The organism is Mycobacterium scrofulaceum, from assembly GCF_002086735.1.
Taxonomy (GTDB): Bacteria; Actinomycetota; Actinomycetes; order Mycobacteriales; family Mycobacteriaceae; genus Mycobacterium; species Mycobacterium scrofulaceum.
Window position 1 is genome coordinate 1 of record NZ_MVIJ01000029.1, and the last position, 55,595, is coordinate 55,595.

Annotated in this window: 59 protein-coding genes and 2 pseudogenes (1 of these 61 running past the window's edge); 30 read left to right on the forward strand and 31 right to left on the reverse strand. The window is 69.1% G+C overall.

What is annotated here, in order from left to right; translation table 11 throughout:
* Both BST44_RS18230 and BST44_RS18235 read left to right on the forward strand, forming a co-directional pair.
* The coding region (locus BST44_RS18230) for a GlsB/YeaQ/YmgE family stress response membrane protein (RefSeq protein WP_142274564.1) at positions 1 to 88 on the forward strand (88 nt) is incomplete at its 5' end.
* A 46-nt stretch (positions 89 to 134) separates the two neighbouring features.
* A complete protein-coding gene (locus BST44_RS18235) occupies positions 135 to 1,163 on the forward strand; it encodes a zinc-binding alcohol dehydrogenase family protein (RefSeq protein ID WP_083178510.1) in 1,029 nt (342 codons plus the stop codon).
* 6 nt (positions 1,164 to 1,169) lie between these two features.
* Here BST44_RS18235 and BST44_RS18240 read toward each other — a convergent pair whose 3' ends face one another.
* Positions 1,170 to 1,934 carry a CPBP family intramembrane glutamic endopeptidase gene (locus tag BST44_RS18240; RefSeq protein ID WP_083178511.1) on the reverse strand — a complete coding sequence of 255 codons (765 nt, stop codon included), beginning with the start codon at positions 1,932 to 1,934 and terminating at the stop codon, positions 1,170 to 1,172.
* Positions 1,935 to 2,176: 242 nt separating this feature from the next.
* Between BST44_RS18240 and BST44_RS31540 the strand changes: the two are divergent.
* Positions 2,177 to 2,563: pseudogene (locus BST44_RS31540) on the forward strand (PPE family protein); the annotation flags it as partial.
* A gap of 308 nt (positions 2,564 to 2,871) precedes the next feature.
* Here the strand turns inward: BST44_RS31540 and BST44_RS30465 are convergent.
* Positions 2,872 to 3,366 (reverse strand): hypothetical protein, encoded by a 495-nt coding sequence (locus BST44_RS30465; protein WP_167380223.1) that lies wholly within the window; start codon positions 3,364 to 3,366, stop codon positions 2,872 to 2,874.
* A 39-nt stretch (positions 3,367 to 3,405) separates the two neighbouring features.
* Between BST44_RS30465 and BST44_RS30470 the strand changes: the two genes are divergently transcribed.
* Complete coding sequence (locus tag BST44_RS30470) at positions 3,406 to 3,633, forward strand: hypothetical protein (RefSeq protein WP_167380224.1); 228 nt, start codon at positions 3,406 to 3,408, stop codon at positions 3,631 to 3,633.
* On the opposite strand, the gene BST44_RS18250 is transcribed toward BST44_RS30470, so the two are convergent.
* The gene (locus BST44_RS18250) at positions 3,630 to 6,002 is read right to left on the reverse strand and encodes a phosphoketolase family protein (RefSeq protein ID WP_083178513.1); all 2,373 of its coding nucleotides are present in this window, start codon (positions 6,000 to 6,002) and stop codon (positions 3,630 to 3,632) included. The two genes, BST44_RS30470 and BST44_RS18250, sit on opposite strands and share 4 nt — an antisense overlap.
* 157 nt (positions 6,003 to 6,159) lie before the next feature.
* A complete protein-coding gene (locus BST44_RS18255) occupies positions 6,160 to 7,008 on the reverse strand; it encodes an SDR family oxidoreductase (RefSeq protein ID WP_083178514.1) in 849 nt (282 codons plus the stop codon).
* A gap of 102 nt (positions 7,009 to 7,110) precedes the next feature.
* Here BST44_RS18255 and BST44_RS18260 point away from each other — a divergent pair, with 102 nt between their 5' ends.
* The gene (locus BST44_RS18260) at positions 7,111 to 7,620 is read left to right on the forward strand and encodes a GNAT family N-acetyltransferase (protein WP_083178515.1); all 510 of its coding nucleotides are present in this window, start codon (positions 7,111 to 7,113) and stop codon (positions 7,618 to 7,620) included.
* A gap of 8 nt (positions 7,621 to 7,628) precedes the next feature.
* On the opposite strand, the gene BST44_RS18265 is transcribed toward BST44_RS18260, so the two are convergent.
* Together BST44_RS18265 and BST44_RS18270 are read right to left on the reverse strand one after the other, a co-directional pair.
* Positions 7,629 to 8,126 carry a DUF427 domain-containing protein gene (locus BST44_RS18265; protein WP_083178516.1) on the reverse strand — a complete coding sequence of 166 codons (498 nt, stop codon included), beginning with the start codon at positions 8,124 to 8,126 and terminating at the stop codon, positions 7,629 to 7,631.
* 15 nt (positions 8,127 to 8,141) lie between these two features.
* The gene (locus BST44_RS18270) at positions 8,142 to 9,737 is read right to left on the reverse strand and encodes an alkaline phosphatase family protein (protein ID WP_244184859.1); all 1,596 of its coding nucleotides are present in this window, start codon (positions 9,735 to 9,737) and stop codon (positions 8,142 to 8,144) included.
* Between the two features lie 36 nt (positions 9,738 to 9,773).
* On the opposite strand from BST44_RS18270, the gene BST44_RS30140 reads away from it, so the two are divergent.
* Positions 9,774 to 9,911, forward strand: a complete 138-nt coding sequence (locus BST44_RS30140; protein ID WP_158086662.1) for a hypothetical protein — start codon at positions 9,774 to 9,776, stop codon at positions 9,909 to 9,911.
* 11 nt (positions 9,912 to 9,922) lie between these two features.
* Here the strand turns inward: BST44_RS30140 and BST44_RS18275 are convergent, their stop codons facing one another.
* Positions 9,923 to 10,840 carry an undecaprenyl-diphosphate phosphatase gene (locus BST44_RS18275; RefSeq protein ID WP_083178567.1) on the reverse strand — a complete coding sequence of 306 codons (918 nt, stop codon included), beginning with the start codon at positions 10,838 to 10,840 and terminating at the stop codon, positions 9,923 to 9,925.
* A gap of 162 nt (positions 10,841 to 11,002) precedes the next feature.
* On the opposite strand from BST44_RS18275, the gene BST44_RS18280 reads away from it, so the two are divergent.
* The 3 genes from BST44_RS18280 (at position 11,003) to BST44_RS18290 (ending at position 17,162) form a co-directional block, all read left to right on the forward strand.
* Entirely contained in the window at positions 11,003 to 13,396 is a 2,394-nt protein-coding gene (locus BST44_RS18280; protein WP_083178518.1) for a CaiB/BaiF CoA transferase family protein, read from the forward strand.
* A gap of 59 nt (positions 13,397 to 13,455) precedes the next feature.
* A complete protein-coding gene (locus tag BST44_RS18285; protein ID WP_083178519.1) occupies positions 13,456 to 14,940 on the forward strand; it encodes an acetyl-CoA acetyltransferase in 1,485 nt (494 codons plus the stop codon).
* A gap of 110 nt (positions 14,941 to 15,050) precedes the next feature.
* Positions 15,051 to 17,162 (forward strand): Rossmann-fold NAD(P)-binding domain-containing protein, encoded by a 2,112-nt coding sequence (locus tag BST44_RS18290; protein WP_083178520.1) that lies wholly within the window; start codon positions 15,051 to 15,053, stop codon positions 17,160 to 17,162.
* Here the strand turns inward: BST44_RS18290 and BST44_RS18295 are convergent.
* The 8 genes from BST44_RS18295 to BST44_RS18330 form a co-directional block, all read right to left on the reverse strand.
* Positions 17,151 to 18,383: an NAD(P)/FAD-dependent oxidoreductase gene (locus BST44_RS18295; protein ID WP_083178568.1), complete on the reverse strand. Its 1,233-nt coding sequence runs from the start codon at positions 18,381 to 18,383 to the stop codon at positions 17,151 to 17,153. The genes BST44_RS18290 and BST44_RS18295 overlap by 12 nt on opposite strands.
* Before the next feature lie 49 nt (positions 18,384 to 18,432).
* A complete protein-coding gene (locus BST44_RS18300; protein WP_083178521.1) occupies positions 18,433 to 19,158 on the reverse strand; it encodes a DUF72 domain-containing protein in 726 nt (241 codons plus the stop codon).
* The gene (locus tag BST44_RS18305) at positions 19,155 to 19,790 is read right to left on the reverse strand and encodes an endonuclease (RefSeq protein WP_083178569.1); all 636 of its coding nucleotides are present in this window, start codon (positions 19,788 to 19,790) and stop codon (positions 19,155 to 19,157) included. Before BST44_RS18305 ends, BST44_RS18300 begins: the two co-directional genes overlap by 4 nt.
* Before the next feature lie 42 nt (positions 19,791 to 19,832).
* Complete coding sequence (locus BST44_RS18310; RefSeq protein WP_083178522.1) at positions 19,833 to 20,165, reverse strand: TfoX/Sxy family protein; 333 nt, start codon at positions 20,163 to 20,165, stop codon at positions 19,833 to 19,835.
* A 5-nt stretch (positions 20,166 to 20,170) separates the two neighbouring features.
* Positions 20,171 to 20,557, reverse strand: a complete 387-nt coding sequence (locus tag BST44_RS18315; protein WP_142274560.1) for a nitroreductase family deazaflavin-dependent oxidoreductase — start codon at positions 20,555 to 20,557, stop codon at positions 20,171 to 20,173.
* Between the two features lie 83 nt (positions 20,558 to 20,640).
* The gene (locus BST44_RS30990; protein ID WP_244184860.1) at positions 20,641 to 21,072 is read right to left on the reverse strand and encodes a hypothetical protein; all 432 of its coding nucleotides are present in this window, start codon (positions 21,070 to 21,072) and stop codon (positions 20,641 to 20,643) included.
* A gap of 222 nt (positions 21,073 to 21,294) precedes the next feature.
* Entirely contained in the window at positions 21,295 to 23,628 is a 2,334-nt protein-coding gene (gene lon / locus BST44_RS18325) for an endopeptidase La (protein WP_083178523.1), read from the reverse strand.
* A 168-nt stretch (positions 23,629 to 23,796) separates the two neighbouring features.
* On the reverse strand, positions 23,797 to 25,032 hold the full coding sequence (locus BST44_RS18330) for an alpha-hydroxy acid oxidase (RefSeq protein ID WP_083178572.1): 1,236 nt from the start codon (positions 25,030 to 25,032) through the stop codon (positions 23,797 to 23,799).
* Positions 25,033 to 25,050: 18 nt separating this feature from the next.
* On the opposite strand from BST44_RS18330, the gene BST44_RS18335 reads away from it, so the two are divergent.
* Positions 25,051 to 25,488 carry a DUF1810 domain-containing protein gene (locus BST44_RS18335; RefSeq protein ID WP_083178524.1) on the forward strand — a complete coding sequence of 146 codons (438 nt, stop codon included), beginning with the start codon at positions 25,051 to 25,053 and terminating at the stop codon, positions 25,486 to 25,488.
* Here BST44_RS18335 and BST44_RS18340 read toward each other — a convergent pair.
* From BST44_RS18340 to BST44_RS18350, 3 genes are read right to left on the reverse strand one after another with little or no spacing between them, the layout of a single operon-like run.
* Positions 25,474 to 26,781: an alpha-amylase family protein gene (locus tag BST44_RS18340; RefSeq protein WP_083178525.1), complete on the reverse strand. Its 1,308-nt coding sequence runs from the start codon at positions 26,779 to 26,781 to the stop codon at positions 25,474 to 25,476. The genes BST44_RS18335 and BST44_RS18340 overlap by 15 nt on opposite strands.
* A 10-nt stretch (positions 26,782 to 26,791) precedes the next feature.
* Entirely contained in the window at positions 26,792 to 27,328 is a 537-nt protein-coding gene (locus tag BST44_RS18345; RefSeq protein WP_083178526.1) for an alkyl hydroperoxide reductase, read from the reverse strand.
* Between the two features lie 28 nt (positions 27,329 to 27,356).
* Entirely contained in the window at positions 27,357 to 27,944 is a 588-nt protein-coding gene (locus tag BST44_RS18350; protein WP_083178527.1) for a peroxiredoxin, read from the reverse strand.
* A gap of 102 nt (positions 27,945 to 28,046) precedes the next feature.
* On the opposite strand from BST44_RS18350, the gene BST44_RS18355 reads away from it, so the two are divergent.
* The 4 genes from BST44_RS18355 to BST44_RS18370 are packed head-to-tail and all read left to right on the forward strand — an operon-like array spanning position 28,047 to position 30,933.
* Positions 28,047 to 28,982: a hydrogen peroxide-inducible genes activator gene (locus BST44_RS18355; protein WP_083178528.1), complete on the forward strand. Its 936-nt coding sequence runs from the start codon at positions 28,047 to 28,049 to the stop codon at positions 28,980 to 28,982.
* A 29-nt stretch (positions 28,983 to 29,011) separates the two neighbouring features.
* Positions 29,012 to 29,722 carry an EthD domain-containing protein gene (locus BST44_RS18360; protein WP_083178529.1) on the forward strand — a complete coding sequence of 237 codons (711 nt, stop codon included), beginning with the start codon at positions 29,012 to 29,014 and terminating at the stop codon, positions 29,720 to 29,722.
* The gene (locus BST44_RS18365) at positions 29,719 to 30,162 is read left to right on the forward strand and encodes a TIGR03618 family F420-dependent PPOX class oxidoreductase (RefSeq protein WP_083178530.1); all 444 of its coding nucleotides are present in this window, start codon (positions 29,719 to 29,721) and stop codon (positions 30,160 to 30,162) included. The genes BST44_RS18360 and BST44_RS18365 overlap by 4 nt, the downstream gene beginning before the upstream one ends.
* A gap of 18 nt (positions 30,163 to 30,180) precedes the next feature.
* Entirely contained in the window at positions 30,181 to 30,933 is a 753-nt protein-coding gene (locus tag BST44_RS18370; protein WP_083178531.1) for an enoyl-CoA hydratase/isomerase family protein, read from the forward strand.
* Positions 30,934 to 30,945: 12 nt separating this feature from the next.
* Here BST44_RS18370 and BST44_RS18375 read toward each other — a convergent pair whose 3' ends face one another.
* Positions 30,946 to 31,131 (reverse strand): (2Fe-2S)-binding protein, encoded by a 186-nt coding sequence (locus BST44_RS18375; RefSeq protein WP_083178532.1) that lies wholly within the window; start codon positions 31,129 to 31,131, stop codon positions 30,946 to 30,948.
* A gap of 358 nt (positions 31,132 to 31,489) precedes the next feature.
* On the opposite strand from BST44_RS18375, the gene bfr reads away from it, so the two are divergent.
* From bfr to BST44_RS18425, 10 genes are all read left to right on the forward strand, one after another.
* Complete coding sequence (bfr, locus tag BST44_RS18380; RefSeq protein WP_066954691.1) at positions 31,490 to 31,969, forward strand: bacterioferritin; 480 nt, start codon at positions 31,490 to 31,492, stop codon at positions 31,967 to 31,969.
* Positions 31,970 to 32,076: 107 nt separating this feature from the next.
* A complete protein-coding gene (locus tag BST44_RS18385) occupies positions 32,077 to 34,143 on the forward strand; it encodes an MDR family MFS transporter (RefSeq protein ID WP_083178533.1) in 2,067 nt (688 codons plus the stop codon).
* Between the two features lie 30 nt (positions 34,144 to 34,173).
* Positions 34,174 to 34,668 (forward strand): carboxymuconolactone decarboxylase family protein, encoded by a 495-nt coding sequence (locus BST44_RS18390; protein WP_083178534.1) that lies wholly within the window; start codon positions 34,174 to 34,176, stop codon positions 34,666 to 34,668.
* A 193-nt stretch (positions 34,669 to 34,861) separates the two neighbouring features.
* Complete coding sequence (locus BST44_RS18395; protein ID WP_083178535.1) at positions 34,862 to 35,752, forward strand: TIGR03854 family LLM class F420-dependent oxidoreductase; 891 nt, start codon at positions 34,862 to 34,864, stop codon at positions 35,750 to 35,752.
* 43 nt (positions 35,753 to 35,795) lie between these two features.
* A complete protein-coding gene (locus BST44_RS18400; RefSeq protein WP_083178536.1) occupies positions 35,796 to 37,148 on the forward strand; it encodes a type I glutamate--ammonia ligase in 1,353 nt (450 codons plus the stop codon).
* 8 nt (positions 37,149 to 37,156) lie between these two features.
* Positions 37,157 to 38,266 (forward strand): amidohydrolase family protein, encoded by a 1,110-nt coding sequence (locus BST44_RS18405; protein ID WP_083178537.1) that lies wholly within the window; start codon positions 37,157 to 37,159, stop codon positions 38,264 to 38,266.
* A 31-nt stretch (positions 38,267 to 38,297) separates the two neighbouring features.
* Entirely contained in the window at positions 38,298 to 39,140 is an 843-nt protein-coding gene (locus tag BST44_RS18410) for a lysophospholipid acyltransferase family protein (protein WP_083178538.1), read from the forward strand.
* On the forward strand, positions 39,140 to 39,574 hold the full coding sequence (locus tag BST44_RS18415) for an SRPBCC family protein (RefSeq protein ID WP_083178539.1): 435 nt from the start codon (positions 39,140 to 39,142) through the stop codon (positions 39,572 to 39,574). The genes BST44_RS18410 and BST44_RS18415 overlap by 1 nt, the downstream gene beginning before the upstream one ends.
* Positions 39,575 to 39,694: 120 nt before the next feature.
* Entirely contained in the window at positions 39,695 to 39,943 is a 249-nt protein-coding gene (locus tag BST44_RS18420) for a DUF3761 domain-containing protein (protein WP_083178540.1), read from the forward strand.
* 235 nt (positions 39,944 to 40,178) lie between these two features.
* Complete coding sequence (locus BST44_RS18425; protein ID WP_083178541.1) at positions 40,179 to 40,787, forward strand: cation efflux transmembrane domain-containing protein; 609 nt, start codon at positions 40,179 to 40,181, stop codon at positions 40,785 to 40,787.
* Between the two features lie 137 nt (positions 40,788 to 40,924).
* On the opposite strand, the gene BST44_RS18430 is transcribed toward BST44_RS18425, so the two are convergent.
* A complete protein-coding gene (locus BST44_RS18430) occupies positions 40,925 to 41,269 on the reverse strand; it encodes an ArsR/SmtB family transcription factor (RefSeq protein ID WP_083178542.1) in 345 nt (114 codons plus the stop codon).
* Between the two features lie 108 nt (positions 41,270 to 41,377).
* On the opposite strand from BST44_RS18430, the gene BST44_RS18435 reads away from it, so the two are divergent.
* Positions 41,378 to 43,336, forward strand: a complete 1,959-nt coding sequence (locus BST44_RS18435; protein WP_208619833.1) for a heavy metal translocating P-type ATPase — start codon at positions 41,378 to 41,380, stop codon at positions 43,334 to 43,336.
* 64 nt (positions 43,337 to 43,400) lie between these two features.
* On the opposite strand, the gene BST44_RS18440 is transcribed toward BST44_RS18435, so the two are convergent.
* The 7 genes from BST44_RS18440 to BST44_RS18470 form a co-directional block, all read right to left on the reverse strand.
* Positions 43,401 to 43,856, reverse strand: coding sequence for a nuclear transport factor 2 family protein (locus tag BST44_RS18440; protein ID WP_083178544.1), 456 nt, complete (start codon positions 43,854 to 43,856; stop codon positions 43,401 to 43,403).
* A 60-nt stretch (positions 43,857 to 43,916) separates the two neighbouring features.
* Complete coding sequence (locus BST44_RS18445; RefSeq protein WP_083178573.1) at positions 43,917 to 45,248, reverse strand: cytochrome P450; 1,332 nt, start codon at positions 45,246 to 45,248, stop codon at positions 43,917 to 43,919.
* Between the two features lie 53 nt (positions 45,249 to 45,301).
* A complete protein-coding gene (locus BST44_RS18450) occupies positions 45,302 to 45,718 on the reverse strand; it encodes a lipoprotein LpqH (RefSeq protein ID WP_083178545.1) in 417 nt (138 codons plus the stop codon).
* Between the two features lie 28 nt (positions 45,719 to 45,746).
* Positions 45,747 to 46,580 carry an SDR family oxidoreductase gene (locus BST44_RS18455; protein ID WP_083178546.1) on the reverse strand — a complete coding sequence of 278 codons (834 nt, stop codon included), beginning with the start codon at positions 46,578 to 46,580 and terminating at the stop codon, positions 45,747 to 45,749.
* A gap of 6 nt (positions 46,581 to 46,586) precedes the next feature.
* On the reverse strand, positions 46,587 to 47,060 hold the full coding sequence (locus BST44_RS18460) for an SRPBCC family protein (protein WP_142274561.1): 474 nt from the start codon (positions 47,058 to 47,060) through the stop codon (positions 46,587 to 46,589).
* 38 nt (positions 47,061 to 47,098) lie between these two features.
* Positions 47,099 to 47,548, reverse strand: coding sequence for a resuscitation-promoting factor RpfC (gene rpfC, locus BST44_RS18465; protein ID WP_244184862.1), 450 nt, complete (start codon positions 47,546 to 47,548; stop codon positions 47,099 to 47,101).
* A gap of 93 nt (positions 47,549 to 47,641) precedes the next feature.
* Positions 47,642 to 48,217, reverse strand: a complete 576-nt coding sequence (locus tag BST44_RS18470; RefSeq protein WP_142274562.1) for a chorismate mutase — start codon at positions 48,215 to 48,217, stop codon at positions 47,642 to 47,644.
* Between the two features lie 60 nt (positions 48,218 to 48,277).
* On the opposite strand from BST44_RS18470, the pseudogene BST44_RS31790 reads away from it, so the two are divergent.
* Positions 48,278 to 48,894, forward strand: a pseudogene (locus BST44_RS31790) (lipoprotein LppJ family protein).
* 85 nt (positions 48,895 to 48,979) lie between these two features.
* Here the strand turns inward: BST44_RS31790 and ag85B are convergent.
* Positions 48,980 to 49,972 carry a diacylglycerol acyltransferase/mycolyltransferase Ag85B gene (gene ag85B, locus BST44_RS18480; protein ID WP_083178548.1) on the reverse strand — a complete coding sequence of 331 codons (993 nt, stop codon included), beginning with the start codon at positions 49,970 to 49,972 and terminating at the stop codon, positions 48,980 to 48,982.
* A gap of 602 nt (positions 49,973 to 50,574) precedes the next feature.
* Here ag85B and BST44_RS18485 point away from each other — a divergent pair.
* Positions 50,575 to 51,678 carry a DUF7159 family protein gene (locus tag BST44_RS18485; RefSeq protein WP_083178576.1) on the forward strand — a complete coding sequence of 368 codons (1,104 nt, stop codon included), beginning with the start codon at positions 50,575 to 50,577 and terminating at the stop codon, positions 51,676 to 51,678.
* Positions 51,679 to 51,691: 13 nt separating this feature from the next.
* Here the strand turns inward: BST44_RS18485 and BST44_RS18490 are convergent, their stop codons facing one another.
* The 3 genes from BST44_RS18490 to BST44_RS18500 are packed head-to-tail and all read right to left on the reverse strand — an operon-like array spanning position 51,692 to position 54,563.
* Positions 51,692 to 52,240, reverse strand: coding sequence for a YceI family protein (locus tag BST44_RS18490; protein WP_083178549.1), 549 nt, complete (start codon positions 52,238 to 52,240; stop codon positions 51,692 to 51,694).
* Positions 52,241 to 52,253: 13 nt separating this feature from the next.
* A complete protein-coding gene (locus BST44_RS18495; protein WP_083178550.1) occupies positions 52,254 to 53,267 on the reverse strand; it encodes an alcohol dehydrogenase catalytic domain-containing protein in 1,014 nt (337 codons plus the stop codon).
* Between the two features lie 9 nt (positions 53,268 to 53,276).
* Complete coding sequence (locus BST44_RS18500) at positions 53,277 to 54,563, reverse strand: cytochrome P450 (RefSeq protein WP_083178577.1); 1,287 nt, start codon at positions 54,561 to 54,563, stop codon at positions 53,277 to 53,279.
* Between the two features lie 211 nt (positions 54,564 to 54,774).
* On the opposite strand from BST44_RS18500, the gene BST44_RS18505 reads away from it, so the two are divergent.
* The 3 genes in view from BST44_RS18505 to BST44_RS18515 are tightly spaced (at most 57 nt apart) and all read left to right on the forward strand, a layout consistent with a single transcriptional unit that may run on beyond the window.
* Positions 54,775 to 55,173, forward strand: a complete 399-nt coding sequence (locus BST44_RS18505) for a hypothetical protein (protein WP_083178551.1) — start codon at positions 54,775 to 54,777, stop codon at positions 55,171 to 55,173.
* Between the two features lie 12 nt (positions 55,174 to 55,185).
* A complete protein-coding gene (locus BST44_RS18510; protein ID WP_083178552.1) occupies positions 55,186 to 55,476 on the forward strand; it encodes a hypothetical protein in 291 nt (96 codons plus the stop codon).
* 57 nt (positions 55,477 to 55,533) lie between these two features.
* Positions 55,534 to 55,595, forward strand: the beginning of a protein-coding gene (locus BST44_RS18515) for an Rv1893 family protein (protein WP_007170109.1). 163 nt of this gene lie beyond the right edge of the window; 62 of the gene's 225 nt are visible here — the first part of the coding sequence; the start codon lies at positions 55,534 to 55,536; the stop codon falls past the right edge of the window.

A 55,595-nucleotide genomic window follows, 5' to 3' on the forward strand; every position in this document is an offset into this window, starting at 1 on the left:
GGGCGGCGGCCTCATCTTCACGTTCTTCACCGCGCTGCTCGGGTCGCTGATCCTGCTCTGGATCGTCGGCATGGTGCGTCGCACCTGACGGTTTAACACGTTGCGGCCGTGGTGGTTGGCGGCATGATGGACAGATGGTTCCACCGCTGACCACCACGACCATGAGGGCATGGCGGGTACGTCGGCCCGGCCCGATGGACACCGATCCGCTCGAGCAAGTCACCACGGAAGTGCCGCGCCCGGGGCCGGCGGAGTTGCTGGTCGCCGTGCGGGCCTGCGGGGTGTGCCGCACCGACCTGCACGTCACCGAGGGCGACCTGCCCGTGCACCGCGACCACGTGACGCCCGGCCACGAGGTGGTGGGCGAGGTGGTCGAGGTCGGCTCCGAGGCGGGGGACGGCTTCCGCGTCGGGGATCGGGTCGGGATCGCCTGGCTGCGTCACACGTGCGGCGTGTGCAAATACTGTCGCCGCGGCGACGAGAACCTGTGCCCGCAGTCCCGCTACACCGGTTGGGACGCCGACGGGGGTTACGCCGAATTCGCCACCGTTCCGGCCGCTTTCGCGCATCCCCTCCCCGCGGGTTACAGCGATAGCGAGCTGGCGCCGTTGCTGTGCGCCGGCATCATCGGCTATCGCTCCCTGCTACGCGCCGACCTGCCGCCCGGCGGCCGGCTCGGGCTGTACGGTTTCGGGGGCAGCGCCCACATCACCGCGCAGGTCGCGCTGGCGCAAGGCGCCGAGGTGCACGTAATGACCCGGGGAGCCGAGGCCCGCGAGCTGGCCATGCAGCTCGGTGCGGCGTCGGCGCAGGGCGCCGCCGATCCGCCACCGGTACCACTTGATGCGGCGATCCTCTTCGCGCCGGTCGGTGACCTGGTGCTGCCCGCGCTCGAAGCGTTGGATCGCGGCGGCACACTGGCGATCGCCGGCATCCACCTGTCCGATGTCCCGCCGCTGAACTACCAGCGTCACCTGTTCCAGGAGCGCCAGCTCCGGTCGGTCACGTCCAACACCCGGGCCGACGCGCGCGCGTTCCTCGACTTCGCCGGCCAACACCACATCGAGGTGACCACGCCGGAATATCCGCTGGGCCAAGCGGATCGCGCGCTGTCCGATCTCAGCGCCGGCCGCATTGCCGGGGCGGCGGTACTGCTGGTGTGACCGGCCTCAGGCCGTCAGGTGCCAGACCAGCGCGGCGGCCAGCGCGCCGAGCCCGTTCAACGACCAGTGCAGTGCGATCGGCGCGATCAGGCTGCCGCTGCGCCGGCGCAGCCAACTGAAGACGAAGCCGGCGGCGCCGGTGGCCAGCACCGCTGCCGTCACGCCCGCCAGCATCCCGATAACGCCGCCGCCGAAGATCCGGGTCAAGCCGACGTTGCCGCTGGTGAGCCCGAGCGAAGTCGCGACGTGCCAGAGGCCGAACAGCAGCGATCCCGCCAGCGCCACCCCCCGAAAGCCCCACGCCCGATGCAGTGCACCGTGCAGGACGCCCCGAAACGCCAGCTCCTCCGGGATCACGGTCTGCAGCGGGATGATGACCATCGAGGCGATCAGCGCGCCCGAGACGGTGGCGTAGCGGTGGTTCAGGAACATCGGCCGGGTCGTCGGCAGCAGCACCCCGACGGCGATCACCGACGCCACCAGCAGCACCGCGGCCAACGCATAGCCCAGCCCCGACTTCCAGTGTTCGCGTCCCAGACCCAAGTCGGCCCAGTCCAAGCCATTGGCTCGCATCAGGAACACCAGGCCGACCGCGGCGGCGGGGACGACACCGATGCTGGCCCACGGTGTGGTGAAGTGCGCGATCAAGTTGGTCGTCACCAGCACCGCCACCACGACGGCGATGTCGAGATGAATCCGGACCCGGTGCAGCGCCGAGAGCTGGGAGATCACCGGATGGTGAATGTCGGCTGTCCCGGCGGCGTCAGGCATCCGACCAGTTTACCCGCGACCGGCGGCACACTCCGTCCCTCGGCGGGGCCGCCCTCATATCGTCGCGGGCGCCCGCGGCGGCCAACGGAATGTGCAGCTAGGTCGTTTAGAGCCGCCAAATGCGGGGACCTCCCCCGCCGACTGGCTTGCCCGCTGTCGCGCAAGCCGCTGCCGGCCGAGCAACTGGGGGAACTGAGGAATTGGATTTTGCTGCGCTGCCGCCTGAGATCAACTCGGGCCGGATGTACGCCGGCCCGGGGCCGGCCTCGCTGCTGTCGGCCGCGCAAGGCTGGAACGCTCTGTCCGCCGAACTGTACGCCGCCGCGCACTCCTTCCAATCGGTGATCGCCGAGCTGTCGGGCGCGTGGCAGGGCCCCTCGTCGGCCACGATGGTCGCGGCCGCCGCCCCCTACGCGGCCTGGCTGCACGCCGTCGCCGCGCAGGCACACCAGACGGCCGCCCAGGCGGCCGCCGCGGTGGCGGCCTACGATGCCGCGTTTGCGGCGACGGTGCCACCGCCGGTGATCGCGGCCAACCGCGCACAGCTGGCGGCGCTGGTCGCGAGCAACCTGCTGGGGCAGAACACCCCGGCCATCATGGCCAACCAGGCCCGCTACGCCGAGATGTGGGCCCAGGACGCCGCCACCATGTACGCGTACGCGGCCAACTCGGCGACCGCGGCCACGCTGAAGCCCGTCACCGCACCGACGCAGGACACCAACCCCGGTGGGCAGGCCGGTCAGGCGGCCGCGGTCGCCCAGGCGGCCCGCACACCGGCCGGCACCTCGGTACAGGAACTGTCTCAACTGACCTCCTCGTTGCCCCGCACGCTGCAGAGCCTTGCGTCGGGAGGCCCGTCCGGGTTGGTCACGGCGGCGGCGTCCGGTGGGGGCAGCTCCGGCTCGTCGATCGGCAGCGTCGCATCAAGCGTTGGGGACTACCTGACCTTCCTGAGCGGCGTGACGTTCATCATCAGCGGGGTCCTGTTCATCATCGGCCCGGTCATCCAGATCGCTGCGGAGGCGAAGCCGTCTGGGAGCGGAGGCGGGTCCGGCAGCGGCAGTGGGGGCGGCGGCAGCGGCGGGGGATCATCGACATCCGCCGCGTCGCCGGGGCCGACGATGGTGAGCGCTCCCTCCGGAGGGGGCGCACCGGTTGCGGCGAGCATCGGCCGCGCGACGCCGATCGGCCGATTGTCGACGCCCCCGACCTGGGCGGCGGCGGCGCGCGAGGCGAGGTTGACGGAGCGATGCGCGACGTTGCGCCCATTGGCTTCCCGGACGCCGGTGAACCGGGCCTCGGAATGGGACCCGGCGTCGTCGGGCCGGCCGGTCTCACGGCCGCGGCGGCGGGCGGTGGCGGCGCGGCCGGCAGCGGGTGGGCCTCCCAGCGAGCGGGCGCCGCACAGCGCGACGGCAAGCCCCCTCAGCAACCGGCGGCGGCCGTGGCCCGATACGGCAACCGTCCGACGGTGCTACCGCCGGCGGCGACCGCGGCAAGCACGAATGACGGCACCTACGGGCGCGCCACGCCATCTGCCCAGGCCGCGGCGGGCGGTCCCGTCCCGCCGACCGCGAATCTGCGCGAAGAGCTCGACTCCTTGCGCAAGCAGATCGCCGACATGGCGATGGAACGCGACGTGCTCATGCGCTCGGCGGCAATGTGGGCCCAACAGGCGATGGAGCGTCCCGAGAGCTAGGCGGACTCCCAGGTCCAGTTCGCGATCCGCGGGTCGTCCTCGCCGTGCTCGCGGGTGTAGACGCGGGCGGCGAGCCGGGCGTCGACCATGCGCTGGCGCAACTCCGCGGCTCGGCTGGCCAGCCCGTCGACTCGGTCGATCACGTCGATCACCAGGTGGAAGCGGTCGAGATCGTTCAGCATCACCATGTCGAACGGCGTCGTGGTGGTGCCGCGCTCCTTGAACCCGCGCACATGGATCTGATCGTGGTTGGTGCGGCGGTAGGTGAGCCGGTGGATCAGCCACGGGTAGCCGTGGTAGGCGAAGATGACCGGCCTGTCGCGGGTGAACAGCGCGTCGAACTCCTTGTCCGGCAGGCCGTGCGGGTGCTCCGAATCCGGCTGCAGGCGCATCAGGTCGACGACGTTGACCACCCGGACCGCCAGCTCGGGCAGTTCGCGACGCAGGATGTCGGCCGCGGCCAGGGTTTCCAGCGTCGGGATGTCGCCGGCGCAGGCCAGCACCACGTCCGGTTCGCCGGTGGCCGTGCTCGCCCAGGGCCAGATGCCCACGCCGCGCGCGCAGTGCGCGATGGCCTGGTCCATGTCCAGGTAGGCCAGCGCCGGCTGCTTGCCGGCGACGATCACGTTGATGTAGTCGCGGCTGCGCAGGCAATGGTCGGCCACCGACAGCAGCGTGTTGCCGTCCGGCGGCAGGTACACCCGGGTCAGTTCGGCCCGCTTGTTGGCGACCAGGTCGATGAAGCCGGGGTCCTGGTGCGACGCGCCGTTGTGGTCCTGGCGCCACACATGCGAGGACAGCAGGTAGTTCAGCGACGCGATGGGCCGCCGCCACGGCAGCTCCAGGCTGGTGGCCAGCCATTTGGCGTGCTGGTTGAGCATCGAATCGACGATGTGCACGAACGCCTCGTAGCAGTTGAACAGGCCGTGCCGGCCGGTCAGCAGGTAGCCCTCCAGCCAGCCCTGGCACAGGTGCTCGGAGAGCACCTCCATCACCCGGCCGTCGGGGGCCAGGTTCTCATCGTCGGGCCCGCGCTCGGAGAGCCAGACCTTGGCCGTCGACCCGTAGACGGCGTCCAACCGGTTGGAGGCGGTCTCGTCGGGGCCCATCAGCCGGAACCGGTCGGAGTTCCGGGCGATCACGTCCCGCAGGAAGGTGCCCAGCACGCGCGTCGCCTCGTGCGTAGCGGTGGCGGGTCGCTCCACCGTGACGGCGTAGTCGCGGAAGTCAGGCAGGTCGAGGTCGTGCAGCAGCAGTCCGCCGTTGGCGTGCGGATTGGCGCTCATCCGGCGGTCACCGGTGGGGGCCAGCGCCCGCAGCTCGGCGCGCAGCCTCCCGTCGGCGTCGAAGAGCTCCTCGGGCCGGTAGCTGCGCAACCACTCCTCGAGCTGCGCCCGGTGTTGGGGATTGTCGTGCGTCTCGGCGAGCGGCACCTGATGCGCGCGCCAGGTGCCCTCGACCTTCTTGCCGTCCACCACCTTGGGGCCGGTCCAGCCCTTGGGCGTGCGCAGCACGATCATCGGCCAGACGGGCCGCTCGGTCTGGTTGCCGCCACGCGCGGCGCTCTGGATGGCCGCGATGTCGTCGAAGGCGTCGTCGAGCGCGGCCGCCAGCTGCCGGTGCACGTCGGCCGGGTCGTCCCCGGCGACCGTGATGGGCCGGTAGCCGTAGCCGCGCAGCAGCGCCTCGAGCTCGGAGTGCGGGATGCGCGCCAGCACTGTGGGGTTGGCGATCTTGTAGCCGTTGAGCTGCAGGATGGGCAGCACCGCGCCGTCGGTGACGGGGTTGAGGAACTTGTTGGAGTGCCAGCTGGCCGCCAGCGGCCCGGTCTCGGCCTCGCCGTCGCCGATCACGCAGGCCACCACCAGGTGGGGGTTGTCGAAGGCCGCACCGTAGGCGTGTACCAGCGCGTAGCCGAGCTCCCCGCCCTCGTGGATCGAGCCCGGCGTCTGGGCGGCGACATGGCTGGGGATGCCGCCGGGAAAAGAGAACTGGCGGAACAACTTTCGCAGCCCTTCGGCGTCCTCTTCGATGCCGGTGTACACCTCGCTGTAGGTGCCCTCGAGGTAGGCGTTGGCGACCAGGGCCGGGCCGCCGTGGCCGGGGCCGGTGACGTAGATGAGGCTGGCGTCGCGTTCGCGGATGATCCGGTTCAGGTGGACATAGATGAGGTTGAGCGCCGGGGTGGTGCCCCAGTGACCCAGCAGCCGCGGCTTGACGTGCTCGGGCGCCAGCGGTTCGGCCAGCAGCGGGTTGTCCAGCAGGTAGATCTGCCCGACGGACAGGTAGTTGGCGGCGCGCCAGTATGCGTTGATCAGGTCGAGTTCGTGGTCGGCGAGGGGAGCGGTTGGCTGAGTTTGTGAGCTCACCCGAACGATTGTCCGCGCCCGCGGTAAACGGCGCCCGACGCGGTGCTACTCCTGATGGCGGCGACCCGCTTCGCCCGGCTCCGCCGCCCTCGCGATCGCCACACTCCTGATGGCGGCGACCCGCTTCGCCCGGCTCCGCCGCCCTCGCGATCCCCGACTACTCCTCGCCGCGGGCGCGCGCCTCGTAGGCCCTGCGTTTCTCGGCATCGACGTCGTCGGTGAAGACGTGCTCGCCGCCCAGCGCGCGGTTCAGCCCTTCGGACAGCGCGCGCGGCATGAACTTCTGCGACGCGATGATCGCGCCGGCTGTCTTCGTGACCCGCACCCGCGGCCGGGGGTGGGCCACCAGTTTGACGATCGCCTCGGCGATGTCGCCGGGTTCGGCGTTTTTGATGCCCTTGGCCCCGGAGGTGCCGGCGGTCAGTTCGGTGTTCACGAATGTCGGCATGACGACCGAGAATTTCACGCCCGCGCGGCGGTATTCGATCCTGGCGGTGTCGGTGAATCCGATCACCGCGTGCTTGCTGGCGCAGTAGGTCGCCGCCCCGGGGATGTACGTCTCGCCGGCGAGCGAGGCGACATTGATGACGTGTCCGCGCCCCCGCGGGACCATGCGCTGGGCCGCGAGCTTGCTGCCGAGGATCACGCCGTAGACGTTGATGTCGAGGACGCGCCGGGTGACGGCGTCGGGCTCGTCGACGATGCGGCCGAGCGGCATGATGCCGGCGTTGTTGACCAGCACGTCGATCGGGCCGAGCTGGCGCTCGACCTCGTCCAGGAAGTCGGAGAACGAATGCGGGTCGGTGACGTCTAGCTTGCCGTACACGTCCAGGCCGAGCGCGGCACCGGATTCCTTCACCCGCACCTCGTCGACGTCACCGATCGCCACCTTGGCGCCCAGATTATGCAACGCGGTCGCCGTGGCCAGCCCGATTCCGCGAGCGCCGCCGGTGATCACGATGACCTTGCCGCGGACCTTCAGCCCGACCGATGCGGTGTCTGCCATCTCGTCCCTCCGAATTCTTGACGGGCGTCAAATCAAGGCGATCTGGTAAGCACAGCACTCGGCGTGAGGGCGCGCAACAGCCGGGCCGGAGATACTGCAACGGTGACCGAGGTGCGGGCGGCGGTCCCGGCGGACGCCTACCAAGTGGCCTGCCTGCACGCGCGGGCCTGGCGGTCGGCGTATCGGGGGCTCATCGCCGGGGACTACCTGGACAGTCTGACCCCCGAGGGGCTGGTGCACCGCTACACCTTCGGGCGGATGGGGTTGCGGATCCCGTCCACGGTGGTCGCGGTCGACGGGTCGGGGATTCGTGGCTTCGCCACCACGGGCCTGTGTCGCGAGGCTGACTCACCGAACTGCGGTGAGCTCATGGCGCTTTACGTCGACCCGGCGTGCGTGGGCGCCGGCGTGGGGACCCTGCTCATGACCACCGTTCGCGAGCGGCTGCGGGCGCTCGGTGTGGCGCAAGCCGTGCTGTGGGTGCTCGACGGGAACGTCGGCGCCCGGCGCTTCTACGAGCGCTCGGGCTGGCGGCCCGACGGGGCTTGCCGCACAGGCGCTTTCGGGGCTGACAGGCGGCGCTTGGTGCGTTATCGAATAGCCCCGGTGTAGCCGCACGATCACCAACCGGTCGAACCGGGACCGCCTTTGAACGGGCCGGTCACCCAGCTGGTGATCCAGCCGCCGTAGAAGCCGCCGGATTGGGACACCACGACCTCTCCGTCGACAGTGCAGCGGTCGACGTTGGCGGCCATGACCGCGACCGCCCCGGCGATGGATTCGAAACCGGGAGTCGGGTGCAGATAGCTCCAAGCGGATTTCCGGGCCACGACGCCACCGCCGAGCAGGTCGTAATACGTTGCCCGCCCTTTCCATTCACACCAAGAGCTCCCGGGCGCCTCGCGCAGGGACCCTTCGGCGAATGCCTCGCGCGGGAGGTAATAGGCCGGCGGGTGGCTGGTCTCGAGCACCCGCCAGGACCGGTCGGTGGATGCGACGACTTCGCCACCCAACTCGACGGTGATTTCACCGGCGAACGGCTCGACGCGGGGCGGCCGGGGGTAATCCCACACCGACTCCCGCCGGGGTCCGGCGCCTCCCGACCCGGATCGGCTCATGGGCGTCGCATCAGGCTATGGCGTCCAATATTCGTTCATCGGTTGAGCGTACTTGTCGTTGTTGGTCAGGCGGGGAAGCTGAAGCGAGTCCTCGATGGTGCGCAGCAGGCTGTAGTGGTTGTTGTGGGCGGCGGCCACCAGATGGCCCTGGCGCATCCCGGAATTCGGTGACGGGATGACGATCATCGGAATGTGGTTGCCCTCGTTGCCGATGGTCAGCGAGAGGTTGTTGAAATCCTCGTCCCAGGTGATGAAGATGGCGCTGCGTTGCGTCTGGAACGCGGGCGAATTCACGATCGTCGGCAGCACCTGCTGCAGGAACTGGTCGCCCGCCTTGATGTTGTATTGATGGGTCGTGAGTTCGCTGCCGACGAAGCGCAAGTTGACCGGGCCTTCCATGTTGTGGTCCTCGTCCGCGGCGAACCACACGAAGTTCGGGGTGGTATTGGCGTTGGCGAGGTCCGTGGCCATCCGTGTCAGCGGCAGCACGTGCGCTTGGCAGCGGGCGGCGTTGGAGACGATGTCGTGGAAGGCGAGGAAGGGTAGCTCTCCGGGGGTGTAGGGACCGCTCGACGCGGTGGCGCACGGGGTGGGCATGCTCTGCTCGTAACTGGCCCAGCTCTTGCCCGCCGCTTCGACGGAGTCGGCCAGGTTCGGCGCGTCGAAACAGTTCATTTCGCAGTTGTAGTTGGCGCCGAAGTCCGACCCGCCGAGAATCGGGTAGTAGTTGGGCAGGCTCGGGTGGGTCAGGGCGAAGTAGTTCGACCCGTACCCGTACGAACTGATCAGGCTGTTGATGTAGGGGGCATTGGGGCTGCCCACAACGTCTTTCACGCCATGGTTTTCCATGTAGACCAGGAACACGTGGTCAAGCGGCGCGACGGTCGAGTTGGGCGGCGTGGGTAGCGGCGGGGCGGGCAACGGCGCGCCGATCGTGAACGAGAGGTTGTCGGCGTACGAGTGGTTGTAGGCCCCGCCCGCCCAGTGGGTGTCCTTGAAGGTCACGGTGACGCGCGCGCTGCGGGTGCCCGCCGGGATCGTCCCCGTGGTCTCGCGTGGGAACAGCTCGGTCTGAAACCCGCGCTGGAGAATGGAGACCGGTCCGATTTTCCCTGTGCCCAAAGGCAGTTGGCTGGCGGCCAGGAACTCCACGGTCGCGGACGCCTCGGACAGTTCCAGCCTGTTGCCGCCCAGCCAGCCGCTCAGCGTGTACGGCACGGCGCCGCCGTCGATGGCCCCCGCCGCGCCGTTGAGGTCGACGAGCTGGGTGATGGTGGACGTTGCCACATTGCCCCCGCCGAAGTATTGCGCGCCGCCATTGGGCGGGCCGTGCTGGGCGGACGGGAAGGCCAGGAACTTCGGCATGGTCGGGCCCGGGGATCCGAGCGGCGAGGGGAGCCGTACCAAAGTGTTGTATTTGATCACCGTCGGCGTTCCGGTCACGGTCCAGCCCGGTATCGTCACCCCGCTGTAGCCCGACAACGACGGGTCGCCCACCTCGGCGCCCGGGTTGACCAGCAGATTGGGGCTCATCGTGGCGGCGGCGGCCGCCCTGGGCGCGGTGCACGTCGCGAGCACCAGCAGCGCAGCCCCGACCGCGGCGCCGGCCACCCGACAAAGGCGACAGAACATTCAGCCATCCCCTCGGTGGTCAACACGCTGCGCATTGCTCCGTCGATGGTGAGCTACGTCACGCTGCTGGCCTACGCTTCTGCGCGAACCGTTATCCAGCGGTTGCCCTTTGGTGACCGAGTCGCTGAGGCGATGTCAGGAGAATTCGTGTAGGCGGCCGCCGGTCAGCTGGCGGCGAGCCACACCAGGCTGGCGCCGCCGGCCAGGGCGCAGTAGACGGCGAACGGTGTGAGGGTGCGGGTCTGGAAGTACTGCGTGAGGAACCGCACGGCGAGGTAGGCGCAGATGAAGGATGCGACGCTGCCGGCCAGCACCTGGCCGTGGATACCGGTCGCCCTGGGCCCGAACAGTTCGGGGATCTTGTAGACGCCGGCGGCCAGGATGATGGGAGTGGCAAGCAAGAAGGAGAACCGGGCGGCGTCCTCGTGGGACAGGCCGCGCCACAGGCCGGCCACCATGGTGATGCCCGAGCGACTGATGCCGGGCAGCAGGGCCAGGATCTGCGCGGCGCCGATCAGGATGCCGCGGCGCAGGGGGAGTTGGGCCAGGCGATTGTCGACGGCCTCGCCGGAATGTCCGGGCTGCTCCCCGGCGGGCAGCTCCGGATCGGGCGCGGGCGCGACGCGCCGCCGGAGTACCTCGCCCGCGTAGAGAGCGATGCCGTTGAGCAGCAGGAAGATTGCCGCGGGGATGGGCTTGCCGAGTGTGGTGCGGAACGTCCGTTCCAGCGCCAGCCCGGCCAGCCCCACCGGGATGGTGGCCCCCACGATCAGCCACGCCAGCCGCTCGCCGGCGGTCTCGATGCGGCGATGCCGCAACGACGACACGAACCCGGCCACGATGCGCAGCCAGTCCCGCCAGAAGAAGACCAGCAGGGCCGCCGCGGTGGCAACGTGCAGGCCGACGATGAACGCCAGGTAGGGCGATTCGGGCGCGGAGACGCTCAGGTCTCGGGCCCACCGGCCGCCGACCACCGCGGGGACCAAGACCGCGTGCCCGAGGCTGGAGACGGGGAACAACTCGGTGACGCCCTGGAACGCGCCGACCACCACGGCCTCGATGTAGGTCAAGTGCGCGCTCATCTCGGGTGCCTCCGTCGGATCGTTTTCTCCCATGGCCTCGCCGATCGGCCTGTGACGATAGCCGACCGCGAGTCGGCCCACCCAATCAGCTTGCCCAGTTAGCTATTTGGTGGGGTCGCCGTCCGCCCGGCCGGACCCGGCACCTGCGGGTACCGTGTTCTGATGGCCGACGGGTTGCTCGACGCCGTGCGCGTCCTCGACTTGTCGAGCGGAAACGGTGACGCGGTGACGCGCCTGTTCGCCGACCTGGGCGCCGACGTCCTCAAGGTCGAACCCCCGAGCGGAAGCCCGGCGCGCGGCGAGCCGCCGACGCTGGCCGGCGCGAGCATCCCGTTTGCCGTGCACAACGCGAACAAACGCAGCGTGGTGCTGGACCCGTTCGACGAGGACGACTGCGAGGTGTTCCTCGACCTGGCCGGACAGGCCGACATCGTCGTCGACGACGGTTTCTACGGGGAGGCCCCCACCTTCGGGACGTCGGTCGAGGAACTGGCTGCCCAGCATCCGCACCTGGTGGTGCTGTCGATCACCGACTTCGGCGCGACGGGTCCGCGGTCCTTGTGGCGGGCCACCGATCCGGTGTTGTACGCGATGTGCGGCTCGCTGTCGCGATCCGGTCCCACCACCGGCACCCCGGTGCTGCCGCCCGACGGGATCGCGTCGGCCACCGCCGCCGTCCAGGCGGCCTGGGTCACCCTCGTCGCGTACTACAACCGGTTGCGTTGCGGTACAGGCGAATACATCGACTTCTCGCGATTCGACGCGGTGGTCATGTCGCTCGACCCGGCGTTCGGTGCGCACGGACAGGTCGCCGCGGGAATCCGGCGCACCGGGCAGTGGCGGGGCCGACCGAAGAACCAGGACGCTTACCCGATCTATGAATGCAAGGACGGCTACGTCCGGCTCTGCGTGATGGCACCGCGGCAGTGGCGGGGCCTGCGGCGCTGGCTCGGCGAACCGGACGATTTCCAAGACCCCAAGTACGACGTGATCGGCGCGCGCTTCGCGGCATGGCCGCAGATCAGCGAGCTGATTCAAGCGCTGTTCGCCGGCCAGACCATTAAGGATCTGGTGGCCGCGGGCCAGGCCCACGGGGTGCCGATAGCCGCCGTGCTGACGCCGTCGTGGGCGATGACTTCGGAGCATTTCCAGGCGGTGGGCGCGATCACCGAGGCCGAGCTCGTCCCGGGCGTGCGCACCCGCGTGCCGACCGGCTATTTCGTCGTCGACGGGCGGCACGCGGGCTTCCGCACTCCCGCCCCTGCCGCGGGGCAGGACGGGCCGGGCTGGCGCGCAAACCCGGCGGTAGTGTCCTCGCCCTCCGGCCGCGTCGGCGAATACCCGTTCGCGGGACTGCGCATCCTGGATCTGGGCATCATCGTCGCCGGCGGCGAGCTGAGCCGGCTGTTCGGCGACCTGGGCGCCGAGGTGATCAAGATCGAAAGCGCCGACTACCCCGACGGGCTGCGACAGGCCCGCGTCGGCGAGGCGATGAGCGAGTCGTTCGCCTGGACGCACCGCAACAACCTGGGCATGGGCCTGGACCTGCGCAGCGCCGCCGGAAAGAAGATCTTCACCCGGCTGGTCGCGGAGTCCGATGCCGTCTTCGCCAACTTCAAGCCGGGAACGCTGACCGCGCTTGGGTTCTCGTATGACAACTTGCGGGCCGCCAACCCGCGGATAGTCCTCGCGGAGAGCAGCGCCTACGGCGACCAGGGCCCGTGGAGCACCCGCTTGGGCTACGGTCCGCTGGTACGCGCCGCGACCGGTGTCACCCGGCTGTGGACGGCCGACGACCCCGAAAGCCGCGATGGCGCTGCGCGGCACGCCTTTTACGACGCGACCACGATCTTTCCCGATCACGTGGTCGGGCGGGTCACCGCGATCGCGGCGCTGGCCGCGCTGATCCACCGGCACCGCAAGGGCGGCGGGTCGCACGTGCACATTTCACAGGCTGAGGCCGTGATCAACCAGCTCGACACGTTGTACGTCACCCAGGCCGCGGCGGCCGCCGGCGTGCCCAGGATCGCCGACGACACCAGCCTGCACGCCGTCTACCCATGCGCCGGTGACGACGAATGGTGCGTCATCTCGATCGACTCGGACGAGGAATGGCGTTGCGCCGCCGGGGTTTTCCATCACCCCGAATGGGCCGACGACCCGCGGTTCGCCACCGGCGAGGCACGCCTGGCGAACCGCCGGGAGTTGGTGGAATTGGTGACAGCCTGGACCCGGACACGCACCCCGGTGCGGGCCGCCCAGCTGCTGCAGTCCTCCGGTGTCGCGGCCGGCCCGATGAACCGGCCGCCGGACATTCTGGAGGATCCGCAGCTGCTCGAGCGGAAACTGTATGCCGAGATGCGGCACCCCCTCGTCGAACGCCCGCTGCCGGCCGAGACGGCCCCGGCACCGTTTCAGCACATCCCGCGGGCGCCCCAGCGGCCGGCGCCGCTACCCGGCCAGGACACCGTCGACATCTGCCGCAGGTTGCTCGGGATCGGCCCACAGGAGATCGATCGCCTCATCAGCGACGGCGTGCTGTTCGGTCCCCCATAACGCGCGCGGAACCCGGCCCGCGCAACCAGACGGATCGATAGCCACGCTAAATTCGTCGTATGACCGTGGACCCCAGGACGCCCGTGCTGATCGGCTACGGCCAGGTCAACCATCGCGACGAGATCGACCCGGACAAGCGTTCCGTCGAACCGGTGGACCTTATGGCGGCCGCGGCCCGGCAGGCCGCCGACGCGCGGGTGATCGCGGCCGTGGATTCGATCCGGGTGGTGAACATCCTGTCGGCGCACTACCGGGACCCGGGGCTGCTGCTCGGCCAGCGGATCGGCGCCGCCGACTTCACCACGCTGTACAGCCCCGTCGGCGGCAACGTGCCGCAATCGCTGGTCAACCAGGCGTGCCTGGACATCCAGCGGGGCCGGGCCCAGGTGGTGCTCCTGGCCGGCGCCGAGACGTGGCGCACCCGCCGCGGACTACGGGCCGTGGGCGGCAAGCTCGAGTGGACCGTCGAGGACGCCTCCGTCCCGATGGCCGAGGTCAGCGGCGACGACGTCCCGATGGCCGGCGACGCCGAGATCAGGATCCGGCTGGACCGCCCGGCCTACGTCTACCCGCTGTTCGAGCAGGCGCTGCGGATCGCCAACGGCGAGTCGGTCGAGGACCACCGCAAGCGCATCGGCGAGTTGTGGGCGCGCTTCAACGCCGTCGCGGTCGGCAATCCACACGCCTGGATCCGCAAACCCGTGACCGCCGAGGAGATCTGGCGGCCCGGCCCGCAGAACCGGATGATCAGCTGGCCGTATACCAAGCTGATGAACTCCAACAACATGGTCGACCAGGGCGCCGCGCTCGTCTTGACCTCGGTGGAACAGGCCAGGCGGCTGCAGGTCCCCGATGACCGATGGATCTACCCGCATGCCGGCACCGACGCGCACGACACCTCGGCAATCGCCGAGCGCGACGAACTGCACCGCTCTCCGGCCATCCGGATCGGGGGCGGCCGGGCGCTCGAGCTGGCCGGACTGGGCGTCGACGAGCTGGACTACGTCGACCTGTATTCCTGCTTCCCCTCGGCCGTACAGGTGGCGGCGGCCGAACTGGGCCTCGCGGTCGACGATGCCGCCCGCCCGCTCACCGTGACCGGGGGGCTGACGTTCGCGGGCGGTCCGTGGAGCAACTATGTGATGCACTCCATCGCGACCATGGCCGAGTTGCTGACGGCGAACCCCGGGCGCCGCGGTCTGATCACCGCCAACGGTGGCTTCCTGACCAAGCACAGCTTCGGGGTCTACGGCACCGAGCCGCCCGCCGAGTTCCGTTGGGAGGACGTGCAACCGGCCGTCGACCGCGAGCCGACCCGCGAGGGCCTGGTGGAATGGGAAGGCGTCGGCACGGTGGAGGCGTGGACGACGCCGTTCGACCGCGAGGGCCGCCCGGAAAAGGCCTTCCTGGCGGTGCGCACGCCCGACGGGTCCCGCACCCTCGCGCTGATCACCGACGGCGCGGCGGCTCAGGCGACGGTGAGCGAAGACATCGGCGGCGCCAAGGTTGCCGTCGCCGCCGACGGCAGCGCCGCGCTGCAATAACCCCCCGGCGCCATCCCGCCAGCTCACGGTGTCGGTTGGCCCGTAACGGTCGCGTAGGTCGTGCCGTCTTGCCTATTGTCTAGTTTGAGGTCGGGGGAGGTGAGCCCCAGGTGCAGATCCTGGTTACCGACGCCACCGGCGCACTCGGGCGGCTGGTCGCACGGCAGTTGGTCGCTGCCGGGCACACGGTCAGTGGCATTGCTGAGACCCGGCACCCGTGCCTCGACCGCAACGTCGACTTTGTTTGCGCGTCCCTGCGCAACCCCATCCTGCGGGAGCTCGCCGGCGAAGCCGACGCGGTGATCCACCTGGCGCCGATCGACACCTCCGCCCCGGGCAGCGCCGATATCGACGGCCTGGCGCACGTGACCGACGTCGCCGCCCGCGCCGGCGCGCGGCTGCTGTTCGTGTCCCAGGCGGCGGGGCCGCCGGAGCTGTATCGCCCGGCCGAGGATCTGGTGGCGACCAGTTGGGGCCCCAGCCTGGTCGTGCGCACCGCCCCGCCCGTGGGCCGCCAGCTCGACTGGATGGTGTGCCGCACGGTGGCCACGCTGCTGCGCACCAAGGTTTCGGCGGAGCCGATGCGGGTGCTGCACGTCGAAGATCTGGTGCGCTTCCTGGTTTCGTCGCTGAACGTCGACCGCACCGGCGTGGTCGACCTCGCCTCCCCGGACACGGTCAACGTGGTCACCGCCTGGCGGATGCTGCGAGCCGCCGACCCGCGGACCCGGCTGAACGGGGTGCGGAGCTGGCCGCGGCTCATCCCGGACATGGATATTGCCGCGGTGCAGGAGGATTGGTCGTTCGCGTTCGGCTGGCAGGCGCTCGAGGCCGTCGCCGACACCGCCCGCGGCCTCGTCGGCCGCCGGATCGCCGCCGCGGGCGCCGTCGGCCACGGGCGCCAACTGGCGCTGCCGGTCGAGGTCATGCCCCGCCCGCGGCCGTCCGGGGAGGAACACAGCGCGGCGCCCGAGGGCGTGGAGGGCGAGTTCGACGACCGGATCGACCCGCGCTTCCCGATTTTCAGTGCGGGGAATCTTTCCGGGGCGCTGCCCGGCCCGCTCACCCCGATCACCCTGGACGTTCAACTGAGCGGGTTGCGAACCGCGAATCGGGTGCTCGGCCACGTGCTGGCGCTCGGGGGCCCGGTGGGTGACGAATGGGGAAGCAGGGCCATCGCGGTGTTCGGCCATCGGCCCTACGTCGGGGTGTCGGTCAACATGGTCGCCGCCGCGCAGCTGCCCGGCTGGGATCAGGACGCCGTCGCCCGCAACGCCCTGGCAGGCCGGCCGCACATCGGAGACCCCCTCCCGTTCGGCGAGCCCGCGCTGGCGGGCGGCGCCCTTGGCTCCATCGCCAAAGCCCTGGTGGCGGGGCGGTCACTGGCCGTGCTGCGCCATCTGAAGTCGGACACCCGGGATTACCGCGTGGCCGCCGAAACGGAACAGCTCGACACCGCGCAGCTGGCCGCGCTGCCCGACGCCGGCCTCGGCGCCCGGGTTCTCTTGCTGCGGGACCGCATTCACCAAGGCTGGATTCTCACCGCGCTGTGGCTGATCGACGCCGGGGTCACCGCGGCGGCACTCGAACGCGGCAAGGCGGCACGCGGCGTGCCCGGTGTGGACATGATCATGGACAGCACCCTGGTGGCGGCCGAGACCGCCCGGCTGGCCGCGGTGCTGCGGGCCGACACCCCGCTGTGTGCGCTGGCCACCGACGGCAACCTCGCCAGCATTCGCGCGTTGTCTCCCACCACCGCCGCCGCCGTCGACGACGCCGTCGCACGCGTCGGGCACCGCGGGCCGGGGGAGGCCGAGCTGGCCAGCCGCACGTACGCCGACGACCCGGCGATGCTGCTCACCGCGGCGGGAGAACTCGCCGTCGCCGACGGCGCGCCCGCCGAGCCGCCGCCCTCGACGCTGGCCCGGCGGCTGGCCACCAACGCTCGGGACTCGCGCGAACTCGCCCACGACGTGACTCTGCGGTTCACCCATCAGCTGCGGATGACGTTGCGGGAGCTAGGGTCCCGTCGAGTCGCGGCGGACGCGATCGACGCCGCCGACGACGTGTTCTACCTGACGTGCGATGAGCTGGTCACCATGCCGGGCGACGCCCGGCTGCGGATCAAACGCCGCCGCGCCGAACGGGATCGGTTGCAGGCGCAGCGCCCGCCCGACGTCATCGACGGGACGTGGACTCCCGTCGAAGCCTCAGCCGACTAGCTCGGCCAGCGGAGTCTCGGGATCGGCCAGCCGATCGGGGTCGACGGAAGTCCTGGACCTGATCAGCGCTTTGACGTCGTCGAGCACGTCCCAGATGTTGACGTTCATCCCGGCCAGGACACGGTTTTCGGCGTCGAGCCAGAACGCGACGAATTCGCGTTCGGCGACGTCGCCCCGGAACACCAGGCGCTCGGAGCCCGACGCGTGCCCGACATACTCCATCCCGAGGTCGTATTGATCGGTGAAGAAATACGGGAGTTCAGCGTATTCGCCCGGGCTGCCGAGCATTCCGGCGGCCGCGACCGCGGGCTGCTTGAGCGCGTTGGCCCAGTGCTCGGTGCGGATCCGGCCGCCGAACAGCGGGTGCTCGGCGGCGGCGATGTCGCCGACCGCGTAGATGTCGGGATCGCTGGTGCGCAGTGACGCATCGACCAGCACACCGCCCGAGCCCATCGCGAGCCCGGCTTGTTCGGCGAGTTCCACGTTCGGCTTGGCGCCGACCGCGACCAGGACGGCGTCGGCGGCCACCGCCGACCCGTCACGCATCCTCAGTCCGGTCGCCTTGCCGCCGGTGGTCGTGATCGCCTCCACCTGCGCCTCGAGCCGCAAGTCCACCCCGTGGTCGCGATGCAGCCCGGCGAACACTTCGCCCACCGTTTCGCCGAGCGCGGCCACCAGCGGTTGCTTGGCGGACTCGACGACGGTCACGCCGACATCGCGCTGGCGGGCGGCGGCGGCGACCTCCAGCCCGATCCACCCGGCGCCCACCACCGCCAGCGAGGACCCTTCGGTGAGAACGGAGCTCAGGGCCACGGCGTCCTCGTAGGTACGCAGATAGTGGACCGCGTCGGCGTCGGACCCGGGTATCGGCGGGCGGCGCGACGACGACCCCGTGGCCAGCAGCAGCTTGTCATACCGAACCGTGATTCCGTCGGGGAGCGCGACGGTGTGTGCGCCCGCGTCTACGGCCGACACCCGAGATCCGAGTCTCAGGTCGACATTGTGGTCGTCATACCAGTCGGAGTCGTGCACCGTGAAATCGGTCAGCGACTTCTTTCCGGCCAGATACTCCTTGGAAAGCGGGGGCCGCTCGTAGGGCAGCCGTTCCTCTTCGGCGAACAAGGTAATGGCCCCGTCAAAGTCGCTGTCGCGCAACGCTTCTACCGCTTTCGCTCCGGCAAGGCCGCCACCGATGATGACGAATGTGATTGAGCTGGCCATGATCGTCACTCCGTTCTGCCGTCGACATTTCGAGCCTACTCGGGCCGGCTCACCGCAAAAGCTCTTGCAGCGTCAGCGCGTTACGCACCGCGTGGCCGCCCAGATCGTTGTTGAAGTACACCCACACGTCCCTGCCTTCGCCCTGCCATCCGACGATCCGGTCGGCCCACCGCCGCAGCTCGTCCTGCGAGTAGCAACCGGCGTAGATCGCGTCCTGGTCGGGACCGTGCATGCGGACGTACACCAGGTCGGTGGTGGCGCGCGGCACGCACGCCAGCCCGGCGCCGCTCATCACCACGTAGGCGGCGCGCCGGCGTTCCAGCAGGTCGTAGACGCCCGGGTCGTTCCAGGACGGATGGCGCAGCTCGACGGCCACCCGGATCGACTCCGGCACGCTGCCCAGGAAGGCGTCCAGGCGCGCGTCGTCGCGCTGTTGGTCCGGGTGCAGCTGGAACAACAGCACCCCCCGGCGATCGCCGAGCAGCTCCCAACAGCGCTCGAATCGCTCGATCCACGGCCCCGAGGACGCCAGGCGCCGGTAGTGGGTCAGTCCGCGATGCGCCTTGACCGACATCCTGAAGCCGTCCGGCAGCTGGTCGCGCCATCCCGCGAAGGTCGAATCCTTCGGCCAGCGGTAGAAACTCGCGTTCAACTCGACCGTGTCGAACACCTCGACGTAACGGGCCAGTCGCCGCGCTGCGGGCAGGCCCGGCGGGTAGAGCACGCCCACCCAGTGGTTGTAGGACCACCCCGACGTGCCGATCCGGACGGTCAACCGCTCACCTGCCGGCGCACGTCGTCGTCCAGGAAAGTCCGGATGAGCGCGGCGGCCAGCCGCGCATTGCCCTGTGGCGCAAGCGCTCCCAGCTTTTCCGGCTGTGCGGGCAACCCTAGTTGCCTGGCCGCGGCGATGGCACGGTCGTCGAAATAGGGCCGCACCCAGGTCCACACGTCCTGCACCTCGCGCAGGTAGATGTCGGCGCCGGTGTCCCCGATTCCCTTGAACTGCTTGAGCAGACGTTTCGCCGCGGCGACGTCGTGGCGACTGCGCTTCGCGAGTTCGCGCAGATCGCCGGAGTACTCGTCGCGCACGCGTTCGGCCATGTCGGTGAGCCGGGTGGCCGAGCTTTCGTCGTAACGCACGTAGTGGGCGCGGCCGAAGGCGTCGATCATGGCCTGCCGGTCGGCGGCCAGCACCGCCTTCGGCGTGCGCAGGCCCGCCCCGAACAGTTCGCGCCCGGCGGCCATCGCGATGGCCGCATCGATCGGCTTGCTGGCCAACATGCAGACGATCAGCAGCTGAAACAATGGCATCGGCTTGTCACCGAGCCTGATCCGCGCCTCGGCGGCATAGGTGGTCCCGGCAACGTCGAGCAGCCGCTGCACCAGTCGCTCGCGGTTGGCCATGTCGAACACGTACCCGTGCCGGGTCTCAGCAAACCGCGGCGATCACTTGGCCGGCAGGCTGCGGGCGTAACCGACGCCGCGGGTGACCCAGCCCTGAAGCTGGCGTTTGGTCCGGATCCCGGCCACGTCCACCCGCACCCAACCGCGCACGTCGCGGCCGGCCATCACCATCGGGCTGACGTGGGCGCGCTGCAGCACGTTGTCGAGGTCATCGGCGGACACGCGGACCAGCAGGCCGCCCCGGCCGCTGACGGCGACCGACATGTTGCCGTTGACCAGGAAAGCCAGGCCGCCGAACATGCGCTTCTCTTCGACGCCGCGCTCGGCGGCGACGAGTTCGCGGATCTCGTCGGCCAGCTTTTCGTCGTAGGCCATGCGCGTCAGTCCAGGTCCACGCGAATGGTCAGCAGGTCGCTCCCCATCAGGCGCACCACGGCGCTGTTGAGTCGCGGCAGGCCGCCCAGCCGGCGCAGCGGATCGTCGTCGGGCAGCAGATGCGCGGTACCCGCGCGCCATCGCCCGCCGATACGCAGCCGGACGGCGGGATTGGCCTTGATGTTGCGGACATAGTCGGAGTGTTCACCGTGTTCGGAGACCATCCAGAAGTGGTTGCCGACCACGCGCCCGCCGACGGCGGTGCGCCGCGGCTTGCCGCTCTTGCGGCCAGTGGTTTCCAGGATGATTCCCGGCATTTGCCGGCCCACCGGATTGACGAGCAGCCGTTGCACACGATGAACCACTTGGCGCTTGAGACTCACGGCGTCCATTCAACGCCGGGCCCGCCGCCGGTGTCACGGTGCGAATGCAAACAGCCGCCCCCGGTTGGAGGGCGGCTGTCTCGCTGTGGTCGTTAGGCCACGTATGCGACGAACTGGCCGTTGGGCAGGAAGACGCCCCACTGGTTGACCGATGCATTGAAGACCACCGGGTAGTTCCCGGGCTGGCCAGGCGGCGTCCAGCGCGCCGGCAGCCCCGCGTACCCGGGGTCGTTGTAGTGCCCCGGCGGCGGGAATCCGTGCTGCCCCGGCGGCAGCGGCGTGCCCGGCCCGTTGCAGTTGGCGCCCGGGCCGCCGTTGCAGACGGGCACCCCAGGTGGCGGCACATGACCCGGCCCCCGCATATCGGGCCCGTTGGGTCCGGGCACACTCGGGCCCGGCACGTTCGGCCCGGGAATGTTCGGGCCGTTCGGGTCGGCTTGCGCGATGCCGGCGCCGATGCCGAACGCCGCGGACGTGATGGTTCCGGCCATGAGCGCGCCGGCTGCGATCTTGTTGAACTTCATAGTGAACCCCCTTGTCGAGTAGCTTGGCCGCCTGCGTGGCGGCTCCACCCCGTTGACTTGGTGATTCGCTCACCCCACCGCCCTCCCGGGCAGTCGAACCTCCAACCACCCAGGTACCCGAGTGCAGCACGCCGAAAACCTCTGCGCCTCTTCTCGCAGGTCGCGCGCGCGGCGAAGGCCGGGATGCCAGCGAGTTCGCTGCGCATCCCGGCCCCGCTGAGATCAGGCAGCGACCGTCGCGGCCGGTGCCACCGGTTCGAGCGCCTCCGTCACGATGTCGGCGACGTCGGTCATGGGTTTGACCGTCAGCGCGTCCAGCACCTCGGCGGGCACTCCTCCATGATCGGGGTCCAGATCGGGCTCGTTGCGCGCCGGAATGAAAACGGTTGCCAGCCCTGCACGTTGGGCCGCCAGCAGCTTCTGCTTCACACCGCCGATCGGCAGCACCCGCCCGTTGAGCGTGACCTCGCCGGTCATGCCGACATCCGAGCGCACCCGGCGCCCGGTGGCCATCGACACCAGGGCGGTCACCATGGTGACGCCGGCCGACGGGCCGTCCTTGGGCACCGCGCCGGCGGGCACGTGCACGTGGATGCGCCGGTCGAGCGCCTTGGGGTCGACCCCCAGCTCGGCGGCGTGCGAGCGCACGTAGGACAGCGCGATCTGCGCCGACTCCTTCATGACGTCGCCCAACTGCCCCGTCAGCTGCAAGCCCGGCTCGCCGTCGGTGGCGCCGGCCTCGATGTAGAGGACGTCGCCGCCCAGGCCGGTGACGGCCAGGCCGGTGGCCACACCGGGCACCGCCGTGCGTTCGGCCGATTCCGGCGTGAACCGCGGGCGCCCCAGGTAGCCGACCAGATCCGGCTCGTCGATGGTGATCGGCTCCGGGTTCTCCGCCAGCTTGGTGGTCACCTTGCGCAGCGCCTTGGCTAGCAGCCGCTCGAACTGCCGCATCCCGGGCTCCCGGGTGTAGTCGGCTGCGATCTTGCGCAGCGCGGCGTCGGTCAGCGTGACCTCGTCCTCGGTCAGCGCCGCCCGGTCCCGCTGCCGGGGCAGCAGGTAGTCCCGCGCGATGGCGACCTTGTCGTCCTCGGTGTAGCCGTCGATCTGCACCAACTCCATGCGGTCCAGCAGGGCCGACGGGATGTTCTCGATCACGTTGGCGGTGGCCAGGAACACCACGTCGGACAGGTCCAGGTCCAGATCCAGGTAGTGGTCGCGGAACGTGTGGTTCTGCGCCGGGTCGAGCACCTCCAGCAGCGCGGCCGACGGGTCGCCCCGGTAGTCGGAGCCCACCTTGTCGATCTCGTCCAGCAGCACAACGGGATTCATCGTCCCCGCCTCGCCGATCGCCCGCACGATGCGGCCCGGCAGCGCGCCGACGTAGGTGCGCCGGTGCCCGCGGATCTCGGCCTCGTCGCGAACACCGCCCAGGGCGACGCGCACGAACTTGCGGCCCAGCGCCCGGGCGACGCTCTCGCCCAGCGAGGTCTTGCCGACGCCGGGGGGACCGGCGAGCGCCATCACCGCGCCGGAGCCGCGGCCGCCGACGACCTGCAGCCCGCGCTGGGCGCGGCGGGCCCGCACGGCCAGGTATTCGACGATGCGGTCCTTGACGTCGTCGAGTCCGTGGTGGTCGGCGTCGAGGACCTCGCGCGCGGCCTTCAGGTCGGTCGAGTCCTCGGTGCGCACGTTCCACGGCAGGTCGAGCACGGTGTCCAGCCAGGTGCGGATCCAGCCGCTTTCCGGGCTCTGGTCGCTGGAGCGTTCCAGCTTGCCGACCTCCCGCAGCGCGGCCTCGCGCACCTTCTCGGGCAAATCGGCGGCCTCGACGCGGGCCCGATAATCGTCGGATCCGTCCGGCTCGCCCTCACCGAGTTCCTTGCGGATCGCGGCCAGCTGCTGGCGCAGCAGGAACTCCTTCTGCGTCTTCTCCATGCCCTCGCGGACGTCCTCGGCGATCTTGTCGTTGACCTCGACCTCGGCGAGATGGGCGCTGGTCCAGTCGATCAGCACGCGCAGTCGCTCGGCGACGTCGACAGTCTCCACCAGCTGTCGCTTCTGCTCACGGGACAGGTAGGACGCGTACCCGGAGGTGTCGGCCAGCGCCGACGGGTCGGCCAACCTGTTGACGTAGTCGACGATCTCCCAGGCCTCGCGCCGTTGCAGCATGGCCAGCAGCAGCTTCTTGTACTCCGCTGTCAGCGCCTTGATCTCGTCCGTCGTCTCGACCTCGGGGACCTCGGTCACCTCGACCCACAGCGCAGCCCCGGGTCCGGCAGCTCCCGTCCCGATCTGCGCCCTGCGCTCACCGCGCACGACGGCCGCGGTGCCGCCGCCGGCGATGCGCCCGACCTGCAGAATCTTCGCGATCACACCGTGTGACGGGTACCGGTCGTCCAGCCGCGGCGCGATCAGCAGCTGCCCCGATTCACTCGCCTGGGCGGCGTCGATCGCTGCCCGCGCGGCCTCGTCCAGCGCGATCGGGACGACCATTCCGGGCAACACGATGGTGTCGGTGACGAACAGCACCGGCATCGATTTGGCTTCAGCCATCAATCCTCCAAAAACTGAGTCTGATGCGCTCAACCCAGCCGGACGCCGGTTTGTTCCCGGGGGAGGGCCGGCCCACACGGGTGTGCGGTCAGCCTCACACCCGCCGGCCTGCCAGCGGCGCCGAGATTGCCGGGCGCCGACAACACAACCCTCACGGCAATCTCGACGCTATTGGACGGGCCCCAGGCGCCGCAGTTGCGTGACGTGCCTGGGCGAGAGTTCCTCGAGGCAGGTGACCCCCAGCAGCCGCATGGTGCGGATCACTCCCTGTTGCAGGATGTCGATCGCCCGGGCCACCCCCGCCTCGCCGCCGGCCATCAGCCCGTACAGGTACGCCCGCCCGACCAGCGTGCACCGCGCGCCCAGCGCGATCGCCGCCACGATGTCGGCGCCCGACATGACGCCGGTGTCCAACAGGATCTCGGTGTGCTTACCGACCTCGCGGGCGACCGAGGGCAGCAGGTGGAAGGGCACCGGGGCCCGATCCAGTTGCCGCCCGCCGTGATTCGACAGCACGATGCCGTCGACACCGCGGTCGACGACGGCGCGGGCGTCGTCGAGGGTCTGGATGCCCTTGACGACCAACTTGCCCGGCCACTGCGCCTTGATCCACTCCAGGTCGTCGAAGGTCAGGCTCGGGTCGAACATGGTGCTCAGGTATTCGGCCACGGTGCCCGGCCACCGGTCCAGCGACGCGAACGCCAGCGGTTCGGTGGTCAGCAGGTCGAACCACCACTTCGGGTGCGGCACCGCGTCCAGGACGGTGCGCAGCGTCAGCGTCGGCGGGATCGTCATCCCGTTGCGGTTGTCGCGCAGTCGCGCGCCGGAAACCGGGACGTCGACGGTGGCCAGCAGCGTGTCGAAGCCCGAATCGGCCGCGCGCCGCACCAACGCCATCGAGCGTTCGCGGTCGCGCCACATGTACAGCTGAAACCACTTCCTGCCCTGGGGAACAGCGGCCACCAGGTCCTCGATCGCGCAAGTGCCCAGCGTGGACAGCGAGAACGGGATGCCGGCCCTGGCCGCGGCCGCCGCGCCGGCGATCTCGCCCTCGGTGTGCATCAGCCGGGTGAAGCCGGTGGGCGCGATGCCGAACGGCAGGACGACCGGTTCACCCAGGACGTTCCAGCCGGCGGTGACGTTGGTGACGTCGCGCAGGATCGTCGGGTGAAATTCGATGTCGCGGAACGCCTGTCGGGCACGCCGGAGGGAAATCTCGTCCTCGGCGGCGCCGTCGGTGTAGTCGAACGCCGCCCTGGGGGTGCGCCGTTTGGCGATGCGACGCAGATCTTCGATGGTGTACGCGGCGTCGAGGCGGCGCCTGGTCGCGTCGAACTGCGGTCGCTTGAATTGGATCAGCGGCGCCAGGTCGCGCACCTTGGGCACTCGTCGTTTGACTCCCACCTGTGCCACCGTAGTCACATGGAATCCGCGTCCGACCCGTACGATCTGAATCGCTTCGCCAAGGCCCAGGCCGCGGTCTACCCGCACGTCGTGGCGGAATTGCGCGACGGGCGAAAACGCGGTCACTGGATGTGGTTCGTGTTCCCGCAGTTGCGCGGCTTGGGCAACAGTCCGACCGCCGATCGGTATGGCATCTCCTCGCTCGGGGAAGCCAAGGGCTATCTGCGCCATGACGTACTGGGGCCGCGACTGCGCGAGTGCACCCGGCTGGTCAACGAGGTGCAGGGCCGGTCCGTCCGGGACATCTTCGGCTCGCCCGACGACCTCAAGCTGCGGTCGTCGATGACGCTGTTCGCCCGCGCGACCGACGACAACGAGGACTTCCTGGCCGTCCTCGACAGGTACTACGACGGTCAGCAGGACCCGCTCACGCTGGAGCGCCTAGGAGGGGCTTAAGATCCGCCAGCCGTGCGGTTCCACGACCAGCGTGTCCACCGTCTCTTGTGGTGGGGCCGAGGATCCGCCGACGACCCGGCGGTGCGCCGTGCCCAGCTCCGGCAGCGAGACGCGCATCGGCTCGTCGCCGATGTTCAGGGCGACCAGCAGCGCGTCGTCGCCGTGGCGGGTCTCGTAGACGTAGTGCCGGTTTTCCAGCCGCAGCGCGCTGGTCGACGCCCGGTGCAGCCACGGGTGACGACGGCGCAGGCCGACGAGGAACTGGTGCAGCGCCCACATCTGGGCACCAAATGCGTCCAATTCCAATGGGGGAGAGCCGAACTCGGGCCGCACGGCGTCGTCTCCGCCGTAGCGCTCCTCTTTGACACCGCGAAATCCCAGCTCGTCACCCGCATACACGCTGGGCACGCCGCCGACCGTCAACAGGATCACCAGCGCGTGCGCCACGTGCTCCGGGCGTTCGAGCCGGCTGGCGATGCGGGTGACGTCGTGGTTACCGATGAAGGTGAGGGGCGCAAAGTCGGCCAGGAAGTCGCCGTGGCGTTGCAGCGCCCAGTCCAGCTCGAAGAAGTTGCCGTCGTTGAGGCTGCTCCAGATGGCCTTCCACAATTCGTATTGGGTGGCCGAGTCGAACGTGGCCGCACGCACCACCGCCGCGTAGTCGCCATGGATCAGCTCGCCGACGAACCACGCGTCTGCGAAGCGCTCGCGCACCCGCGGCAGCGTCGACGCCCAAAACCGTTCCGGCACCGTGTAAGCCGCATCGAGGCGCCAGCCGTCGGCGCCGCGTTCCAGCCAGTGCTCCATCACGTCCACGGTGTAGTCGATGACTTCGGGGTTGTCGTGGTTGAGCGTGATCAGCTCCGAGTGGCCCTCGAACGTGTGAAAGCGCCCGGGGCGCCCGCGAAACCAGCGCGCCGCGGAATCGTCGTTCGACGCCTGTCGGTAGCGGGGGAAATCCACGCCGACGTGGTTGAACACGCCGTCGAGCAGGATGCGCAGGCCGCGGCGGCGGGCCTCGGCGACCAGGTGGTCGAAGTCGGCGTCGTCACCGAGCCGCGGATCGATCCGGTAGTGGTCGGTGGTGTCGTAACCGTGTGTGCGCGAAGCGAAGATCGGCCCCAGCGCCACGCCCGACGCGCCCAGCGCGATCGCGTGGTCGAACCAGTCGACAAGCCGCCGCAGCCGGTGTTGCTCCGGCCGCGGCGGCTCCGACGCGGGAAAAGCGCCGACAAACCCCAGCGGGTAGACCTGCCACCAGATCGCGTGCTCTACCCAGCCCGGCGCCGTCACTGCGCTACCGTCAGCCGACCGTCGCCAGCGTCTGCGCGGCGATGATCGCCTGTGCCACGCCCGAAACGATCGCCGCCGCCTTCAGCGCCTCCTGGATGGCCTCCCGGCTCACACCCGCCTCGCGCAGCGTGTGCTCATGGGAGGCCACGCAGTCGGGGCATCCGTTGATCGACGACACCGCGAAGCACCACAGCTCGAAGTGGGCCTTCGCGACGCCGGGGTTGGCGATGAGGTTCATCCGCAGACCCGCACGCAGATCGTCGTACTTGCCGTCCAGGAAGCCCCGGCCGCGGTAGAACACGTTGTTCATGGCCATGATCGATGCGGCACCGAGCGCGGCGTTGTACGCCTCGGCGGACAGGAGGTCGGCCGCCTCGGCACCGATCTCGCTGAGCACCTGGCTGTTTCGCGTCGCCGCGGCGCACGCCAGCAGCGTGCCCCACAGCTGTTCCTCGTCGAGCTCGGTGGTGCGGGTGATCGAGCCCAGGTTGAGCTTGAGGTCCTTGGCGTACTCGGGCAGCGCTTCCTTGAGGTTTTCTACGCTCATCTCGCCTCCCTGATCAGACCCTACGTGACTAGGCCGAGGCCTTGAGCAGCTCGGCGGCGTCGAGCGTCGGGTCGCCCTTGCGCCAGTTGCAGGCGCACAGCTCATCGGACTGCAACGCGTCCAGGACGCGCAGCACTTCCTCGACGTTGCGCCCGACGGATCCGGCGGTGACAGAAACGAACTGGATCTCGTTGTTGGGGTCCACCAGGAAGGTCGCCCGGTCGGCCACGCCGTCGGCGTTGAGGACGCCGGTGGCCAGGCTCAGCTCCCGCTTGATGTCCGAGAGCATCGGGAACGGCAGTTTCTTCAGGTCCTCGTGCTGGGCCCGCCAGTTGAAGTGGACGAACTCGCTGTCGATCGAGACGCCCAGCACCTGCGCGTCGCGGTCGGAGAACTCGTCGTTGAGTTTGCCGAAGGCGGCAATCTCGGTGGGGCACACGAAGGTGAAGTCCTTCGGCCAGAAGAACACGACGCGCCACTTGCCGGCGTTGTCCTCGCTGGTGACGGTGGTGAAGTAGTCCTCGGGCTGCTTGGCGTCCACCTTGGACAGGTCGCCAGGGATCAGCGCAGTGAGCTCGTAGGCGGGGAACTGGTCGCCGATGGTCAGCAGAGGCATATCGCTCCTTATTTGGAATTACTCAAGATTAGCGGTCACTGCCCATCGTGCCCGCATACCCTTACTGAAGTAAAGGTGATATTTCCCACTATACTTATAGCCATGCCCGATAAGAGTTATCAGCCGACGATCGCCGGCCTCCGCGCGTTCGTGGCGATCGCCGAAAAGCGTCAGTTCAGCGGCGCCGCAACCACTCTCGGCGTCAGCCAGTCGACGTTGTCGCAGGCGCTGGCGGCGCTGGAGACCGGGCTGGGCACCCGGCTCATCGAGCGCTCGACGCGGCGTGTCCTGTTGACGGCGGCGGGCACGGAGCTGTTGCCGCGCGCCCAGGCGGCGATCGAGGCGGTGGACGGGTTCACCGCCGCGGCCGCCGGGGCCTCCGACCCGCTGCGCGCCGGGATGCGGCTGGGGCTGATCCCGACGGTCGCGCCCTACGTGTTGCCGACCGTGTTGGCCGGGCTCGCCGAGCAATTCCCGGCGATGACGTTGCGGGTGACGGAGGACCAGACCGAACGGCTGATGGCGGTGTTGCGCGAGGGGGCGCTGGATGCGGCGCTGATCGCCCTGCCGGCCGACGGCGGCGGACTGGCCGCCATCCCGATCTATGACGAGGATTTCGTCCTCGCGCTGCCGCCGGGGCATCCGCTGTCGGGCAAGAAGCGCGTTCCGGCGACGGCACTGGCCGACCTGCCGCTGCTGCTGTTGGACGAGGGGCACTGCCTGCGCGATCAGGCGCTGGACGTGTGCCACAAGGCGGGCGTCCGGGCGGAACTGGCCAACACCCGCGCGGCATCGCTGGCGACCGCGGTGCAATGCGTGACGGGCGGCCTGGGGGTGACGCTGATCCCGCAGAGCGCGGTGCCGGTAGAGGCGAGCAGAAGCCGCCTCGGCCTGGCGCAGTTCGCCACCCCCCGCCCGGGCCGTCGCATCGGCCTGGTGTACCGCTCGTCCAGCGGCCGCGACGAGTCCTACCGGCGGCTGGCCGGAACCATCGGCGGGTTGATCAGCAACCAGCACCAGGTGCGGCTGGTCAAGTAGGCGGCGTCGCCCGCGGGTAGGTTCTGCCTATGGAAAAGGTGATCGCGGTGCTCATGCGGGCCGATTCGGACGAGCAGTGGTGCGCCCGCCAACGGGGGCCCGTCGCCACCGCCCTGCTCGAGCTGGGCCTGCCCGGACTGTCGGTCAACGTCCGCGATGACGCCGTGCGGCACTCGCTGATGACGCTCACAACGCTGGACCCGCCGGTCGTGGCGGTGGTGAGCATGTGGACCCAGCAGTGCTATGGCGACCAGATGGCGGCCGCCCTGGCGCTACTGGAGGCGGAATGCGACCAGCTCGCCGCATACCTGGTGACCGAGTCGGTCCCGCTGAGACCGCCCGTCACCGAATCGGGTTCCCGCACAACGGGTTTCGCCAACATGGCGTTGCTGCGCCGGCCCGCCGCCCTTGACCAGGCGAGCTGGCTGACCCGGTGGCAGCGCGACCACACCCCGGTGGCCATCGAGACGCAGTCGACCTTCGGCTACACCCAGAACTGGGTGGTGCGGACCCTCACCCCGGACGCCCCGGGAATCGCCGGCATCGTCGAGGAGTTGTTCCCGCAGGAGGCGATCACCGATCTCAAGGCGTTCTTCGGTGCCGCCGACGATAACGACCTGCAACACCGGTTGGGCCGAATGGTCGCCAGCACCACGGCCTTTGGCGCCAACGAGAACATCGACACCGTCCCCACCAGCCGCTACGTCTTCAAGACGCCGTTCACCGAGGAAAACACATGACGACTTTGCGCGACGCCGTGGCGTTGGCCGAAGCCGAAAGCGGCCTGGCGGTGGTGTCCACCGTTCGCGCCGACGGCACGGTGCAGGCCTCGCTGGTCAACGTCGGCCTGTTGGCGCACCCGGCAAGCGGCGAGCAGGTGTTGGGTTTCACCACCTACGGCAAGGTGAAACTGGCGAACCTGCGGGCGCGTCCGCAGCTGGCCGTCACCTTCCGCAACGGATGGCAGTGGGCGACCGTCGAGGGCCGCGCGGAACTGGCCGGTCCGGACGACACGCAGCCCTGGCTGACCGCGGACGACCAGCTGCGGCTGTTGCTTCGCGAGGTGTTCACCGCCGCGGGCGGCACCCACGACGACTGGGACACCTACGACCGCGTGATGGCCCGCGAGCGGCGGGCCGTCGTGCTCGTCGCGCCGACCCGCGTCTACAGCAACGGCTGAGCTGGTTAGGCTGCAGCGGTGACGCTGCAGATCGATGACGAGAACCGGGTGCGCACCCTCACGCTCAACCGGCCCGAGGCGCTGAACGCTTTCAACGAGGCCCTCTACGACGCCACCGCGGACGCGTTGCTGGCCGCTGCGGAGGACCCCGAGGTCGCCGTGGTGGTGCTGACCGGTGCGGGCCGCGGGTTCAGCGCCGGTACCGATCTCGCCGAGATGCAGGCCCGCATCACCGATCCGCATTTCATTCCGGGCAAGCACGGTTTCGTCGGGCTGATCGATGCCCTCAGCGCGTTCCCCAAGCCGCTCATCTGCGCGGTCAACGGTGTCGGGGTGGGCATCGGCGCCACCATCCTCGGCTACGCCGACCTGGCGTTCATGGCGTCGACCGCCCGGCTGAAGTGCCCGTTCACCAGCCTGGGAGTCGCGCCGGAAGCGGCATCGTCATACCTGCTGCCGCAGCTGGTGGGCCGGCAGAACGCCGCCTGGCTGCTGATGTCCTCGGAGTGGGTCGACGCCGAGGAGGCGTTGCGAATGGGCCTGGTCTGGCGCGTCTGCGAACCCGAGGACCTCTTGCCCGAAGCCCGTCGGCACGCGGAAATCCTTGCGGGCCGGCCCATTTCGAGCCTGATGGCGGTCAAGCACACGATGATGGAGCCGGTGCGCCCGGAAATCGCCGCGGCCACTTCGCGGGAAAACGCTCACTTCGCCGAGCTGATGGGGGCGCAGGCCAACGCCGCCGCCCTGGCGGACTTCAACAAAGCCCGCTGAGCGCGCGAAGCTTCACAGCGACGGGGCGGTCTCCAGATTCGCCGACGCGGCGATGATCGCCCGCAGCGTCCGTCGGCAACGTCCGCAGTCGCCGCCGGCCCCGCACGCCGCCGCGACCTCTTTGGAGGTGGAGGCGCCGCGCGCGACTATTTCGGACACCGTGTGGTTCGTCACGCCGACACACAGGCATACGTACATCAGCGCGTCCCCTGCATCCGGGCGACAATCCCTTCGTCGACGGCCTGGTCGAGCGAGCGCACTTCGTCCTCCCTTTCGGCATCCCGTGTCGTCGGGATTTCTCGAAAAAGTGCCGAACCGAACTCCGTATTAGTTGAGTCTAACCTAAGTTCGTTAGCGCAGTCTAACCTTACCCGCCAGCAACGCGGCTCCCGTGTGCCCGCCGCGCCACACACTGAGCACAGCCATACCTTGCTGGAAGATTGCCCCCCGTCGTGGCAAAGTGCGGGTACGGCCAGGCACGATGCGCTCAGCCCAGCGCATCCGGCCCGGGGCCGAGAATGACCACCGTTTTCACCGTCACCGTAGGGGAGTGAACATGCAAGGGGATCCGGACGTTTTGCGCCTGCTCAACGAGCAGTTGACCGGCGAGCTCACCGCGATCAACCAATATTTCCTGCATTCCAAGATGCAGGACAACTGGGGTTTCACCGAGCTCGCCGAGCACACCCGGGCCGAGTCCTTCGACGAGATGCGCCACGCCGAGGCGATCACCGATCGCATCCTGCTGCTCGACGGGCTGCCGAACTACCAGCGCCTCTTTTCGCTGCGCATCGGCCAGACGCTGCGCGAGCAGTTCGAGGCGGACCTGGCCATCGAGTACGAGGTGATGGACCGGCTCAAGCCCGGCATCATCATGTGCCGCGAGAAGCAGGACAGCACGAGCGCCAATCTGCTGGAAGAGATCGTGGCCGACGAGGAAAAGCACATCGACTACCTCGAGACGCAGCTGGAGCTGATGGACAAGCTCGGCGTGGAGCTCTACTCGGCGCAGTGCGTCTCCCGCCCCCCGAGCTGAGGCTCAGCTAGGCCCGCACGCCTGCGCGAAACCCGTCGCCGCAACCGTTAGATTGCCGGAATCGATCCTGGGCATTCGTGAGCAACGGTCGGCGACGGAAGGCAGGCATGACGAGCCCCACAGCACTACGAGGCGGTTCACCGCCGGGCGCCGCGCCCGGCGGTGCGCCGGTCGACCCGCAGCGACGCAATTTCATCTTCGTTGCGATCCTGCTCGGCATGCTGATGGCCGCGCTGGACCAGACGATCGTGGCGACCGCGTTGCCGACCATCGTCGCGAATCTCGGTGGCGCAGGCCATCAATCGTGGGTGGTCACCAGCTACCTGCTCGCCTCGACCATCATCACCGCCCTGGTCGGCAAGTTCGGTGACCTGTTCGGCCGCAAGCGGGTGTTCCAGGCTGCCGTCGTGTTCTTCGTCGCCGGCTCGGTGCTGTGTGGGCTCTCGAGCTCGATGGGCATGCTGGTCGCGTCACGTGCGCTGCAGGGCATCGGCGGCGGGGGCCTGATGGTGACCGCCATGGCGCTGATCGGCGAGGTGATCCCGCTGCGGGACCGCGGCCGCTACCAGGGGGCGATGGGCGCGGTATTCGGCGTCACCACCGTGATCGGTCCCTTGCTCGGCGGCTACTTCACCGACCACTTCACCTGGCGCTGGGCGTTCTGGATCAACGTGCCGATCTCGGTCGTGGTCTTCTTCGTGGCGGCCGCCGCCATCCCGGCGCTGTCCGACCGCACCAAACCGGTCATCGACTACACCGGCATCGTGTTCGTCGGCCTGGGCGCCGCCGGGCTGACACTGGCCACCAGCTGGGGCGGGACCACCTACCCGTGGGGATCGCCCACGATCATCGGCCTGTTCGTCGGCTCGGTGAGCGCGTTGTGCGCCTTCGCCTGGGTGGAAAGCCGCGCCCCCGCGCCGATCCTGCCGACCCGGCTGTTCGGCAGCCCGGTGTTCACGGTGTGCTGCGTCCTGTCCTTCGTGGTCGGGTTCGCGATGCTGGGCGCCCTGACGTTCCTGCCGACGTACATGCAGTTCGTCGATGGCGTCTCGGCCACCACGTCGGGCCTGCGCACGTTGCCGATGGTGGTCGGGATGCTGACCACCTCGATGGGCAGTGGCGTCATCGTCGGCCGCACGGGCAGATACAAGGTCTTTCCCGTCGCCGGCACCGCCGTCATGGCGGTGGCGTTCTTTCTGATGTCGAGGATGGACCCCTCGACATCGGTGGTGGTTCAGTCGCTGTTCCTTGTCATCCTCGGCGCCGGGATCGGGATGTGCATGCAGACCCTCGTCCTGATCGTGCAGAACACCGTGGACTTCGACGACCTCGGCGTCGCAACCTCCGGCGTCACCTTCTTCCGCACGATCGGCAGCTCGTTCGGCGCCGCCATCTTCGGTTCACTGTTCACGAACTTCCTGCACAGCCGGATCGGCCCGGCGATGGCGGCCGGCCGTGCGCCGGCCGCGGCCGCCGCGTCGCCGGAGGCGTTGCACCGGCTGCCCCGCCAGGAGGCCGCTCCGATCGTCGCCGCCTACTCCGAGTCGCTCACCCAGGTATTCCTCTGGGCGGTCCCGGTCGCGCTGGTGGGTTTCGTCCTGGCGTTGTTCCTGCGGCAGGTCCCCTTGCGGCAAATGCACGACAGCACAATCGATCTCGGCGACGCGTTCGGCATGCCGAACACCGAGACACCGGATCAGATGCTGGAGGGCGCGGTCGAACGCATGCTGCGCGGTGTGCCCGGCATGCGATTGCGCAGCATCGCCATGCGACCCGACTGCCGACTCGACGTGGCCGGATTGTGGGGCGTCCTGCGCATCAACCGCTACGGGCAGATGTACGGCACGGCCCGGCTCACCGACATCGCCGAATACCTGCGGATACCGTTCGAGGTCCTGGAGCCCACCTTCTCGCGGCTGGTCGCCACAGGATACGCCCGGGGCGACGGCAACCAGATGTGGCTCACACCCGCGGGGGCCCAGCAGGTGGACTACGTCCACTCGCTGCTGGTGGCCTGGCTGGTCGACAAGCTCGCCCGGTCACCGGGATTCGACGGACGACCGGATCGTCGCGTGGTCGAAACGGCGCTGAATCGAGTCGCGGGCCGCGTTCTCGCGCAACGGGACTGGAACGACGACCGTCCCACCACGAAGATCCCGGTGCCCACACCCTGAAACGGGCGGCGCGCGGCGTACCATCACGCCATGAGCCGAATCGGAACATTTGCTGACGACGACCTGGCCGGCTGGTTCGCGAAGTCTCCGGACATCGGCGGAGCCCTCGGCGGTTTCAGTCAGGCGGTCTATACCAAGAATCGGTTGCCGCTGCGCACCCGCGAACTGGCCCGGGCCGTCATCGCCCACCGCAACGAATGCGTGGTCTGCGTCAACACCCGCGACGAGGACGGACCCGCCGCGGGCGTCGACGAGGAGTTGTACGACCATGCGCGCGAGTGGCGCACCTGGCCCGGCTACAGCGAACAGGAGCGGCTGGCGGCCGAGTTCGCGGACCGATTCGCCACCGATCACACCGCCCTGCGCGAGGACGAGGACTTCTGGAGCCGCTGCTCCGCACACTTCTCCGACGAGCTGCTGGCCGACTTGGCCCTGTCGTGCGCGTTGTGGGTCGGCATGGGTCGCGTGTTGCGGACACTCGACATCGGCCAAGCCTGCAAGCTGACCATTCCCAGCCGCGCGTAGCCTCCCGCGCGAATCACTACCGCTCCCGCGCTCCCGCGCTCGCTCGCAACCCGCCCTCCCCGCGCGCCACGACACATAAACCTTTGCGACGACACGCCGGAAAACGTCGCGGCCGTTTATGTCTGGTGGGCACAAATTCCGCCGTCACCGTGTTGCGGCGGGTAAGTACAGCGATGACAGGGAGGGCACCACGGTGAAGGTCCGCTTCGGCGTCGGACTGGGCGCCGACACCGCTCCGGATCGGTTGGCCCCCGTCGTCGACCACCTGGAGGCCAACGGGGTCGACTCGCTGTGGTTCTCCGAGCTGGTGTACTCACCGGCGGTCGATCCGGTGGTCGGGATGGCCTACGCGCTCGCAAGGACGACCCGGTTGAAGGTCGGCACCTCGGTGGCGGTGCTGCCCGGGCGGCACCCGATATTGGTCGCCAAGCAGTTGGCGTCGCTGGCGGCGGTCGCGCCCAAGCGGGTCCTGCCCGTCTTCGGCCTGCGCTCGGCGATCCCGGCCGAGCGCGAGGTGTTCGTCGTCCCCGAGGGGGAGCGGGCCGCCGTGTTCGACGAGGCGCTGCGGGTCCTGCGCTCGGCGCTGGAAGAGGACTCGGCGAGCTACGACGGCCGGTACTTCTCCGTCAGCGGCGCCGCCGTCATGCCCAGGCCGCGCCCCCCGCTGGACATCTGGCTCGGGGGCTCGGCGCCGGCGGCGTTCCGGCGGATCGGCGCGCTGGCCGACGGCTGGTTGGGCAGCTTCCTCACCCCCGACGAGGCGCGGGTGGGCCGCGAGTCGATCGAACGCGCCGCGTCGCAAGCGGGCCGGCGGATCGACCCCGATCACTTCGGCATCTCGTTGGCCGTGGTGGACGGGGCCGACGGTGAGTTGCCCGCGGCGCTGGCCGCCGCGGCCCGCAGTCGTCGCCCGGACGTCGACCCCGCCGACCTGATCGCCGTCGGATGGGATCGGCTGCACCGGCAGCTGGACGCCTACATCGACGCGGGATTGACGAAATTCGTCATCCGGCCGGCCGGTGGCGCGCCGTTGGACGGCTTCCTCGACCGGTTCGTCAGCGAGCTGACGGCGCGCCAGAACTGAATTCCCGGGGCCCGGACATCCCGGCCCCTGCACAATGACTGCCATGACCGGCACACCGCTCGCCGCCGCGGCGATCGCCCAGCTGGAGGCCGAGGGCGTCGACACCGTCATCGGCACCGTCGTGAACCCCGCCGGGCTCACCCTGGCCAAGACGGTCCCGATCCGGCGGACGAACACCTTCGCCGACCCCGGCCTCGGCGCCAGCCCCTCGTGGCACGCCTTCGCGATCGACCAGAGCGGCATCGCCTTCACCCGCGATGTCGGCGTGATCGGCGACCAGCGCCTCCGCATCGACCTGTCGGCCTTGCGCATCGTCGGCGACGGGCTGGCGTGGGCGCCCGCCGCGTTCTTCTCCCAGGACGGCGCGCCCGACCCCGCGTGCGCCCGCGGGACGCTGGGCCGGGTCGAGGCCACGCTCGCCGAGGCCGGGGTCGACGCGCTGATCGGGCACGAGGTGGAATTCCTGCTGGTGGGTCCCGACGGCGCCCGCCTTCCGTCGACGCTGTGGGCGCAGTACGGCCTCGCCGGCGTCCTCGAGCATGAAGCGTTCGTCCGCGACGTCACCCGGTCGGCGGCGGCGGCCGGCATCGCGATCGAGCAGTTCCATCCCGAGTACGGGGCCAACCAGTTCGAACTCTCCCTGGCGCCCCAACCGCCGGTGGCCGCCGCCGACCAGTTGGTGCTGTTGCGGCTCGTCATCGGGCGGGTGGCCCGCCGCCACGACGTCCGCATCAGCCTGTCGCCCGCCCCGTTCGCGGACGGCGTCGGGTCCGGTGCGCACCAGCACTTTTCGCTGACGATGCCCGATGGTCCGCTGTTCTCCGACGGCGCGGGCGCGCACGGCATGACGGCGACGGGGGAAAGCGTGGTGGCCGGGGTGGTCCACGGACTGCCGGAGGCTCAGGCCGTGTTGTGCGGGTCGATCGTGTCCGGCCTGCGGATGCACCCCGGCAACTGGGCCGGCGCGTACGCGTGCTGGGGAACCGAAAACCGCGAGGCGGCAGTGCGGTTCATCGCGGGTGGGCCCGGCAACCCGCGCGGCGGAAACGTCGAAGTGAAGATCGTCGACCCCTCCGCGAACCCCTACCTGGCGTCGGCGGCGATTTTGGGGCTGGCCCTGGACGGAATCAAGCGCGGAGCGCCGCTGCCCCCGGAGGTCACGATCGACCCGGCCGACCTCGCCGCGTCCGAGCGGGACCGCGACGGCATCGTCAGCCTGGACAGGAAACAGGCCGAAGTGATTGCCGCGCTGGACCATTCCAAGCTGATGCGGGGTGTCCTGGGCGATCACGCGGTCGACATGCTCGTCGCCGTCCGCACGCTGGAGCACGAGCGGTACGGCAACCTCGACCCCGAGCAACTGGCGGACAAGTTCCGCATGGCCTGGAGCCTGTGACAGGGTCCATGACATCCCACCCTCGCGCGCTGGCCGAGCACATCGACCAGGTGACCCTGATCGATCAACACGCCCACGGTTGCTGGCTGGCGCCGGGGGACCGCCAGCGGTTCGAGAACGCGCTCAACGAGGCCAACACCGAGCCGATCGTGGGCCCGGGATTCGACACGCAACTCGGCTTCGCCGTGCGGGCCCACTGTGCACCCGTCCTCGGTCTCCCGAAACATGTTGACCCACAATCATATTGGGAGAGGCGCACCCAGTTCGACGAGGTGGAACTGGCCCGCACGTTCCTGCCGCCCGCGGGAGTCGGTGACTGGCTAGTGGACACCGGGATCGGGGCGGACGTCGCCGGACCGGCCGACATGGCCGAGCTGTCCGGCGGCCGCGCGCACGAGATCGTCCGGCTCGAGCAGGTCGCCGAGCAGGCCGCGCGGGCGCCGGGCGACTACGCGACGGCGTTCGAGGACGTCTTGCGCCGGCGCGCCGCGACGGCGGTCGGCACCAAGTCGATCCTGGCCTACCGGGGCGGGTTCGACGGCGACCTCACCGAGCCCTCGGCCGCACAGGTCACCGAGGCGGCCGGCCGGTGGCGCGACCGCGGCGGTACCCGGTTGACGGATCGGGTGCTGCTGCGTTTCGGGTTGCATCGGGCGCTGCGATTGGGCAAGCCCCTGCAATTGCACGTCGGCCTCGGCGACCGCGACTGCGACCTGCACAAGACCAACCCGCTGCTGTTGCTCGACTTCCTGCGGCGGTCCGGGGACACCCCGATCGTGCTGTTGCACTGCTACCCCTACGAGCGTGAGGCCGGATATCTCGCGCAGGCGTTCAACAACGTCTATCTCGACGGCGGGCTGAGCGTGAACCAGCTGGGGGCGCGATCACCGGCGTTCCTCGCCCGGCTGCTGGAGCTGGCGCCGTTCCACAAAATCCTCTACTCGTCGGACGGGTTCGGACCCGCCGAACTCCACTTCCTCGGTGCGGCCCTGTGGCGCACCGGCATTCACCGCGTGCTGCGCGAATTCGTGATCGGCGACGACTGGAGCGAACGCGACGCCATCCGGGTGGTCGACCTGATCGCTCACGACAACGCCGCCGGTCTGTACGGCGTTTGACCCCCGGGGACCGCGGGGTATACGGGCGGTTATGGCGACCGCGAAGGGCGTCTTGGATTGGGCCCGCAACACGGTCGTGTCGTGGGTGCCCAAGGCCGACCTCGACCAGCGGGACCCGGACTACATTCGCGACCAGCTTCCGGGCACCTGGCTGCTGGCGTCGTTCTACTTCCGGGCGGACGTGCGGGGCCTGGATCGCATCCCGGCCGAGGGGCCGGTGCTGCTGGTCGGCAACCACAGCGGCGGCAACGTGCCGCCCGACACCTTCGTATTCACGTTGGCCTTCTGCTCGTATTTCGGCGTCGAACGGCCCTTCTATCAGCTGGCCCACAACCTCGTCGTCTCCGCACCGCCGCTTGGCTGGCTGCGTAAGTTCGGCACCGTCGCCGCCAACCCCGAGAACGCCCGTCTCGCATTGGATTCCGGCGCCGCGCTGCTGGTCTACCCCGGCGGCGACTACGAGGTCTTCCGGCCCTCCTGGGAACGTCACAAGGTCGACTTCGGCGGCCGGATGGGCTACGTCAAGCTGGCCCGCGAGGCGGGGGTGCCGATCGTCCCCGTCGCCAGCGTCGGCGGTCAGGAGAGCGCGTTGTTCCTCAACCGCGGGCAGTGGCTGGCCAGGCTGCTGATGGCCGACCGGCTGCTCCGGCTCAAAAGCATCCCGATATCGCTGGCGCTGCCCTGGGGCCTGAACATCAGCGACCTGGCGGGCCACATCCCGCTGCCCACCAAGATCGTGATCGAGGTTCAGGACCCGATCGAGGTCGACGGCTCGGATCTCGAGGACCAGGCGGTGCACGACAAGGTGATGGCCAGCCTGCAGGGCGGCGTCGACCGGCTGGCCGCCGAACGGCGATTCCCGGTGATCGGCTGATGCGCGTCGAACGCCGTTGCGTCGTCAACGCCGACCGGTCCGCGGTGTGGAAGATCGTCAGCGACCCCGGCTGCTATCCGTCGTTCATGACGAGCCTGGAGCGTTGGGAGTCCTCGAACGACAAGCCCGCCGGCGTCGGTGCGCGCTACACCGTCCACTGGAAGATCGGCTCCGTACCCGTCGGTGGCCTGATCGAGGTGGTCGAGTTCGACGAGGACCGCGACCTGGCCTGGGTCGGCATCACCGGCGTCACGTTGCGCGGGCGGATCCGGCTGCGCGATGCGAACGACGGGCGAACGAAGGTGACGTTCCGGCTGTCGTATCAGGCGCCGGGCGGGCTGATCGGGTACATCGCGGACCGGTTAGCCGTGCGCCAGGTGGGACGCACGCTCTCGGAAACGTTGAAGCGCCTCCGGAAGCTGGCCGAGTCGTAGCCGACTACGGGCGCGGCTATTTTTCCAATTCGCCCGTAATCAACCCGCGCGCGGCATACGCTCCGATCGACGAATCGGGCAACGTCACCAAACAGATCGAACAGGAAAGGGTTTGGGGGCATGTTGCTCCGCGCAACTCTTGTCGTCGCAGCCATCGCCGCCGCCGCAACCGGTTTGGCAGCACCGGCCTACACGTCGCCCGGGTGCTACACCGCCAGCTCCGGTGACTGCGTCCCGTATCCGCAGCACGGCGGCTCGCAGCCGCCGGGTGCCACCGCGCAATGCGCGGACGGAAACTGGTCGTTCAGCGAACATCCGCACGCCGGCGGCACCTGCCACGGCCACGGCGGCGTGCAGCGGTACTTGTAGCGGTCGGCGACGTCGGCGCTCCGGAAGCGCTGGGATGGTCGAAGACACGAGGGGTGACCATCCCAGTGGCTCGGGCGTCGATGTCGCCGAATCCATCCCGGCCCAGCGTGTCGCCGGCGGCCCCGCTCGCCCGGGCCCACCACGCCGTCCCCAAGGGATCGGCCGTTACCGGTGAGCCCCTCGCGCGCAACCCGCAAGCCTGGCTGGTGCGGCCGTGTGTGAGACTGCTCTAGTGATGAGCCATCTCAGCGAAGGCGCGCGTAAGTCTTTGCTGCGGCGTGGATTTGCCCTCGAGTACGCCACGCTGGCCTGGAATGTGGTGGGTATCGTCGTTCTCGCGGTGGCGGCCATCGATGCGCGATCGGTGGCCTTGGCCGGCTTCGGCCTGGACTCCTTGATCGAGATCGGCGCCTCACTCGTGGTGGTCTGGGAGCTCTCCGGAACCGGTGAGGACCGCCAGCGGATTGCTTTGCGCCTCATCGGAGTCGGCTTCGCCGCGCTGGCGGTATACCTGCTGGTGCAATCAACCGTGGTGATAACCAAGGGCTTTCATCCGCAACACTCACCGCTGGGCATCGCCTGGACAGCGATCACCGCGGGGGCAATGTTCGCGTTGGCGGCCGGCAAGGCCCGAACCGGCGCCGCGCTGGGCAATCCGGTCCTCGCCACGGAAGGCCGGGTCACACTGATCGACGGCCTACTTTCGACTGCTGTCCTGCTCGGGCTGCTGCTCAACGCCCTCGCGGGCTGGTGGTGGGCCGATCCGCTCGCCGGGTATGTCCTTGTGCTCTACGCACTGCGTGAGGTCAAGGAGATTCTGTTCACCCACACTGCTGACCCGTAACGGCTGCGCACGCTTCCAGGCGTGTCCGGCACTCTCTCGAGGCCGTCGCGGTGCACAATCCGAGGACCGCGCGGGGGACGGCCGTGGGCGCCTGGGGCAGGCCGACTGCGGTTCGACCCGCCCGCGACAGAGGCCGGTCAGGCCCCCTTGATGGGCGCGGCCGCAGTGCCGACGGGGTCGGTGCCGAAAAGCGCCTGACCAAGCACGCGCAACACGTCCTGATCGGCGGGCGAGTAGTAGACGAACGTTCCTTCGCGACGGCCTTTGACCAGCCCGGCCAGGCGCAACTTGGCCAAATGCTGGCTGACCACCGCTGGTGCCACATCGGCCAGCTCGGCCAGGCACGCCACCGACGATTCGCCCTGCGACAACGCCCACAACACCTTGATGCGGGTCGGGTCGCTCAGCATCCGAAACGATTCGGTGGCGCGTTCGACCTGCGCGTCAGTCGGCATGGTGAACCCGGCGATCGATGTGTGCACAGCGTCAAGCATAACGCTGACCTGGGTGATCAATCACCTATCTGCTCGTGCATTTGCATATACGCATGATCATGCATATAGGGTGGTCGGGTGACCTCCAGCACCCCGATCGCTGCTTCTTCCGGATTCGACGCTGACGGGCGCGTCCCCTCGTGGCGAGCCCCGAGGTCGAGCACCTGGACCCTTCCGGAGGTTCGGTGGTCGCTGATCGCGACGGGATTGTTCGGGTTAGGCCTGCTCGCGCAACTGGCCGGGGGACCCGCGTGGTTGTATTGGGCGCTTTACCTGGCCTGCTACGCCGCCGGCGGGTGGGAACCCGGGCTTGCGGGACTACAGGCATTGCGGGGCAAAACCCTGGACGTCGACTTGCTGATGGTCGCCGCGGCCGTCGGCGCAGCGGCGATCGGCCAGGTTTTCGACGGAGCGCTGCTGATCGTCATCTTCGCCACCTCCGGTGCGCTGGAGGCCGTGGCAACCAAGCGGACGGAGGATTCCGTGCGCGGACTGCTGGACCTCGCGCCGGACACCGCCACGCGCGTCACGCCGGCGGGCGCCGACGAGGTCGTTGCCACCGCGATCCTCGACGTCGGCGACGTGCTGCTGATCCGGCCCGGGGAACGGGTCGGCGGCGACGGCGTCGTGATCGACGGGGCCAGCGAGGTGGACCAGGCCACCATCACCGGGGAACCTCTGCCGGTCGACAAGACCACCGGCGACGAAGTGTTCGCCGGGACGCTCAACGGCACCGGCACACTTCGGGTGCGGGTGACCCGGCCGGCCGCCGAGACCGTCATCGCGCGGATCGTTGCGATGGTTGCCGAGGCGAGCGCCAGCAAGGCCCGGATGCAGTTGTTCATCGAGAAAGTCGAACAGCGCTACTCGGTGGGCATGGTGTGCGCGACCATCGCCTTGTTCGTGATTCCGTTGTGGTTGGGCGCCGACCTGCAGTCGGCGCTGCTGAGGGCGATGACGTTCATGATCGTCGCCTCGCCGTGCGCATTGGTCCTTTCGACCATGCCGCCGCTCTTGGTGGCGATCGCCAACGCCGGCCGCCACGGGGTGCTGGTCAAATCGGCTGTCGTGCTCGAAAAGCTGGCCACCGTAACCCAAGTCGCCCTTGACAAGACCGGAACGCTGACCGAGGGGGCACCGCGGCTCACCGGCGTGCACACGCTGTCGCAGGCGAAGTGGACCGAAAAGGAGCTGCTGTCGCTGGCCGCCGCCGCGGAGCACCCCTCTGAGCATCCGTTGGCACGCGCCATCGTCGCCGCGGCTCTCGATGAGAACCTATCGCTGCGGTCGGCAACCGATTTCACGTCGACACCCGGACGAGGTGTCCGTGCCCGGATCGGCGCCGACATCATCGAGGTCGGCAGCCCGACCCTGCTCGACCGGCACGACCATCCCGCCCGGGCAACCGTCACCGAGCTGGAACACACCGGCCAGACGGCTATCGTCGTGCGCGTCAACGGCATCCCCGCGGGAGTGCTCGGCCTGGCGGACCGCCCCCGCGGCGAAGCCGCTGACGCCGCCGCGCGCGTTGCCACGCTCACCGGCGCCGAGCCCGTCCTGCTGACGGGGGACAACCCGCGCGCCGCGGCGCGACTCGCCAGCGAGCTGGGTATCTCCGACGTCCGGGCCGAGCTACTCCCCGAGGACAAGGTCACCGCGGTCCGAGACTTGGAAGCCAACGGCGCCAAAGTGCTGCTCGTCGGCGACGGGGTCAACGATGCTCCGGCCATGGCCGTGGCGCACGTCGGCATAGCCATGGGCCGCTCCGGCTCCGACCTCACCCTGGAAACCGCCGACGCCGTCATCACCCGCGACGACCTGGCCACCGTTCCCGCTGTCATCGCTCTCGCGCGCCGCGCACGCCGCGTGGTCGCGGCCAACCTCACCATCGCCGCGACCTTCATTGCCGTACTCGTCGCATGGGACTTGCTCGGGCACCTGCCACTCCCACTCGGCGTCGCCGGCCATGAGGGCTCCACCGTCCTGGTCGGCCTCAACGGCCTGCGCCTGCTGCGCAACAGCGCCTGGCCCACGCCGGGTCGCTCACCCCGCTAGCAGAGCCACGTGGTCGAGGTCGGTTGGATTTCTAACCCGGCCCCAGCGCGTCCGCAAAAGAGCGTCAGACCAACCCCGAAGCGTCGAACACCCAGCTGGTGTCGGCGTTCGCCAGGTTCTCGAAGTGGTTCGGGGGAGCGAAGGCCACCAACGAGTTCATGTCCCAATAGTCCTTCCAGACCGTGATCTTCGGTTCGTCCCCTTGCGAGACGACCTTGTGGACGGTCACGAACCTCAGCACGCCTTGCTCGCCGGTCGCGAACGTCCACGTCTCGGAGTGCTCGTACAGCACGTCGGAACCGTTGGACACCAGCACGCCGTCGTGGTTCTCGTAGCCGGCCAGCGGCTCGAGGCCCATCTTCAGCCGCTTGACGATGTCTTCGGGTCCGCGCGCCGACAGCGCGGGGACCGGCATGTCGACGTAGAGGCAGTCATCGGAGAGGAAAGTCTTGACCGCCTCCCAGTCCCGCCGCGAGAGCGCCTGCCACATCCCGAGGACCACATCCTCGACCGAGATCATAGAAACGTCTGTCATAGCGCAAATAAACTCGGTTACCCAACGGGTGTCAACACCAAATCCCTAGCCGTCGACGCGCGCCATCGACCGTGCCGGACCCAGCGCCACCGGCAGCGACGACCAGCCCCGCAGCACGCGCGTGTCGCGCCTGCTGCCCGCGCCCGCCGCGCGCACCTCGGGGAAGCGGTCGAAGAACGTGCGGAGCCCGACCTCGCCCTCGGCGCGCGCCAGCGCCGCACCCAGGCAGAAGTGCCGGCCCCCGGAAAACGCGAGATGCCTTCCCGCGTTGGCCCGTTCGATGTCGAAACGGTGCGGTTCGGCGAACACCGCCGGGTCGCGGTTGGCGGCGGCCAGATAGACCAGCACCAGGTCGCCGCGCTGAACTTGCCTGGCGCCCAACTCGACATCCTTGAGCGCCACCCGCGCGGTCAACTGCACCGGGGACTCCAGCCGCAGTATCTCCTCGACGGCATTGGGCCATAACTCGGGCCGCCGGCGCAGGGTATCGAGGCGGTCGGGGGCGTCCAGCAGCATGCGAATCCCGTTGCCCAGCAGGTTCACCGTGGTCTCGAAACCGGCCGCCAGGACCAGCCCGGCGATCGCTCGCAGCTCGTTCTCATCCAAATGTGTCTCGGCGGAGCCGCTTTCGGCAATCTGGATCAGCTGGCTCATCAGGTTGTCGCTCGGGGCGCTCCGCAGCCGGCCCAGATGCCCGTCGAGCCAGGAGCTGAAGCCGGCCAGCCCGCGCTGCACCGTGCGGTACTGCTGCCACGTCAGGCCGATGTCCAGGCTCGGCGCGGCGAGTTCACCGAACTCCAGGACGCGCCCCCGGTCTCGCTCGGGAACGCCGAGGATGTCGCTGATGATCGCGACCGGCAGTCGCGAGCAATAGCGCCCGACGACGTCGACGACACCGGAGGCGCCGGATTCGGCGGCCAGCTGATCCAACAGGGCGGCGGCCGTCTGCTCCACCCGGTCCCGCAACGCGGCGACCGCCCGCGGGGTGAAGACGGCCGACACCGTCTTGCGGTACCGGGTGTGGTCCGGCGGCTCGACCGCGAGCAGCGACGGCGCGCGCAGCGGATGCAGCAGGTCGTCGCGGGTGTGGCGTTCGAGCCATTTCAACGGCCCGGGCAGGTTCGCCCCGAACACCAGCACGCGGAAGTCGTCGGAGCGCAGCAGCTCGTGGGCGAGCGCGTGGTCGGCGGTCAGATAGCTGACGCGCCCCTTGACCAGCGGCCCCGCGGCCCGCAGTTCGTCGTAGAAGGGGACCGGGTTGGCGGCCACCGTCGGATCGGCGATCAGCCTGGCGTGCAGGTCGCCCCGCCGGACCCCGAGCGTGGCGACGCCCCGGATGAACCCGTGCATCGCCAACCAGTGCAGTCGTTCCTTCACCGGCCCCTCCATCGGTCGATGTCACCGAGCCTAGGCCCCCGCTCCGGGCTGGGTCAGCACTCGGCGATGATCTTGAATGCTGTGGTCACCACTTTGTCGGGGTTGCTGCTGTTGATGCCGTACGCGCTGCCGGTGATGGTGTAGGCGTCGTTGGTGACGTCGGCGTGCGCGTCACCGACCCCGCCCTCCCAGAAGCTGCCGGTGAACCCGTCGATGTTGCGGATCTTCACCCATTGCGGCATCGCCCGGTAGCCGCTGGTCAGCACTACCGCCTCGACGCTGCCGTCGTGGTCCTTGATGTCGATGGTGCGGTACTGCTGGTTTTGGCTGCACGCCGGAGGGCGTGTGGCGTGCGTAGCGCCGTCGACGGTCAGGCGGGCCGCTTTCCGCGGCGTCGTCTGGGCCTGGCCGCACCCCGCGACGCCGACGGCGACCAGCAGGCAAACCACCCCGATTAACCGGTTTCGCACCGGCTCACCTCCTTTTCTGCCGCTTTCCCTACTGCCGCTTCGGCATCAGCCCGGGCAGGGACTTGACGATGCTGCGTCGCACGAACTCCGGGCTCAGCCCCTTGAACACGTCGATCAGGCGAATGCTCTTGGGGACGTACCAATGCAACCGCTTCGGGTGGTGGTAAGCCTGCCACGCCGCTTCCGCCACGCTGCTTGCCGGCATCAACCGGAGCATGCCCTTCTTGGGCGCCGTCGCGCGCAGTTGCTCCGGCGTCATCGGCGCGCCGCCGCCGTCGGAGTGGTTCGTCGTCGTGGTCAGGATGGCGGTGTCGATCAGGCCGGGCAGCACGTCCGCGACCCGCACCCCGTGCCGCCGCCATTCCACACTCAGCGCCTCGGTCAACCCTTTGACCGCGTGCTTGGTCGACGAATAAACGGCCAGGCGGGGCATGCCGTAGGTCGCAGACGAAGACGAGGTCGAAAACATCAGGCTGCCCCGCGTCCTCTTCAGGTACGGCAACGACGCGTAGGCACCGGTCAGTACCGCCTTGTAGTTGATGTCGACGACGCGCATCGCCGCCTCGTAGGGCACGTCCTCGAACCACCCGCTTTCGCCGATGCCGGCGTTGTTCCACATCATGTCGAGGCCGCCGTCGCGGTTGCCTGCGCAGAAGTCGGCCAGGGCGCCCTCAAGGGCCGCCTTGTCCGTCACATCGACCTGGCGGGTCCACAGTCGATCCCCGCCGAGTTCCTCCTGCAGCGTCGCCAGACCCTCGCCGTTGCGGTCCACAGCGCCGACCCGCCAGCCTTTGGCGTGGAACAGCTTGGCCCCCTCCCGGCCCATGCCGCTGCCGGCGCCGGTGATGAAGATCGATTTCACGGCGCGTCAGCCGGCCTCGACCACATCTTTGATGCGGTTCAGGGTCTTGGTCATGTCGCGGACGTTGCGTCGCTTGCGCAGGAAACCGCCTATGAGCCAGTAGAGGCCGAGCCACGGCGCGGGGCTGAGCCGAAAAGACTCGGTCACGTCCGTGCCGCCGCCGCTCGGCGCCAACCGGTAGTGCCAGTTGTTGACGGCCCGATCGCCGAGCAACACCGCGAAGCCGAATTCGCGGCCCGGTTCGCACGCGGTGACCTCGCACGTCGTCCAATAGACCGGCCCGATTTCGTTGCGGCGCACATGCCCACGGAATTTCGCGCCGAGGGCCGGGCCGGTCGCGCCGCCCAGCCACTCGGCCTCGAACACTTCGGGGGAGAACCGGCCGATGTTGCCGACGTTTGCGATGAGATCCCAGATCTTGTTCGCAGACGCCGCCATATGAACAGTCGCCGAACCTTCCATGGCCTGATCCAAACACAGCTTCCCGTTTGGTCATAGACCGCACAGGCGGTTGATCGTCAGTGCGGAACCGCCGCCTGGATCAGCCCGTTGATGATCTCCTTGATGCCCTGCGCGGGGTGCGAGTACCAACCGATCGGCAGGCCAGAGGCGGCGCCGCACTTCGGCCACGCCTCCACACCCTGGTCGGCGAAAACCCGGTTGGCCACGGCGATTTGCTGCTCGCGGGTCGCGGCGGCCGGATTGCCGACACCGCCGTATCGCTGCCACGTGCCCGGCTTGAATTGAAGCCCACCGTAATTGCCGTTCCCCGTGTTGGCGTGCCAGTTGCCGCCGGACTCGCACTGGGCGATCGCATCCCAGTTGGGCGTGGGGGCGGCGCTGACCACCCCGGTGGACGAAGCGATCGACGCTGCAACGAACCCGCCGACCGCCAGGGACTTGACGAGGGGCTTGCAGAGAATTTTCATGCCCTGGATTTCGGCCGCCGTGGCCAAAGCGTTACCCATTCGAAAATGGGGCGAGATATGCCGTCTATCAGCGGAAATGGCGTTTTACCGGAGCAAAAAGAAAGTGTTAGAAACCGGTGAGGAAAAACTAAATTATTGCTGGCAATATGACTGCGTTGCTAACGCCAGCGCCCGTTGATAGAGGCCGTCGAGCCGGCGCGCGCGGACCACGCCGGCCCTGGCGAGGTCGAGCTGGGCGGGGCACGCCGGCGAATGCAGCAGGTCCCAGTTGGCCACCACCTGGGACAGCATGGCTTGGTTGAGGTCGTCGATCACCGACCGCGACGCCGACAGATCCGCCGACTCGCGCGGGGCGCCCGCGGGATTCAGCTTCCAATCCGCGAATCGGCTGTATTCGACGCCCTCGGTGGCGTTGATCTGGTCGCCGAACACGCGGGTGACGTAGTCGGGGTCGACGCGCTGGGCGGCGGCCGCGGCGGCCATCACCGCCAGCTCGTGCTGAACCCGGCCCTCGTCTTCGATCCCCCCGTGGGTGGTCCACTTGAAGGCGGCCACGGGCTCGGCGATCTGTAACCGCTGCGCGGCGGCGTCCACCAACGGCGTGAGCGGGCCGGTGTCGTCGGCCGTCGCCGGCGAAGCCGCCAGGATTGCGAGCCCGCCGAGCACGCCGCCGCAGCGGGCCGTCAGGGCGGCGCGGCGGCTGGTCATGACCATGATTGTGCGGCAACGCCGGGCGGGCAGGCGCCTCGGAGTTAGCCTGAGATGCTGATGTCGTCGACCATGGACAGCCGCGGCCCGCACCGCGTTCCCACGCAGCGCGGGAAATCATTGCGTTCGAAGCAGATTCGTGTGCTGGTCGCGGTGGCGCTGGCGATTCCCTTGCTGCTGGCTGCCGCTTTCCTCATGGTGGACCGCCTGCATTCGAGTCCGGTCGACGCGCTCGACCATCCGGACAGTCCGTTGAGCGACGACCAGTCGAAGGCTCAGGTCGTCCAATCGGCGCGAAGCGTCCTCGCCACGACGGGCCTGCGGGCGTCGTCGGCCGGCTATGCGCTGATGTCCTGCAAGAACCGCGACGCCCCCCCTATCAAGGCGCGATCTATCTGACGTTCTCGGTGCCCGCCGCGGCGGCGGCCGACACTTACTTCCCGCGGATTGCCGCGACGCTGGCCGAGCATGGCTGGGCCGAGGGCCTACGGCCCAACAATCACGCTTTCGCCGCGACGCTCACCAAGGATGCCGTCACGGTGATCGTCTATCGCCACGACGACGATCAACGCCTGGGTGTCCTGCGCGTCTACGGTCAGTGCCGGAACGTCGGCGATCACCGCGGGGACGCGACCGCGTGGAGCGACATCACCGACGAGATCGGCCGAACGCGTTGACCGGCTGACGCAAGGACCCCGGAAGCACTACTGCGCCCGACGGCGTCGACGTCGGGCGCAGTAGCGACCTCGGGGCAGGTGAGGTTTATCCGCCGCCGCCGGGGGTGGCACCGAGGGTGCCCTGCAGGTCCGGCTTCATCGCGTTGAGCTGGGCTCCCCAGTACTCCCAGCTGTGGGTTCCGTTCTGGTCGAAGTGGAACACGGCGTTGTGGCCACCGGCCGCGTTGTAGGCGTCCTGGAACTTCAGGTTGCTGCTGCGCACGAAGTTCTCCAGGAACTCGGCGGGCATGTTCGCCCCGCCCAGCTCCGACGGCGTGCCGTTACCGCAGTAGACCCAGAGCCGGGTGTTGTTGCCCACCAGCTTGGGGATCTGGATTGTGGGGTCGTTGCGCTGCCAGGCGGGGTCGCTCGACGGGCCCCACATGTCGCTCGCCTTGTACCCGCCGGCGTCACCCATCGCGAGGCCGATCAGGGAGGGCCCCATGCCCTGCGAGGGGTCCATCAGGGCGGACAGCGAACCGGCGTAGATGAACTGCTGCGGGTGGTAGGCGGCCAGGATCAGCGCCGAGGAGCCGGCCATGGAGATGCCGACCGCGGCGCTGCCGGTGGGCTTCACACTCTTGTTGGACTGCAGGTATTGCGGCAGCTCACTGGTCAGGAACGTCTCCCACTTGTAGGTGGTGCAGCCGGCCTTGCCGCAGGCCGGGCTGTACCAGTCGCTGTAGAAGCTGGACTGGCCACCGACCGGCATGATGATCGACAGGCCGGACTGGTAGTACCACTCGAACGCGGGCGTGTTGATGTCCCAGCCGTTGTAGTCGTCCTGGGCTCGCAACCCGTCGAGCAGGTACACCGCGGGGGAGTTGTTGCCGCCGCTCTGGAATTGGACCTTGATGTTGCGGCCCATACCCGCGGACGGCACCTGCAGGTATTCGACGGGCAGGCCCGGGCGCGAAAACGCCCCCGCGGTCGGCGCGCCGCCGGCAAGACCGATCAGGCCCGGCAGGGTGACAGCCGCTGCCGTACCGACTAAAAGCCGGCGCCCCCAGGCCCGGACCTTCTTGCTCAGATCTGTCATACCTGCCCCTTGTCCGTATGTGATCGTCGTCTCAGGCAGGAATTTACCGTGCGAATAGGCCGAATGTCGATCGGGACGCGAGGACATCTCACTTTGGTATCGCTTTTCTTCGACCAATTCCGCACCGGGGATAACGGGGGGCCCGGGTTCGCGCCGGCCGCTGCGCGGCCCGCCGGCACCGCCGCACTACCCGAAACTCCTGGCAGCGGGCGTCGCGGCGGGGTCCACCGCAACGCACGCACGGCCCATTTCGCACGCCGCCATGACGGCGGTGGGCTCCGCACCCCCGGCTCGCCACCGCGAAAAGGCCGATTCGGTCCGTAAGGCGTTTATCGCTGCCGGGCGAAGACATCGTTTCGCTGCGTTTCTCGGTGTTTCCCGGCGGGCGATCTCCTCCGTTCTGGCCCGGCCGGCCGGCCGTCGATGTCGAACCGGCGCGGCCGGCGCCGCGTCGACCGCGTAGGCTCTCACGAAGCAAGCCGATGGAGACCACATTTTCTCGGGTCGGTTCCGGCTCTCACGAACCACCTCACCAGGGTTTTCTGGTGCGCGTCGGTGCGTCGAGGGCGCCGGAGACCCCCGGGACCGATTGGGGCATGAGTTTGGAAACGGTACTAGGGCTATCAGTGACGCCGACCGCCGTCGGGTGGGTCCTCGCTGAGGGACACGGCGCAGACGGCACCATCCTGGATCATCAGGAGCTGGCGCTGCCCGCCGGCCGCGGCGCACGCGCCGTCAGTACCGCCGAGCAGGTAGTGGACGAGATCGCGCGAGTCGAAGCGCGGGCCGCCGAGAGCGAACACCGGCTGCGGATCATCGGGGTGACGTGGAACGACGAGGCGGCGGCCCAGGCGGCCCTGCTGATCGAAGCGCTCACCGACGCGGGTTTCGACAACGTCGTGCCGGTCCGGCAAGTCGAGGCGGTCGAGACGCTGGCGCAGGCCATCGCACCGATCATCGGCTACGAGCAGACTGCGGTCTGCGTCGTCGACCATGACGCGACGACCGTCGTCATGGTCGACACCCACGACGGGCAGACGCAGACGGCGACGAAACAGGTGCGCGGCGGCTTCGACGGCCTGACCCGCTGGCTGACCGGCATGTTCGACCGCGACGGATGGCGGCCGGGCGGGGTCGTGATCGTCGGCGCGCACAACGACATCGACGGTTTCTCCTGGCGCCTCGAGAATGCGCTGCCCGTCCCGGTTTTCGTGCAAGCGATGGCCCAGGTGACGATCGCCCGGGGTGCGGCGCTGACCGCCGCGCGCAGCACCGAGTTCGGCGACGAATTGCTGGTGGAGCAACCCGGGGAGCCCGCCGCCCCGCCCGCGTCGCCGCGGAAGCTTTCGTACGCCGGGGCCGCGACCACGTTGGCCGCCGGTGTCATCACCTTCGTCTCCTCACTGTCGCTCGCGGTGGGCATCCAGCTGGCTCCGGCCAGCAAGCCCGCACCCCGGCACGCGGTGCACCCGCCTGCGCCGCAAGTCGCCGAGGCCGTCGCGCCGCCCCCGGTCGTGGCGCCGCTGACCCCGCAGGCGAAGGTCCGCGCGGACGAACCGCTCACCGAACCCGCCGCGCCGGAGGTGCAGCCGCCGGATTCCGACAGCCGGCAGCCCTACCTGACGCGAGTGCTCGAGCACATACCGGTCGACTCCGGTGACCCGACGGGTGACTCGGCGCCGGCGCCCGCCGAACCGCAGCCCTGACGGATCCGGCGGCTCAGACGTCTTTCGGGTGAGTTGCGGCGAAGGTCACCGAGACGTCGTCGGCGACCTGGACCGAACCCATCAACAGTGAGTATGGCTTGATGCCGTAGTCCGTCTGCCGGACCGTGGACTCGGTCGACATCCGCCATGCGTCTCCGAGATCCTGTGTGCGCAGGTCGATTACGTGATCCCGGGATTTACCCCGAACTTCGAGTCGGCCGGTGAGCCGATACCCGTCGCCGGACTCCTCGATGGCGTGGGTGGAGAAGCGGATTTCGGGAAACCGGTCTGCGTCCAACGACTTCAACGCGTTGGACCGCACCAGGGCCTTTTCCGGCCCGGACAATCCCTTTACGCCGCCCTCGCCGCGCAGCACCTCCAACGAATCCGTTTCGACTACCAGTTCCGCGCTTGCGGGCTCCGAGCCGGCCCAGCTCACGGTGGCGCGCCAGCGGGTCATCGCGATGGTAAGGCGATGCCCCATTCGGGCGGCCCGGCCCCGGACTCCGGTGCCAATCAGCAACTCGCCGTCGGCGGCGCCCAAGCTCCACTCGTCGGTCATGGTCCGGCCGTAGTCACATCGTCAGGACGGTGCGGTAGTGCGCCCGCCCCTGCTCCAGTGCCGCGTAGCCCTCGGCGGCCTGCGACAGCGGCAGTTCCTCGATCCACGCCCGCACTCCCGACATGACGGCGAAATGCATCGTGTCTTCAACGTCTTTCGCCGTGCCAGAGGGGTGGCCGACGACGCTCAGCCCCGGCGTGATCAATTGCACGGGACTGATGGGCAGCGGGTCGGGGGTTACCCCGATGGTTACCAGTTCGCCCTGTGGCGCCAGGCCGCCGATCGTGTCGGCCATCGCCTTCGAGTTGCCCGCCGTCCCCAGGACGACCGTCGCACCGCCCAACGCCCGCAGCGCATCCGAGACGTCACCGCTGGTGGAGTCGATGTAATGGTGGGCGCCCAATTTCTTTGCGTCCTCGGCTTTCCCGGTACCGCGAGCGATGGCAATGGTCTCGAATCCCATCGCGCGAGCGAACTGCAGGCCGAGGTGGCCCAGGCCGCCAACCCCAAGGACGGCCACCCGGTCGCCGGGCAATGCCCTCGTGTGGCGCAGGGCGTTGTAGGTCGTGACCCCCGCGCAGCCCATGGGCGCGGCTTCCACATCCGTGAGTTCCTGGGGGATCCGGGCCAGCGCGTTGGCCGGCACGGTCACCGATTCGGCGTAGCCGCCGGGGTAGTGCCAGCTGGGGACCTTGCCGTTGACGCAGTGGATGAAGATGCCTTTGCGGCAGGGGTCGCAGCGGTAGCAGCAGCCGCCGAACCAGCCGACCGCGACACGATCTCCCACCGCGAAGCCCTCGACGCCCTCGCCGAGTTCGGCTATGGTGCCGGCGATTTCATGCCCCGGGGTCAGCGGCCACGACATATTCGGGAAGCCGCCGTTGACGAATGCCCGGTCCGTTCCGCAGATGCCGCACGCGGTGACGGCGATCCGCACCTCGTCGCGACCGGGCGGCCGCGTGTCCACTTCGGCAAGCTCCAGGGGGCCGCCTTCGGTCTGGATTCGGACGGCTTGATGTGTCGGCATTGGGTTAGCTTAGTGCGCCGCAGGTGATTTCGCCGCCCCGTCGGTGTGGTAGTCGACCTGCCAGTGCTTGATCCCGTTGAGCCAGCCGGACCGCAGGCGTTCGGGCTTTCCGATGGCTTCCAGGTTCGGGATGCCGTCGGCGATGGCGTTGAACATCAGGTCGATGGTCATCCGCGCCAAGTTCGCCCCGATGCAGTAATGCGCACCCGTGCCACCGAACCCCACGTGCGGGTTGGGGTCGCGCAGGATGTTGAACGTGAACGGGTCCTCGAAGACGTCCTCGTCGAAATTCGCCGAGCGGTAGACCATCACCACCCGCTGACCCTTCTTGATCTGCACGCCGGACAGTTCGTAGTCCTCCAGGGCGGTGCGCTGGAACGACGTCACCGGGGTGGCCCACCGGACGATCTCGTCGGCCGCGGTGGCGGGACGCTCGCTCTTGAACAACTCCCACTGGTCGGGAAAGTCGGTGAAGGCCATCATGCCCTGGGTGATGGAGTTGCGGGTGGTCTCGTTGCCGGCCACGGCCAACAGGATGACGAAGAAGCCGAACTCGTCGTCGGAGAGCTTGTGGCCGTCGATATCGGCCTGGACCAACTTGGTGACGAGGTCTTCGCCCGGATTCTTCGTCCGCTCGGCGGCCATCTGCATGCCATACATGATGAGTTCGACCGAAGCGGTGATGGAGTCGTTGCTGGCGAACTCCGGATCCTGGTCGCCGACCATCTCGTTGGACCAGTGGAAAAGCTTCTTGCGGTCTTCCTGCGGCACACCCATCAACCCGGCGATCGCCTGCAACGGCAGCTCGCAGGAGACCTGCTCGACGAAGTCGCCGCGCCCCTCGGCGGCCGCTTGCTCGACGATGCGCCGGGCGCGCTCGGCGAGGTCGCCCCGCAACCGCTCGATGGACCGCGGGGTGAACGCCCGGGAGATGATCTTGCGCAGCCGGGTGTGTTGCGGCGCATCCATGTTGAGCAGGACGAACTTGCCGCGTTCGACCTGCTCGCCGACCGTGCCGTCCTTGTAGCGCGGCAGGGCGGTGTTCTTCAGGCTGGAGAAGACATCGCTGCGCAGCGAGACCTCTTTGACGTCCTTGTGCTTGGACACCACCCAGAAGCCGCCGTCGTCGAATCCGCCCGCCCCGATCGGCTGCTCGTTCCACCAGATGGGCGCGCTGCGCCGCAGTTCGGCCAACTCCTCCACCGGCAGGCGCTCGGCGTGGATGTCTGGATCGGTGAAGTCGAATCCGGGGGGGAGATTGGGGACCGGCTTGGCGGTTGGCTCGACGGTTGGCATGGCCCGCTCCTCGATCACGAAGTGGTCTAGTCGTCTTTGTGCAAATAAACCATTGCTGCACCACGGTTGGGAAGCGTTGACACAAGATCGCCGGGGACAAATTGGAACGTGTTCCTCGTTTCGCGCCCAGGACGCCAATACGGTCTTGTGACCGGCGCCTCGATGGATATGCTTTGGTGCAGGTCACCGGCGACGACAGGCGGGGTGGAACATGATTCGGGAATTGCTGAGCGCCGCTTCGGTAGCGGGTATCGCGGTCGGCCTGGCGCCGTGCGCGGCGGCCGGATACGACGGCGACGTGCCGGGCATGAACTATCAGGCCTCGCTGGGCGCGCCGTGCGACAACTATGAGCGCTTCATCTTCGGTCGGGGCCCGAGCGGCCAGGCCGAGGCGTGCCACTTCCCTCCGCCCAATCAGTTCCCGGCGGCCACCACCGGATATTGGGTCATGTCGTACCCGCTGTACGGGGTGCAGCAGGCCGGCGCGAAGTGCCCCGGGCCCCAGGCCGCGGCGCAGTCGGATCGCGGGCTGCCCATGCTGTGCCTCGGGGAACGGGGTTGGCAGGAGGGCTGGTTCACCGGGGCGGGGTTCTTCCCCCCGGAGGGATGATCGGCTGAGCGCATGAGCGACAGTCGGCCCGGCGAAACTCCCGTCCCGCGCTGGCTGCGCTTCGTCCTCGCGTCCGACCGCGCCGGCTCGGCCTGGTACATCGGAACCGGCTTCTTTTTCGCGCCGGTGCTCGCGGTGCTGTCGCCGTGGCCGGTCGTCACCGCCGTGCTGTGGGGGGTCATCGGGTTGGCCGGGCTCTGGCTGGGCCTGCTGGGCCTCGCCATGGCCGTCGGGCTGGCCCGGATCCTGCGGTCCGGGGCCGAAATCCCCGAATCGTACTGGCGCACCTTGGTGAACTACTAGCGCCCCGCGCCCGGTCTAGAGTCATAGCAACCGTCCGGCGACAAGAGGAGACTCGAGATGGGCTTCAAACCGAAAGACGCGGTCGACGCGGCCAGGGACATCGCGACCAACGCGGTCGA

Coding starts and splice junctions, on each gene's coding strand:
- BST44_RS18235 (WP_083178510.1), top strand. CDS start 135: ATGGTTCCACCGCTGACCACCACGACCATGAGGGCATGGCGGGTACGT.
- BST44_RS18240 (WP_083178511.1), bottom strand. CDS start 1,934: ATGCCTGACGCCGCCGGGACAGCCGACATTCACCATCCGGTGATCTCC.
- BST44_RS18255 (WP_083178514.1), bottom strand. CDS start 7,008: ATGGCAGACACCGCATCGGTCGGGCTGAAGGTCCGCGGCAAGGTCATC.
- BST44_RS18265 (WP_083178516.1), bottom strand. CDS start 8,126: ATGAGCCGATCCGGGTCGGGAGGCGCCGGACCCCGGCGGGAGTCGGTG.
- BST44_RS18275 (WP_083178567.1), bottom strand. CDS start 10,840: ATGAGCGCGCACTTGACCTACATCGAGGCCGTGGTGGTCGGCGCGTTC.
- BST44_RS18280 (WP_083178518.1), top strand. CDS start 11,003: ATGGCCGACGGGTTGCTCGACGCCGTGCGCGTCCTCGACTTGTCGAGC.
- BST44_RS18285 (WP_083178519.1), top strand. CDS start 13,456: ATGACCGTGGACCCCAGGACGCCCGTGCTGATCGGCTACGGCCAGGTC.
- BST44_RS18295 (WP_083178568.1), bottom strand. CDS start 18,383: ATGGCCAGCTCAATCACATTCGTCATCATCGGTGGCGGCCTTGCCGGA.
- BST44_RS18305 (WP_083178569.1), bottom strand. CDS start 19,790: ATGGCCAACCGCGAGCGACTGGTGCAGCGGCTGCTCGACGTTGCCGGG.
- BST44_RS18310 (WP_083178522.1), bottom strand. CDS start 20,165: ATGGCCTACGACGAAAAGCTGGCCGACGAGATCCGCGAACTCGTCGCC.
- BST44_RS18315 (WP_142274560.1), bottom strand. CDS start 20,557: ATGGACGCCGTGAGTCTCAAGCGCCAAGTGGTTCATCGTGTGCAACGG.
- BST44_RS30990 (WP_244184860.1), bottom strand. CDS start 21,072: ATGAAGTTCAACAAGATCGCAGCCGGCGCGCTCATGGCCGGAACCATC.
- lon (WP_083178523.1), bottom strand. CDS start 23,628: ATGGCTGAAGCCAAATCGATGCCGGTGCTGTTCGTCACCGACACCATC.
- BST44_RS18335 (WP_083178524.1), top strand. CDS start 25,051: ATGGAATCCGCGTCCGACCCGTACGATCTGAATCGCTTCGCCAAGGCC.
- BST44_RS18345 (WP_083178526.1), bottom strand. CDS start 27,328: ATGAGCGTAGAAAACCTCAAGGAAGCGCTGCCCGAGTACGCCAAGGAC.
- BST44_RS18350 (WP_083178527.1), bottom strand. CDS start 27,944: ATGCCTCTGCTGACCATCGGCGACCAGTTCCCCGCCTACGAGCTCACT.
- BST44_RS18355 (WP_083178528.1), top strand. CDS start 28,047: ATGCCCGATAAGAGTTATCAGCCGACGATCGCCGGCCTCCGCGCGTTC.
- BST44_RS18360 (WP_083178529.1), top strand. CDS start 29,012: ATGGAAAAGGTGATCGCGGTGCTCATGCGGGCCGATTCGGACGAGCAG.
- BST44_RS18365 (WP_083178530.1), top strand. CDS start 29,719: ATGACGACTTTGCGCGACGCCGTGGCGTTGGCCGAAGCCGAAAGCGGC.
- BST44_RS18375 (WP_083178532.1), bottom strand. CDS start 31,131: ATGTACGTATGCCTGTGTGTCGGCGTGACGAACCACACGGTGTCCGAA.
- bfr (WP_066954691.1), top strand. CDS start 31,490: ATGCAAGGGGATCCGGACGTTTTGCGCCTGCTCAACGAGCAGTTGACC.
- BST44_RS18385 (WP_083178533.1), top strand. CDS start 32,077: ATGACGAGCCCCACAGCACTACGAGGCGGTTCACCGCCGGGCGCCGCG.
- BST44_RS18390 (WP_083178534.1), top strand. CDS start 34,174: ATGAGCCGAATCGGAACATTTGCTGACGACGACCTGGCCGGCTGGTTC.
- BST44_RS18400 (WP_083178536.1), top strand. CDS start 35,796: ATGACCGGCACACCGCTCGCCGCCGCGGCGATCGCCCAGCTGGAGGCC.
- BST44_RS18405 (WP_083178537.1), top strand. CDS start 37,157: ATGACATCCCACCCTCGCGCGCTGGCCGAGCACATCGACCAGGTGACC.
- BST44_RS18410 (WP_083178538.1), top strand. CDS start 38,298: ATGGCGACCGCGAAGGGCGTCTTGGATTGGGCCCGCAACACGGTCGTG.
- BST44_RS18415 (WP_083178539.1), top strand. CDS start 39,140: ATGCGCGTCGAACGCCGTTGCGTCGTCAACGCCGACCGGTCCGCGGTG.
- BST44_RS18420 (WP_083178540.1), top strand. CDS start 39,695: ATGTTGCTCCGCGCAACTCTTGTCGTCGCAGCCATCGCCGCCGCCGCA.
- BST44_RS18425 (WP_083178541.1), top strand. CDS start 40,179: ATGAGCCATCTCAGCGAAGGCGCGCGTAAGTCTTTGCTGCGGCGTGGA.
- BST44_RS18440 (WP_083178544.1), bottom strand. CDS start 43,856: ATGATCTCGGTCGAGGATGTGGTCCTCGGGATGTGGCAGGCGCTCTCG.
- rpfC (WP_244184862.1), bottom strand. CDS start 47,548: ATGGGTAACGCTTTGGCCACGGCGGCCGAAATCCAGGGCATGAAAATT.
- BST44_RS18470 (WP_142274562.1), bottom strand. CDS start 48,217: ATGACCAGCCGCCGCGCCGCCCTGACGGCCCGCTGCGGCGGCGTGCTC.
- ag85B (WP_083178548.1), bottom strand. CDS start 49,972: ATGACAGATCTGAGCAAGAAGGTCCGGGCCTGGGGGCGCCGGCTTTTA.
- BST44_RS18490 (WP_083178549.1), bottom strand. CDS start 52,240: ATGACCGACGAGTGGAGCTTGGGCGCCGCCGACGGCGAGTTGCTGATT.
- BST44_RS18495 (WP_083178550.1), bottom strand. CDS start 53,267: ATGCCGACACATCAAGCCGTCCGAATCCAGACCGAAGGCGGCCCCCTG.
- BST44_RS18500 (WP_083178577.1), bottom strand. CDS start 54,563: ATGCCAACCGTCGAGCCAACCGCCAAGCCGGTCCCCAATCTCCCCCCC.
- BST44_RS18505 (WP_083178551.1), top strand. CDS start 54,775: ATGATTCGGGAATTGCTGAGCGCCGCTTCGGTAGCGGGTATCGCGGTC.
- BST44_RS18510 (WP_083178552.1), top strand. CDS start 55,186: ATGAGCGACAGTCGGCCCGGCGAAACTCCCGTCCCGCGCTGGCTGCGC.